Source organism: Sulfitobacter sp. 1A13496 (assembly GCF_043557225.1).
In the GTDB taxonomy this organism is placed as follows: domain Bacteria; phylum Pseudomonadota; class Alphaproteobacteria; order Rhodobacterales; family Rhodobacteraceae; genus Sulfitobacter; species Sulfitobacter faviae.
In genome coordinates this window covers 223,598-276,560 of sequence record NZ_JBIFFP010000004.1, presented here as the reverse complement: position 1 = coordinate 276,560, position 52,963 = coordinate 223,598, and the positions used below count along the sequence as shown (strand labels likewise).

The window sequence follows — 52,963 nt, the reverse complement described above, 5'->3', positions numbered from 1 at the left end:
CCAGCGAAGGCGCCTCCAGCAGCGCCTGTTTATCCTCGGCCTCGAACTCCAGCATCATCGACAGGGAGTTGATCAGCAACTCATCCTCGGCATCTTTCAACGTGTCCCAATCGGCAGAAAGGCCGCGGCTGTCGAAATAGCGCCCCAATAGGTCAAGGAACCGCGCCCGATCAAAGCTGTCGTCGACCTCATCCTCGCCCAGATCGCGGTCAAAGCCCGCCCAATTCACATCGCAGCGGCGATAGGGGGAGAAACCCTCGATCTCCTCCACCACGCGAAAGCGCGAGATGCCGCCAAGGGTCACCATATACCGGCCATCCTCGGTCTCGGAAAACTGGGTGATGCGGCCCGCGCAGCCGATCTGGTGCAGCCCATGGCCGTCCCGACCGGGCAGTTCGTTGGGCTGGACCATGCCGATCAACCGCGTGTCGGTCTTGAGCGCGTCTTCGATCATCTGAAGATAGCGCGGCTCAAAGATATGCAGCGGCAGCCGTGAGCGGGGCAGCAGCAGCGCCCCTGCCAACGGAAAGATCGCAATAGTCTTGGGCAGTTCTGCTGGCTTGATCATGACAAGGGACTTAGCGCGACCGACGCCTCAGGCAAATATCATTGATGACAGTTTGCGACGGCCATTCAGCACCACCGGATCATTGGGCTTAAGTGCTTCGAAAATAGTAAAAAGTTGCGTCTTGGCGGCGCCTTCGTTCCACTCCCGATCGCGGCGGAAAAGCTCTAGCAGGTGGTCGACGGCAGCCTCGGCATTGTCATGGGCATAGAGCGCTTGGGCCAAATCGAAGCGCGCCTGATGGTCGTCGGGGTTGGCCTCGACCTTCTCGGTCAGCTCGGCCACGGGGCCGGCATCGGCGGCCTGATGGGCCAGTTGCAACTGGGCATGGGCAGCTTCGAGTTCGGGGGCTTTGGAGATTTCGATCGGCGCGCCGTTCAGCAAGGCTTCGGCCTGATCCAATGCGCCCATGGCGATGTGAGACCGAACCATGCCGCCATAGGCGGGCGCGTTCATCGGGTCTTCTTCGAGAATCGCGGCAAAGGTCTGTGCCGCGTCGGCGGCGGCCCCTTCGGCCAGCATCTCTTCGGCGGCGGCGACGGCATCGGCCAGCGTGTCACCGGGCGCTTCGCCGCCCCCCGCTTTTACCACACGGTCGACGAAGGCTTTAATCTCGGACTGCGGCAGCGCGCCTTGGAAACCGTCGACCGGCTGGCCTTTGTAGAAGGCATAGACCGTGGGAATGGATTGGATCTGCAACTGACCGGCGATGTTCTGGGCCTGATCGACATCGACCTTCACCATCTTCACCGCGCCCTTGGCCGCGCGGACAGCGTCCTCCAACATCGGGCCAAGCGTCTTGCAAGGGCCGCACCACGGCGCCCAGAAATCAACGATGACCGGCACCGTTTGCGAGGCATCGACCACATCAGCCATGAAGGTCGCCTCGGTCGTGTCCTTGATCAGATCGGCATCCGCAGGGGCGGCGGTGGAAAGGTTCAGGTCGGTCATGCTGTTATCCTCGCTAATCGCGTTTGGCCTTATATGGACGTGCGGGGGCGCGATTCAAAGGTCAAAACTGGCAAAAACCGGCGCGTGGTCGCTGGGTTTCTCCCAACCGCGCGCATCGCGGACGATGTGGCTGGAGTGCCCGGCCTGCGCGATATCCGATGTGGCCCAGATATGATCCAGCCTGCGGCCCTTGTCGGCGGCATCCCAATCGGCGGCGCGGTAGGACCACCAGCTATAGAGATTGCCCTCCGGCACATCCTGCCGCGTGATGTCGACCCAATTGCCCGCATCCTGCACCGCGCCAAGCGCTTCGACCTCGACCGGGGTGTGGCTGACGATCTTTAGCAGCTTCTTGTGATCCCAGACGTCATCCTCACGCGGGGCGATGTTGAGGTCGCCCACAAGGATCGACTTCTCGGGCTTCTCGCCATGGAACCAGTCGCGCATCTCCGACAGGTAATCAAGCTTCTGGCCAAACTTCTCATTAATCTCGCGGTCGGGTTTGTCGCCGCCTGCGGGGACGTAGAAGTTGTGGATCGTCGCGCCGTTCTCCAGCTTGGCCGCCACATGGCGGGCGTGGCCCAGCATGGCGAAATCCTGATCGCCCGCGTCCACCAGCGGCAGTTTCGACAGGATCGCCACGCCGTTGTAGCCCTTCTGCCCTCGCGCGACCATATGGGTGTAGCCTGCCGCCTTGAACGCCTCGACCGGGATCTTGTCCACGGGGCTTTTGCATTCCTGCAAGCAGAGGACATCCGGCCCGTGTTCGGCGAGCAGTTTCAGCACCAATGGCTCGCGCAGGCGGACGGAGTTGATGTTCCAAGTGGCGAGAGTAAAGGACATGGGGGAGGCTCCGGTCTGGGGGTGGTTCGGCACAGTAACGCGGGCGGCGCGGGGGTGCCATGCGGAAATGGGGCTTCCTTGCGGTGAGGGCCATTGCCTACGGCTTGATTCCGGGCCGGGGCGCCCCCCCCCCAAAAAAAAGACCGGGCACAAAGGCCCGGCCAGTCCAACAGGGAGGTATGTACCTTTACCCGGGTACAAAAGTCGGGCTTCAAACCGAGGTGCGGGTCATGAAAACCCCGCCTCTCAGGTATTCCAACCACGGGGGTCGGAATTGGTTCCCGGTTTTTATGCCATCAGGCGATAGCCACCGGATTCCGTCACCAGCAAACGGGCATTCGAGGGGTCAGGCTCGATCTTCTGCCGCAGGCGGTAAATATGGGTTTCAAGCGTATGCGTCGTGACGCCTGCGTTATAGCCCCAGACCTCATGCAGCAGCACATCGCGCGGCACCACACCGTCATTGGAGCGGTAGAGGAACTTGAGGATATTGGTCTCTTTCTCGGTCAGACGCACCTTGCGGTCGTCCTCCGTGGTAAGCACCTTCATCGCGGGTTTGAACGTATAGGGCCCGAGCTGGAAGACGGCATCTTCGGACTGTTCATGCTGGCGCAGCTGCGCGCGGATGCGGGCCAGAAGGACCGGGAATTTGAACGGTTTGGTGACATAGTCATTCGCCCCGGCATCAAGGCCGAGGATCGTGTCGGCATCGGTGTCATGGCCCGTCAGCATCAGGATCGGGCTTTTCACCCCCTGTTTGCGCATCAGGCGACACAGCTCGCGCCCATCGGTATCGGGCAGGCCCACGTCGAGGATGATGAGATCGTAAAGCGCCTCTTTCGCCTTGGTCATCGCCTCGGTGCCATTGGCCGCTTCGAAAACGTCGAAATCCTCGGTCATGATCAACTGCTCGCTCAGCGCTTCGCGCAGGTCATCGTCGTCATCGACAAGCAGGATTTTCTTAAGCTGGGCCATCTGTCTCTCCGTCTGTTGCCTTATACATGCGCCTTGGGCGGGGCCCGGACAAGGGATGTGACCACTGTCTCACAGCCTCGTGTCAACAAAGCGTGAAATGTTTCAATTCCTTGCGATATAACCTAGATAGACGGGGAAGCCTTTGCGGAGTTGCAACAAACCATGAGTTTCGCCCCGGACATCACCGAACAACTGGCGCGTGCGCGGGCCGATCTGCGCATGGGCGTGCCCGTGATTCTGGCGGATGGGGCGCAGGCCGCCCTCGTGCTGGCAGCAGAGACGCTGACCGCACAGCGCCTTGCGGATGTGCTGGCCTTGGGCGGTGCGCCGGTGCTGGCGATCACGGCGCGGCGGGCCGAAACGCTCAAGGCGCGGGTCTATGATGGCAATCTCGCCCGGGTGCTGCTGCCTGAGGGGGCGACACCTGCTTGGGTGCAAAGCATCGCCGATCCGGCGGATGACCTGCGCGCCCCGATGAAAGGGCCACTTCAGACCGCGCGGGGTGGCGATACGGCGGCGCATCGCGCCGCGATTGATCTGGTGAAAGCCGCGCGGATGCTGCCCGCCGCACTGGTGCTTGATCTGCCGCAGGGGGCCGATTTCGCGCGGACGCATGGTCTGACCTTGATCGACCTTACCGCCGCCGCCCCGATCCTTGCCGAGCGCAGCGCGCTGCATCCGGTGGTAAACGCCCGCCTGCCGATGGAGGTCTCCGAGGCCGGGCGTCTGCATATCTTCCGCCCCGAGGATGGCGGCGAGGAGCATTACGCCATCGAAATCGGCCGCCCTGCCCGCGACACGCCGGTGCTTTGCCGCCTGCATTCGGCCTGTTTCACCGGTGATCTGATGGGCAGCCTGAAATGCGACTGCGGCCCACAACTACGCGCCGCGCTGGCGCAGATGGGCGGCGAAGGGCATGGCGTGCTTTTGTACCTCAACCAAGAGGGCCGCGGCATCGGTCTTGCCAATAAGATGCGCGCCTATTCCCTACAGGATCAGGGATTTGACACGGTCGAAGCCAATCATCGGCTGGGGTTCGAGGATGACGAACGCGACTTCCGCCTCGGGGCCGACATCCTGCGCTCAATGGGGTTCTCCGCCGTGCGCCTGCTGACCAACAACCCGCGCAAGGTGGGCATGATGGAGCAAAGCGGCATCGCCGTGACCGAGCGCGTCCCGCTGGCCGTGGGCGAGAACCGCCACAACAGCGCCTATCTGGCCACCAAAGCCGCGAAGTCGGGGCATCTGCTATGACCCCGAATGACATGGTGCTGACGCCGACGGGGCTGCGGTTTCAACGGCGGCGCTATGCCTGTAGCATCGGCAAGGGTGGGCTGACCGATGACAAACGCGAGGGCGATGGGGCCACGCCGCGCGGGGTGCATCGTCTGGTAGGAATGCTCTACCGGCCTGACCGCATCCCGGCGCCAAGCGCTTGGGCCCAGCCGATCGGTCCGGGCGATCTGTGGTCCGACGCCAGTGGCCAAGCCGATTACAACCACCGCGTCCGCGCGCCCTACCCCCATAGCCATGAGACCCTGCGCCGCGCCGATCCGCTTTACGATCTGGTGATCCTGACCGACTGGAACTGGCCCGATGCCACAGCGGGCCGCGGCTCTGCGATCTTTATTCACCAATGGCGGCGGCCCGGCTATCCGACCGAAGGGTGCATCGCCTTTGCGCGGGGCGATCTGCATGAGATCGCTATGCACGTAGGCCCGGCAACGCGGTTGATTATCCGCTAACCCGCTCGCCGAAGATGGCGGCCCCCACACGCACATGGGTGGCGCCCAGTGCGATGGCCTGCTCGAAGTCGCCGCTCATGCCCATCGACAGCCCGCTCAGATCGTTGCGCGCGGCGATCTTGGCCAGCAGCGCGAAATGCAGCGACGGCGCCTCGTCCACCGGCGGGATGCACATCAGCCCCTTAATAGGCAGGTCCAGCGCGCGACACTCGGCGATAAACGCATCCGCGTCGCGGGGCATCACGCCGGCCTTCTGCTCTTCCTCGCCGGTATTCACCTGAATGAAGAGGTCGGGACAGCGGCCCATTTCCTGCGCCAACCGCGCAATGGTCTTGGCCAGTTTGGGACGGTCGACCGTGTGGATCGCTTCGGCCAGCTCCATCGCCTGCCGGACCTTGTTGCTTTGCAATGGGCCGATGATGTGCAGATCAATGCCGTCAAAATCTTCGCGAAAGCCGGGCCATTTGCCGGCCGCCTCTTGCACGCGGTTCTCTCCGAAAGAGCGATGCCCCTCTTCCAAGACCGCACGCACACGCGCGTCGGGCTGAACCTTGCTGACGGCGATCAGCTTGACCGACCCTGCCGCGCGACCAGCATCGGCTTCGGCTTTCGTGATGCGGTTTTGGATGTCGCTCAGACTCATTTTCGGCCCTCCATTTCAGGCGCGCAGAAAACAACAGCCTTGAGTAAAAGAAAAGGGGCAGACCGAAAGGCCTGCCCCAATATTCAGAGTATGTCGTTCAACTTAGAAGTTGAAGCGAACACCCATGTCGGCAACCGTGTCGCCGTCGTACTGCTTGGCCACACCGCCGCGCAGCGAAGTACCGCCGCCCAGGTCGTGGTTGAAGTCGATGCCGTAGCCTGTGTCGGAACCGTCTTCGTCACCAACATAGACTTCGATGTCTGTTGCTGCGCCAACGTCAAAGCGGCCAGCCAGAACAACGCGGTCACCGGAAGTGCCGTTGTCGGCATATGCCAGAGTTACGTCAGCAACGCCGAAGGAACCACCAGCTGTCGCTGTCCACTCGGTGTCGGACGCGTCATCGGAGTCCTGACCACCAACTGCGAAGGTCCAGCCGCTCCATGTGTAGGCAACGTAACCAGCAACGCGGTCGTTGACGTCGGAAGCCGAAACGTGAACTGCCAGGTCGCCTGCGGAGTACAGAACTTCAACGCCGTTCAGAGCGCCGTCGCCTGTGGAAGTGTAGGCGTCTGCACCGGTGTACACGGTGTAGTCATAGCCCAGACCGGTCAGGCCGAGGTCGATCGGGTACTGACCCGGCATGGATTCCAGAGCACCGAAGATGTTGCCAACGCCGACTTCGAAGCCGCCGGAGCGTGCGAAGTAACGAACGCCGTTGAAGTCTGCGCCTGCACCGTTGGTGGTGCCGTTGCCGTCAGCTTGGATACGTGCACGTGCACCGAAGACAACGCCTGCATCGGATTCAGCAGTCGCGTCGATCTGGAGACGCATACGCGATGTCAGGTCTGTGGAGCTGTCCAGCAGAGCGTTGGAGTCGTTGTCGTTGTACATGATACCGAAACGGCCGTAGCCGCCGAATGTCACGTCTGCTGCTGCTACACCGGCGGTCGCAACCAGGGCTGTTGTAGCGAAGAGAACTTTTTTCATGAGTTTTCCCTCGGTTTGAATTCATATGCCCAGACCGGGGAATCCGGTAAGGGTATGCAGGCTGTTTGCCCCCAATCCCCTGCACTTGGCAAGGTTCACGGCCTCCCCACCCGCAATGTCGCCGGGGTTGGTGCAGCTATGCCACAGTTCTCCTGCCCCACGGCTGCGCCTTTGCCCATAGCGGCGCCCGGTGCTGCCTCGTGCACTCCTATGACATAGACCTTGCCGATAAGGGCCTGCTTGGATAGACCGGAGCGCAAACAGGCAAAGGAAAGCTGCAATGGCCCTTCGTACCGCTTGCAAATTGGCAATCACCGTTCTGGCGCTCAGCGCGCTCACCGCCTGTGGCGGGCGCTTTGGCAGCCCGGCCAGAGAGCTTCCGGATCAATACACCAATCCGAACAACCCCAATAACATCGAGACCAATCCCGACAATACGATCTGGTCGATCTTCAACCGCAAGAACACCGACACCAGCGTTTCGGTGAACAAGTACCTCTGGTCGGCCTCGCTCGAAGTGCTGAACTTCCTGCCCGTGCAATCGGTCGACCCTTTCACCGGCGTGATCGTCACAGGCTATGGCACCCCGCCGGGCGGTGGCCGTGCCTATCGCGCCACCGTGCTGATCGACGATCCGGCGCTGGACGCGCGTTCGCTCAATGTGGCGTTGCAATCCTCGGGCGGCCAGCCCGTGGCACGGGCCACCACCCGCGCGGTCGAGGATGCGATCCTCAGCCGAGCGCGTGAGATGCGCGTGTCCGACAGCAAATTCTGAGCCCGCTTAACTCAACACCGTTCCAACGCCGGGCCTTGTGAAAACAGCAGCCCGGCGTTTTTCATGTCACGAAGGTCCCCTCATGCCCCGCTATACCCCCGCCGAGATCGAAGCCCGCTGGCAGCAAGCCTGGGAAAAGGACGGCATTTTTCAGGCTGTTCGCAACGCTGACAAGCCGAAGTACTATGTGCTTGAGATGTTCCCCTACCCCTCGGGGCGCATCCACATGGGCCATGTGCGCAACTACACGATGGGCGACGTGATCGCGCGCTACAAGATCGCGACTGGGCATAACGTGCTGCACCCGATGGGCTGGGACGCCTTCGGCATGCCCGCCGAGAACGCCGCCATGGCCATCGGCGGCCACCCGGCGGATTGGACCTATGACAACATCGCCGAGATGAAAAAGCAGATGAAGCCCTTGGGCCTCAGCATCGACTGGAGCCGCGAGATTGCCACCTGCCATCCCGGCTACTACGGCCAGCAGCAGGCGTTGTTTTTGGACTTCCTCGAAAAGGGCCTTGTCTACCGCAAGAACGCCGTGGTGAACTGGGACCCGGTCGACATGACCGTGCTCGCCAATGAGCAGGTCGAGAACGGCTGCGGCTGGCGCTCCGGCGCGCCGGTGGAGCGGCGCGAGCTGACGCAGTGGTTCTTCAAGATCTCAGACCATTCCGAAGAACTGCTCTCGGCGCTCGATAGCCTCGACAACTGGCCCGCCAAGGTGAAGCTGATGCAGGCCAACTGGATCGGCAAGTCGCGCGGGTTGCAATTTGCCTTCTCGACCATCGAAGCGCCCGAGGGCTTTGACCGGATCGAGGTCTATACCACCCGCCCCGACACGCTGCTTGGCGCTTCCTTCGTCGGCATCTCGCCCGACCATCCGCTTGCCAAGACGCTGGAACGCGACGACGAAACCGTAGCCGCCTTCTGCGCCGAATGCCGCAAGGGCGGCACCACCGAGGAAGCGATCGAGACCGCCGAGAAGCTGGGCTATGACACCGGCATCCGCGTGCGCCATCCCTTTGACACGGCGCATGAATTGCCGGTCTATATCGCCAACTTCATCCTAATGGATTATGGCACCGGCGCGATTTTCGGCTGCCCCGGCCACGACCAGCGCGATTTTGACTTTGCGACCAAATACGATCTGCCGATCATTCCAGTTTTTGAACCGCTTTCGCCACTTGGTGAGAACGGCCTTCCGATTGAATTTAGCCAAGATACCAGCGGAGCTTACGTACCACCAAAAAGCGAACGTGTAAGGTATACGCGCGGGTTCGCTGGTAACGAATCTCAAACCGGCGAAGAGGCCGTCGATGCCGCCATCGCCTTTTGCGAAGACAATGGCATCGGCCATGGCGTCACAAAATACCGCCTGCGCGACTGGGGCCTCTCGCGCCAGCGCTACTGGGGCTGCCCGATCCCGGTCGTGCATTGCGACGACTGCGGCGTGGTGCCCGAAAAGAAAGAAAACCTGCCGATAGAGCTTCCTTACGACGTCAGCTTCGACACGCCGGGCAACCCGCTCGACCGGCACCCGACATGGCGCAACTGCACCTGTCCCGCCTGCGGCAAGGACGCCCTGCGCGAGACCGACACGATGGACACTTTCGTCGACAGTTCGTGGTATTTCGCCCGTTTCACCGCGCCGCGTGCCGAGACGCCGACGGTCATGGAAGACGCGCAATACTGGATGAACGTCGATCAATATATCGGCGGCATTGAACATGCGATTTTGCACCTGCTCTACTCGCGCTTCTTTGCCCGTGCGATGCAGATCACCGGCCACCTGCCCGAAAGCGCGGTGGAGCCGTTTGACGCGCTCTTCACCCAAGGCATGGTGACCCATGAGATCTACCAGACGCGCGACGAAAATGGCCGCCCGGTCTATCACCTGCCCGAAGAGGTGACCGATGGCAAACTTGCCGATGGCACCAAGGTTGAGATCGTCCCTTCCGCCAAGATGTCGAAGTCCAAGAAGAACGTCGTCGACCCGCTGCACATCATCTCGAACTACGGCGCCGATACCGCGCGTTGGTTCGTGCTGAGCGATTCGCCCCCCGAGCGGGACGTGGAATGGACCGCCTCCGGCGCGGAAGCCGCCTATAAACACCTCTCGCGCGTGTGGAACATCTGTGACCGCGTGGCCGAGATGGACCGCGAGGCGGCGGGCTCGGGCGACGACGACCTGCTGCGCGCCCTGCATAAGACGATCCATGACGTGACCATGGGCATCGAATCCTTTGGCTTTAACGCCGCGATTGCCAAGCTCTATGCCTTTACCGCGACCTTGCAGAAATCCAAGGCGGGCTACGCCGCGCAGCGCGAAGCGATCATGACTCTGGCGCAGCTCATGTCGCCGATGACCCCGCACCTGTCGGAAGACATTTGGGCGCATCAGGGTGGCGAAGGGCTGATCGCCAAGGCCCCATGGCCCAAAGCGGATGAGAAGATGCTGGTCGACGACACCGTGACCCTGCCGATCCAGATCAACGGCAAACGCCGGGCGGAAATCCAAGTGCCCGCCGATATGCCGAAGGAAGAGGTTGAAAAAACCGCGCTGGCGCATGAAGCTGTCATTCGAACGCTGGACGGGGCCACGCCGAAAAAGGTCATCGTCGTGCCCGGACGGATTGTGAATGTCGTTGCCTAAGCCCACCCATATGCGCCGCCGCTTCCTGCTGGCCCTGCCCCTACTGGCGCTTGCCGCCTGCGGGTTCGAGCCGATCTATGGCCCCGGCGGCGCGGGCACGGCATTGCAAAACCGTGTGTTGGTGGACGCACCGGAAGACCGCTTTGGCTATTTTCTGGTGCGCGAGGTGGAAAGCCGCCTTGGCCGCGCGGCCACCCCCCGCTGGGGGCTCGCCCTGACCACCACCACGGTCGAAGACGGGCTGGCCATCGACAGCGAAGGCAACACGCGGCGCTACAACCTTGTCGGCACCACCGCCTATGCGCTGCGTGACCTCGACAGCGGGCAGATCGTGACCTCGGGCAAGGTCGAAAGCTTCACCGGCTATTCCGCCACCGGCACCACCGTCGCGACCCGCGCGGCGGAACCGGACGCGCAGGAGCGGTTGATGGTGATTCTGGCCGACCTCGTAATCAGCCGCCTTTACGCGGCCGACCTACCCCAATGAAACTGACCCCGCGCGAGGCGAAACCCTATTTCGCGCGGCCCGATCCCGCGCGCACGGGGCTGTTAATCTATGGCAGCGACGCGATGCGCGTGGCGTTGAAACGGCAGGAGTTTCTGAAAAACCTCCTCGGCCCCAACGCCGAAGAGGAAATGCGCCTCAGCCGGATGCCCGCGGGCGAATTGCGCCGCGACCCGGCGATGCTGCTGGATGCGATCAAGGCGGTGGGCTTCTTCCCCGGTCCGCGTGCCGCGTTGGTGGAAGAGGCGAATGACAATATCGCGAAAATCCTGCTCGACGCGCTCAAGGAATGGCAGCCGGGCGATGCGCAGATCGTGGTCACCGGGGGCGATCTCAAGAAGACCTCGAAAGTGCTGAAGGCCTTTGAGAGCCACCCCAATGCCTTTGCCACCGCGATCTACGACAACCCGCCCGACCGGGCCGAGATCGAGCAGATGCTGAAAGACGCGAAGCTCACGCCTGAGGCCGACGCCATGGCCGCCCTGACCGATCTGGCCCGCACCCTCGACCCCGGCGATTTCCGGCAAACGCTGGAGAAGATCACGCTCTATAAACTGGGCGACAGCAGCAACATCGGGCTAGATGACATCGCCGCCTGCGCCCCCACCTCGACCGAGGCCGAGGTGGACGACATCCTGCATGTGGTGGCCGAGACCCGCGCCGCCGAGATCGGCCCGGTGATGAGCAAGCTGCAAGGCCAAGGCGTGAACCCGGTGACCCTGACCATCATGGCCACCCGGCATTTCCGCACTCTCTACCGCATCGCCGCCAACCCCGGCGCGCCGATCTACGGCGTGCGCGACCGCGACCGTGCGATGCGCCAAGCCCGCAACTGGGGCGCGGTGAAGCTGGAAACCGCGCTGGCAGTGCTGACCGAGACGGACCTCAAGCTGCGCTCCGCAGGCCAGCACGCCCCGGCGTTAGCGCTGGTCGAACGGGCCTTTATCCGTCTGGCGATGCTGGGCGCACAACGTTGATTTTGGGAGAGGAAATTCAATGTACACAGTCATCGGCGGCACCAAGACCCGCGCCTTTCGCGTCATGTGGATGCTCGAAGAACTGGGCCAGCCCTACGATTTGAACCCCGCAGCACCCCGCTCGGACGAGGCGCGCAAATTCAACCCTTCGGGCAAGATCCCCGCGCTTGAGGACGGCCATGAGGTGCTGACCGATTCCGTTGCCATCATGACCTATCTCGCCGACAAACACGGGGCGCTCACCGCCCCCGCCGGCACGCCCGCCCGTGCGCGGCAGGATGCGATGACCTTTTGGCTGATCGATGAGTTTGACGCGGTGCTCTGGGCTGCGGCAAAGCACAGTTTCGTCTTCCCCGAAGAGGCCCGCGTGCCCGCGATCAAGGACAGCCTGAAGGCCGAGTTCGAACGTGCGGCCAGCACCCTGTCCGACCGGCTTGAGGGGCCTTTCCTGATGGGCGATCAGATCACCCTGCCCGACCTTTTGGCGGTGCATTGCATCAACTGGTCGATCGGCGCGAAATTCCCACGGGTGGATGACAAACTGAACCTCTGGGCGAAATCTCTACGCGAACGCCCCGCTTTCGTGGCCGCGATGGCCAAGGAAGACGGTTAACCCCGCGCCCACTCCACAGCATGGCGGCCCGCCCAATGGCCGGTCGCCAGACAGCCGTTGATCAAATAGCCGCCCGTGGGCGCTTCCCAATCCAACATTTCCCCGGCGGCAAAGACGCCCGGCAGCGCAGGCAGCATCAGCCCCGCGTCCAGCGCGTCGAGCGCTATGCCCCCCGCCGTTGATATCGCCTCATCCATCGGTCGCAGCCCGGCGTGGGCGATGGGCAGGTTCTTCAACAAGGCGGCCAGCGCCTCGGCCTCCTGCGGCAACGGGCGCGCCATCTCTTGCAGCAGTGCGATCTGGGCGGGGCTGAGCTTCAGCCGTTTGCGCAGATGGTTGGCCTGACTGTCCTTGCCGCGCGGCTTTGCCAAACGCGCCGCCACCTCGTCGGCCTTGAAGTCCGGCAGCAAATCAAGCGTCAGCCCCTGCCCCTCGCGCAGCCCGCGCGAGACGCTATAGATGCCGCCCCCCTCCAGCCCACGGGCCGAGATCACCGCCTCCCCGCGGGAGCGGTAGAGGCCCGCGCGCCACGCCACCCCTTTTAGCGCTGCGCCGAAATGGCGCGTCATATGCGGGGACCAATCGACCAACAGCCCGACATTGGCCGGGGCGAAATCCTGCAGGTCCACGCCACGCGCCACCAGCAGGGGCGCCCATTCGCCAGTGGCGCCAAGCCGCCGCCAACTCGCCCCGCCAAGGGCCATCACCGTCACATCGGCCTCGACCGCTTCCCGCCCGCCGGGCGTATCAAAGGTGAATGCATCCCCTTCCCAGCCCCGCCAGTGCCAGCGGGTGTTGATCGTCACCCCGCCTTCAGCCAGCCGCGCGAGCCATGCCCGCAGCAGTGGCGAGGCTTTCATTGCACGGGGGAAAACCCGCCCGGTGGAGCCGGTAAAGACCGCTTGCCCCAGCCCTTCGGCCCAGTCCTGCACCGCTTGGGCATCGAAAGCCTCCAGCATCGGGCGCAAGGCAGGCTGCGCTTCTTCATAGGCGGCGAGGAAGGGGGCGAAGGGCTCGGACTTGGTCAGGTTCAACCCGGATTTGCCTGCCATCAAAAACTTGCGCCCGACCGAAGGTTTCGCCTCACAAAGCGTGACCGACAGCCCCGCCTGCGCCATGACCTCTGCCGCCATCAGCCCCGCCGGGCCGCCCCCGATGACCAAGGCGCGGGTCACGCGGCGCGCCCTTGGGTCTGCTTGTCTGACGGGGAAGCCATGGGCCTGTCCTTGCCTTAGGGAGGATTTGACACATCCTCTTGCCTGCCGTGGCCCTGCAATGCAAGCGAAAGGGAAGACCGTGACCCAAGGCGAAACCGTGCCACATTGCCCGCTCTGCCACCGGCCCATCCCTGAGGACGTGCCACAGAGCCTGCATCACCTGATCCCCAAGCTGCGCGGCGGCAAGGGCGGGCCGACGGTGCTGATGCATCACATCTGCCACCGAGAGGTGCACGCCGCCCTGACCGAGACCGAACTGGCGCGGCACTACAACACGCCCGAAGCACTGCGCAGCCATCCGCGGCTGGCCAAATTCGCCGCATGGGTGGCGAAACGCCCGCCCGGCTTCCGCTCCAAAGTGCCGGGCGGCACGCGCAAACGTTAGGCGGGGCCGCACATCCGTTTGATTTCCTGCGCGATGACCGGGCTTGCCGCCACTGTGTCGGCGGCCAGCGCCTGCGCGTGTTCCTGCACCTCCTCCGCCGCAACGATGCGGTCGATCAGGCCAAAAGTCAGCGCCTCTTCCGCCGTGATCTTTTGCCCGCCCATCAGCAAAAGCTTGGTCCGCGCAGGGCCGATCAGCGCCGCCATCCGCGCCGGGTCAGAGGGCTGCGGCAGGAAGCCCAGCTTCATCACCGGATAGAAGAACTTCGCCCCCGGCACCGCAATGCGCAGATCACAGGCCAGCGCCATGCCCATCGCGCCGCCCGCCAAAGTGCCGTTGAGCGCGGCGATGCTCAACCCCGGCAGGGCGGCCACCGCGCCCGACAGACGCTCCCAAACATCCGATTTCGCAAGGCCCGCGCGGGCTTCGTCCAGATCGGCCCCGGCGCTGAACACCTTGCCGCGCCCGGTCAGGATCACCGCGCGGGCGGCCTGCGCCTCTTCCATGATCTCGGCCAATTCGACCAGCATGGCATGGGTCAGGGAATTGGCCTTGTCGGGGCGGTTGATCGTGACGGTCCAGATGTCGCCCGCGCGGTCAAGCTCGATCATATCAGGCCCACCGCCTTGCGGATGCCTTCGTCGCGCAGGGAAATCTCATCGCCCAAGAAACGATCCGCCTCCGGGCCGCACATCCACAGCAGCGCGCGGGCGGGCCAATCGGCGGGGATATGCACGTCCCAATCCAACTGGCTGACCGGGTTCACGCCGCTGTCCTTGATGTCGCGCTGCATGTCGGTGGCCACGGTGCCGGGGGACAGGCCGATGGCGCGGATGCCGTTGCCGCCCTCTTCGTGGTGCAAACACTGGGTCAGCATATTCGCCGCCGCCTTGGACGCGCAGTAGTGGCTCCAAGCCTCCACCGGGTTATGCGCCGCGCCTGAAGAGATCGTCAGCACCGTGCCGCCGCCGTTTTCCTTCATCAAGGGCAGCGCCGCCCGCATGCCGTGGAAGACCCCCGTGACATTGATGTTGATCGCCTTGGCCCAATCCGCGGGATCAGCCTCTCCCATGAGCGAGATCGGGTCGATCACGCCCGCATTGTTGATCAGCACGTCGAGCCCGCCAAAAGCCCGGCGTGTGGTCTCGACCGCCGAGGTCAGCTCGTTATAGCGGGTCACGTCGCAGGGGATGGCTATGGCCTGTTTGCCCAATTCTCCGGCCAATTCGGCGATGGCATCCTGACTGCGCGCCAACAGGGCGACATTGCCGCCCGCCTCGGCGAACACACGCGCGGCGGCGGCGCCGATGCCCCGGCTGGCGCCGGTAATCATGATCGTCTTGCCTGTCACGTCCATGGGGGGATCCTTCCGCTTGTTTTGTACATTGCTTGAGGGCTGTGGTAATCTGCCGATCAACCCGGGTCCAGCCTCGCATCGCTTGACCCTGCGCGGGGATTGGCAGACCCTATGCGTAACTCATTGCCGAAAAGGATTTTCCGATGTCTCGCATTTCCACCGCGTCGCTGTTCCTCGCCCTGCCGGTCACGCTGGCTTCGACGCCCCTCTGGGCCGATCTGACCCCTTCCGACGTCTGGGGCGATTGGCGCCAGTATATGGAGAGCATGGGCTATGAGGTCGAGGCAAGCGAAGCCTTCGACGGCGATGACCTGACCGTCAGCGATGTGACCCTGAAGATGGACATGGCCGAAGAGGGTGGCGATTTCTCCATGTCGCTCGGCACGCTGAGCTTTGAGCCCGAAGGTGACGGGGCGGTCAATATCCGCATGCCCGCCGTCATGCCGATGACGATCAACGTCGCGCCCGAAACGCCCGAGGATGAACCGGTGTCGATGGTGTTGAACTACGCCCAGACCGCGCCGGTGATGCGCGCCAGCGGCAGCGCCGAGGCACTGCAATACGACTATGCCGCCGACAGCATTTCGCTCACGCTGGCCGGGCTCAAAGTGGGCGAGCAAAGCTATACCGAGGAAGAAGCCAAGTTCACTCTGATCGGCACCGGCGTCAGCAGCCGGACCGAGATGACCGGGACCGAGACGCGCCGCTATGACCAATCGGGCCGCATCGACAGCCTGCAATATGACGTGGTGATGAAAACCCCCGAAGACCCGGCCCGTGTCGCCGTCACAGGCGGGGTCGATCAGGTGGTCTTTGACGGCAGCGGCACCTTGCCGATGATCGACGCAGGCGCCGACGTGGCCGCGATGATGCGCGAAGGCCTTGCCTTCGACGGCAGCTTTACCGCTGGCGCGGGCCGCACCGACATGCAGGTTTCCGACCCCGAAAATGGGGAGTTTCAACTGATCTCAAGCTCGACCGGGGCAAAACTCGGCGTGGCCATGGGGCCTGAGGGGCTTTCTTATGACGGCGGCCAGCAGGACATCGAAGTCAGCGTGACCGCCGCCGACATGCCCTTCCCGATCCAGTTCAGCATGGCAGAAAGCGCCTTTAACCTCAAAATGCCGGTATTGAAGTCCGAAGAGCCGCAGGATTTCGCCTTTGGCGTTACGCTCGACCGTTTTGAGATGTCGGACATGATCTGGGGCATCTTCGATCCCACCGGCCAATTGCCCCGCGACCCGGCGACCTTGGTCGTGGACCTGTCGGGCAAGGCCAAACTGCTGTTCGAATTGATGGACCCCGAAGTCACCGCCACCATGGGCGATGAGGCCCCGGGCGAGATTCACGCGCTGAACGTGAACGAAGTGTCGCTGGACGTGGCCGGGGCCGAGTTCGACGCCTCGGGCGCGATCACCTTTGACAATGACGATATGCAAACCGTGCCCGGCATGCCGAAACCCGTGGGCGCGCTGGACCTGTCGCTGATCGGCGGCGTGGCTCTGCTCGACAAATTGGTGGCGATGGGCCTCGTGCCGCAGGAGCAGGCGATGGGCGCGCGGATGATGATGGGCCTCTTCACCGTACCGGGCGAGGGCGAAGACTCCCTGACCTCCAGAATCGAATTCACCGAAGAGGGCGGCATCCTCGCCAACGGTCAGCAGATCAAATAACCGGCGGCGCGGCCCTGCGCCGCGCCTGCCCTATCTGGGAAAATAGAGCCCAGCCCTTGCCCCCCGCGGGGCGGGGGATTACCCCTTTTCCAACCCCAAAAGGAGCCAGACCATGCCAGACGCCCTTGATGCATTGACCAAGTCCCTCCTTCACGCGGCGACCAAAGCCGGGGCGGATGCGGCCGATGCCATGGCGATCACGGCAAGCTCTGTCTCGATCGAAGTGCGCGGCGGGGCGCTGGAACAGGCCGAACGCTCCGAAGGAACGGACATCGGGCTGCGGGTCTTCGTCGGCCAACGCTCGGCCAATGTCTCGGCCTCCGACACCTCATCGCGCACGATCGAAGAGATGGCCGAACGCGCCGTCGCCATGGCCCGAGAAGCGCCCGAAGACCCCTATTCCGGGCTGGCCGATCCCGATCAACTCTCACCCCGCCGCGATGCCGAAGGGCTGGAGCTTTGCGACCCCGCGCCCGAACCCTCCCCCGAAGCCCTGCAAGAGGACGCCGCCCGCGCCGAAGCCGCCGCGCTGGCCGTCAGAGGGGTCAGCCAAGTGCAATCGGCGGGCGCGGGCTATGGCGCGCAAGAGATTTACCTCGCCGCGACAAACGGGTTCGAGGGCGGCTATGCCCGCAGCGAACGCGGGCTGTCCTGTGTCGCCATCGCAGGCAGCGGCACCGGGATGGAGCGGGACTACGACGGCGACAGCCGCATCTTTCAGGCCGATCTGCGCGACGCGCGAGAGATCGGCACACGCGCCGGCGAACGCGCGCTGGCGCGGCTCGACGCCCGCAAGCCCCCCACCGGCAGCTACCCGGTGCTGTTCGACGAACGCATCGCCGCCTCGCTGATCGGGCACCTCTTGGGGGCGATCAACGGTCAGGCGATTGCGCGCGGCGCGTCCTTCCTGCGCGATGCCAAGGGCGAACAGGTGCTGCCCGAAGCCCTGTCCCTGATCGAAGACCCGACCCGCATCCGCGCCACCGGCTCGCGCCCCTTCGACGCCGAAGGGCTGCCGACCCAGCGGCGGGCCATCGTCGAAAAGGGCATCTTACAAGATTGGACGCTCGACCTCGCCACCGCCCGCAAGCTGGAACTCAGCCCCACCGGCAACGCCGCGCGCGGCCCCGGCTCTGGCCCGCAGCCCTCGAACTGGAACATCGCGCTGACCCAAGGCGAGGCCAGCCGCGACGATCTGATTGCCGAGATGGGCACGGGGCTATTGGTGACCTCAATGATCGGCAGCACGATCAACCCCAACACGGGCGACTATTCGCGCGGCGCCTCTGGCCTCTGGGTTGAGAATGGTGAGATCACCCATGCAATCAACGAATGCACCATCGCGGGCAATCTGCGCGACATGCTGCGGGCGATGATCCCCGCCAATGACGCGCGGACGCATCTTAGCCGCGTTGTGCCCTCGCTGCTGGTGCCGGGAATGACCCTTGCCGGTGCCTGAGGACGATCTCACCCTCCTGATCGACGCCGCCCGCAAGGCAGGTGCCGTGGCGCGCGGTTTTGTCGGGGCCACGGCAAAACGTTGGGACAAGCCCGATAACGCAGGCCCGGTGACCGAGGCCGATCTGGCGGTGAACGATCTGCTGCTGTCGGAGTTGCGCGGCGCGCGGCCCGACTATGGTTGGCTGTCTGAGGAGACGGAGGACAATACCGACCGGCTGGGGCATGAGCGGGTCTTTATCATCGACCCGATCGACGGCACCCGCAGTTTCGTCGAAGGGTCTGACACATGGGCGCATTCGCTGGCGGTGGCCGAGGGCGGCGCGGTGACGGCGGCGGTGGTCTATCTGCCGATGCGCGACATGCTCTATGCCGCGCACCGGGGCGGTGGGGCCACGTTGAACGGCGCGCCGATCCGCACCTCCGAGGTAGGCAGGCTGGCCGAGGCGACCGTGCTTGCCGCGCGGCCCGCGCTGGTGGCCGAACGCTGGCACGGCGGCGCGGCACCGGTGTTCAAACGCAGCTACCGTCCTTCGCTCGCCTACCGTATGGCGCTGGTGGCCGATTCTTCTTTCGACGCGATGATCAGCCTGCGCCGCACATGGGAATGGGACATCGCCGCCGGCACGTTGATCGTGGCCGAAGCGGGCGGCAGTTGCACCACCGCCACGGGCGCGCCGCTGAGGTTCAACAACCGCGACCCGCGTGTCGATGGCATCGTGGCGGGTGGCCCCCCGGTGCAGCGCGCGCTGATCGACGCCCTTGCGTGACCGGCCCCATCTGCTAGGCACTATGCGCAGCACCGCAGCTTTGACAGATCAAAGGACAGCTCCATGACCCAACGCCTGCACCTTGTTTTCGGTGGCGAACTTGTCGATCCGACCAAGAACGCGTTCAAGAATGTCGACGACATCCACATCGTCGGGATCTTCCCCAATTACGCCAGCGCCTATGACGCATGGAAATCCGAAGCGCATCGCACCGTCGATAACGCGCATATGCGCTATTACATCGCCCATCTGCACCGCCTGCGCGACGAAGAGACATCGGCCTCGCCCACCGAAGAGCTGGAATAAACCACCATGGCGGCGCGGTCGCTGGGGCTTGCAGCCTATCGCGCCCTCGTGCGCCGGGGCGGGGCCGAAGACGCGCCGCCCTACGCCCCCCGCCCCGAGGGGGAACTGGTCTGGATGCATGCCGCCGAAGCGGGCAACGTGTTGGCCGTGCTCGACCTTGCCAAACGGTTCATGGCGATGCGCGACCGGGCCGCGGTGCTTGTCACCCTCTCGGAAAGCGCGGCGGCCCAAGAGCTGCCCACGCCCGAGACGCGCGACCTGTTCATCCTCCCCGCCCCGAGCGAGCATCCCGACAATGTGGCCCGGTTCCTTGACCATTGGCGCCCCGATTTCTGCCTGTGGACATGGGGCGGGCTGAGGCCCAACCTCGTGTTGGAGACCGCAGGGCGCGGCTGCCCCATGATGATGATCGACGCCGACAGCGCCGGTTTCGATGGCCGCCGGGACCGTTGGCTGCCCGATGTGACGCGGCAGTTGCTGGCGGCCTTCGAACAGGTGTTGACCCGTTCCCCCGCCGTGCTGCGCCGTCTCGTGCAACTGGGCCTGCCGCGCAACAAGGGGCAGGTGACCTCGCCGCTGTTGGCAGGCGGTCAGGCGCTGCGCTGCGCGGAATCGGATTTGGCGGATATGTCGGCCTGCCTTGTCGGGCGTCCGGTCTGGTATGCGACGCAGGTTTTGACCGAAGAGATACCTGTCGTGCTCACCGCCCATCGCCAAGCGCTGCGCCTCTCGCATCGGTTGCTGCTTATCCTGCACACCCATGATTACCCGACCGCCGATATCGCCTATGAGCGCGCCCGCGCGCGGGGGTTCACCACGATGCGGTGGGGCGATGACCCCTACCCCGATGAGACGACGCAGGTCATGGTGGCAGACGATCCGGGCGACCGGGGGCTGTTCTTTCGGGTGGCGCCGGTGTCTTTCCTCGGGTCTTCGCTGGTCTCGGGCCACGGCGGCTGCGATCCGTTCGAGGCTGCGGCGCTTGGCTCAGCGGTCCTCTACGGCCCCAAGGTGCGCAATTTCCTGCCCTCCTATGGGCGGCTCGCCACGGCGGGGGCGGCGCGGATCGTGAATGACGCAGGCGCGCTCGGCAATGCAGTGTCGCGCTTGATCGCCCCGGATCAGGCCGCCACCATGGCCCATGCGGGCTGGGACGTGATCAGCGAAGGGGCCGAACTGGCCGATAGGGTGATTGAGATGGTGCAAGACCGGCTCGACGAAGAAATGGGAGCATCCGATGCGCGCGCCTGATTTCTGGCATCTGCCCCGCCCCGACTGGCGCGCACGGCTGTTGCAACCGCTGGGCGCGCTCTATGCCACGGCCACCGCGCGGCGGCTGGCGGGCGGCACGCCGCTGCGGTTGGGGGTGCCGGTGATCTGCGTCGGCAATATCAACGCGGGCGGCACCGGCAAAACGCCCACGGTGATGGCGGTGCTGCAATATTTGCTGGAGTGCGGCCATCGCCCGCATGTCGTCTCACGCGGCTATGGCGGCACGCTAGAGGGGCCAGTGCGGGTCGACCCCCTGCAGCACAGCGCCGAGGAGGTCGGGGACGAGCCACTGCTGCTCGCCGCCTTTGCGGATGTCTGGGTCGCCCGGGATCGCGCAACGGGTGCGCAGGCCGCCGAAGCTGCGGGGGCCACGGTGGTGGTGCTGGATGACGGTTTTCAGAACCCCGCGCTGGTGCAGGATCTGAGCATCGTCGTGGTAGATGCGGTCAAAGGGTTCGGCAACGGCCTCTGCCTGCCCGCCGGGCCGTTGCGTGAGCCTGTCGCGGCGGGGCTGGCGCGGGCCGATCTCTTGCTCTCTATCGGGGATGAGGCGGCCCAAGCGCGCTTTGCGAAACGACTGCCCAAGACAGACCTGCCCCATGCGCGCGCCGAACTCGCCCCGCTGCAAACCGGAATGGATTGGTCGGATTCCCAAGTGCTCGCCTTTGCAGGCATCGGCCATCCTGAGAAGTTTTTCGCCACGCTGCGCGGGCTGGGGGCGACGATCCTTCATGCCGAGTCGTTGGAGGATCACCAGCCACTGACGCCACGACTGATGCTGCGGCTAGAGACCGAGGCCGCGATGCGCGGGGCGCAGCTCGTCACTACCGAGAAAGACGCGGTACGCCTGCCGATGGAGTTCCGCGCCAAAGTGCTGACCCTGCCGGTGCGCCTGTCCCTGCCCGAAGGCAACGCGCTGCACACAGCGCTGGGCAGGCTGCCACCGCCCTAGGCCTTGTTGTCCTCGCCCAGTTTCGGCGCGGGCCGGTGCAGCGAAAGCTCGGCCCCCGAAAAGGTGAAGGGTGACCGCAGCCCCGGCACCCCGTCGAGTTCGATCTGCATGCCCCGCGCCACGACCTGCGGATCGGCCATGACATCGGCCATGTCATTGATCGGCCCGGCAGGCACGCCATGTGCTTCGCAAGCGGCCAAAAGGTCGTCACGGCTGCGCAGACGGGTCGCCCCGGTCAGGCGGCGGATCATCTCGGGCCGGTTGGCGACCCGGTCGGCGTTCTTGAGGTACTCCGGCGCGGTGGCCATGTCATCCAGCCCCAGCAACTGACACAGGCGTTGGTACTGCCCGTCATTGCCCGTGGCGATGATGAGATGACCATCGTAACACTCAAACACCTCATAGGGCGTCAGGTTGGGATGGGCATTGCCCATCCGCGTCGGCGCCTTGCCGGTGGTCAGATAATTCATCGCCTGATTGCCGGTGATCGCCACGGCGCAATCAAGCAGGGCCATGTCGATATGCTGGCCCACGCCGGTTTGGTGGCGCTGGTGAACGGCGGCCAGAATCGCGGTGCTGGCATAGACCCCGGTAAAGATATCGGTGATCGCCATGCCGGATTTCTGCGGCTGGCCGTCCGGCTCTCCGGTGATCGACATCAGGCCGGACATGCCTTGGATGATGAAATCATAACCCGCGCGATGGGCATAAGGCCCGGTATGGCCGAACCCCGTGATCGAACAATAGATCAGTTTCGGGAACTGCGCAGACAGGCTGGCATAGTCCAACCCGTATTTCGCCAATCCCCCGGTCTTGAAATTTTCGATCAGGATATCCGCATCGGCCAAAAGCTCTTTGACCTGCGCCTGACCTTCCTCAGTGCGAAAATCCACGGTGACCGAGGCTTTGCCCCGGTTGGTCGAGTGGAAATAGGAAGCGGTGACATCCTCGTCCCGGGTGACGAAGGGTGGCCCCCATTGGCGGGTGTCATCCCCCGCCGGGCTTTCCACTTTGATCACCTCGCATCCGAGGTCCGACAGTGTCTGACCGGCCCAAGGGCCAGCCAGAACACGCGCCAATTCGACGACTTTCAGTCCTGCAAGCGGTGCGGTCATTAGCCAGCCAGCGCTTCGTCGAGGATTTCCTTCATGTCGGCATAGGACATGTTCGAATGTTTCTTGCCGTCGATGACAAAGCTCGGCGTGCTTGAGATGTCATCCTCTTTGGCGTTTGCGGTGTACCATGCCACCAGCGCCTCGGCCTTTTCGCCGTCTTTCAGACATTCATCCAGCGTCTTGTTATCGAGCCCGGCCAGACGGCCAATCTTGCGCAGCTCATCGACGATGGCGGCAGGCTCGCCCGCGCGGGTCCATTCGCTTTGCGATTTGTAGATCAAGTCAGCGATGCCAAAGAACTTTTCCTGACCGCCGCAGCGCGCCACCATGGAGGCCCAGAGACCGTAGCGGTCGAAATAGACTTCGCGGTAGATGAACTTGACCTTGCCGCTGTCGATGTAATCGGCCTTCAGCTTTTTGAAGGTCTCGTTGTGGAAGGTCGCGCAATGCGGGCAGGTGAAAGAGGCGTATTCGACAACCGTCACCGGCGCGTTCTCATCACCCAAGACCATCTCTGTGATGCCGGAGGTGTCGACTTCGCCCTCGGTCGTTTGCGCGTTCGCAGCGCCGACGAAGGGGGTCAGCGCAGTGCTGCCCAGGGGGGCCGAGCCAAAGCTGCTGGCGGCGAACCAGCCGCCGACGCCGAGGGAGGCAAGACCGCCAAGGATTACGTTTCTGCGATTCATAGGATGTTCCTTCCGTTTGACCAGCTATCAGATCGTCAGCTTTGGTTCTTGTTCAATATGTTCTCGCCCAGACGTGCAAGGGCCTCGCGCAGCCCCTCATCGGCCACCGGCTTGGCGGCCTCGGCTGCTTTTTGTTGCAACGCGGGGTTGGGGCGGGGCTTCTCGCCCTTGGGCTTGTGATCGAAAGCGACGCGCCCTTCGGCAAATCCGGTTGCCGCTGTCTGGGTGATCCGCACCCGCGCGATGGCGTTATAGCCGTAGACCGCGTTTACCCGCGCGCGCAGTTGCTCTTTCTGCATTTCCAGCATGGGCGCATTGGCCCCGGTGGTCAGCAGGGTCAGGGTGGCGCCGATGCCTTCCCTGCGGCCATAGCTCACCTCGACCGGGCGCGAGATGGCGGCGGTTGCCTCGCCCGCGATCTCGGCCCAATGGGTCAGCAGACGCGATTGCGCAAAGCCGCGCGTCTCGCTCGCCTTGCGGATCTGTTGCGACAGCAGGCTGTTGGTGCGTTTGAACCCTTTTGTAGTCGTACGACGTGGCGGCATGGCTTTGTTTCCCGAATGTGCTGACATACATAACCATTTGCCCCAGCGTCACCAGCCCCTGCCCCGTCGAAAGGCCTAAACATTGCGTGAGAAAACCCGCGTCAGCGAGCTGCCGCCGATCCTGCTAGAGTGGTACGACACCCATGCCCGTGCCCTGCCATGGCGGGTGCCGCCGCAGGACCGGATCGCCGGGGTCATGCCCGACCCCTACCGCATCTGGCTGAGCGAGGTCATGTTGCAGCAGACCACCGTGGCCACGGTAAAGGATTACTTCGCGCGGTTCACCACCCGCTGGCCGGATGTCGCCGCCCTCGCCGCTGCCGAGGATGCCGATGTGATGGCCGAATGGGCCGGGCTTGGCTATTACGCGCGCGCCCGCAACCTGCTGAAATGCGCGCGGGTGGTGGTGGATGAGCATGGCGGCAATTTCCCCGCGGATCACGACGCGCTGCTGAAACTGCCGGGGATCGGGCCCTATACGGCGGCGGCGATTGCCTCCATCGCCTTCGATCTGCCCCATGCGGTGCTCGACGGCAATGTGGAGCGGGTGATGGCGCGGGTCTATGACATCCACACGCCCCTGCCCGCCGCCAAGCCCGAGCTGATGGCCCGCGCCGCCGCCCTGACCCCGGCGGCCCGGCCCGGCGACTATGCCCAAGCGGTGATGGATCTGGGCGCCACGATCTGCACCCCGAAATCCCCCGCCTGCGGCATCTGCCCTTGGCGCGATCCCTGCGCCGCGCGGGCGGAAGGCACGGCAGCGCTCTTGCCCAAGAAGACGCCGAAGAAACCGAAACCCATCCGTCACGGCACGGTCTATCTGGCAGAGCGCGAGGATGGCGCATGGCTACTAGAGACGCGGCCCGAGAAGGGGCTGCTTGGCGGCATGCTCGGCTGGCCCGGCTCCGACTGGGTCGACACGTCCGAGCCGCGCCTGGAAGGCACACCGCCCTTGGCCGCCGATTGGCGCGCCCTGCCCGGCGAGGTGCGCCACACCTTCACCCATTTCCATCTGATGTTGACGGTGCAGCACGCGCGGGTCGGCCATGACAGCCGTCCCGAAAGCGGTGAATTCATCGGCCAGAACCAGTTCCGCCCCAGCGATCTGCCCACCGTCATGCGCAAAGCCTTCGACCTCGCGCGCTAGCGCCGCGTCAGGCTTTGTGCATCGGGCAAACTGCGGTATATCTGGCGCGCAACTATGAGGTGCCCCATGGCCAACCGCATCATCGCCGCCCAAGACCTCGCCCGTCTGTCGCGCGCCCTGCCTTTCTGGATGTCCCTGCTGCTGATCCCGCTGGCGTGGCTCTGTGCGGCGCAGGGCGGCTGGACCATCGCGCTGCTGCCGCTGGTGACATGGTATCTGTTTTCGATGCTCGACGCGGTGCTGGGGCTGAACCTCGACAATGCCGATCTGGAGGCGACGGAGGATGACCTTTATTGGTACCGCCTTGTCACCCTGCTCTGGACCCCGCTGCAATTCCTCACCGTCTTTGGCCTGATCTACTACGCCACACGCGCCGGGCATCTGGACACGGCAGAGCGGATCTTTCTGTTCTTCGGCGTGGGCGTCATCACCGGCACCATCGGGATCAACTACAGCCATGAGCTGATGCACCAGCGGAACAAGACCGAACGGCGGCTGGCGGATATCCTGCTGGCCATGGTGCTTTATTCGCATTTCCGGTCTGAGCATCTATTGGTGCACCACCGCCATGTCGGCACCCCGCGCGACACGGTGACGGCGCGCTACAACGAAGGGTTTCATCGCTTCTACCCCCGCGTACTGCGCGAGTCGCTGACCTCGGCCTTTCAAGCGGAAAAGAACATGCTGGCCCGCAAGGGGCTGCCTTGGACCGATCCGGGCAATCCCTTTTTCAAATACTGGGCGCTGCAAGCCACCTTTTTGCTGCTGGCGCTGATCTTGGGCGGTTGGAGCGGGCTGGGCCTGTTCCTTGTCCAAGCCGGGGTGGCGATCTGGCAATTGGAACTGGTCAATTACATCGAACACTACGGGCTGACGCGCAAACATCTGGGCGGCGGGAAATATGAACATGTCCAGCCACGCCATTCGTGGAACGCGGCGCATAAGGCCAGCAACTGGCTGCTGATCAACCTGCAACGCCATTCCGATCACCACTACAAACCCGACCGGCGTTTTCCGGTCTTGCAGACCTACGGCACGGGCGATGCGCCGCAGCTTCCCTATGGCTATCCGGTGATGACCATGGCCGCCATGGTGCCGCCGCTGTGGCGGCGCGTCATGAACCCGCGGGTGCGCAAATGGCGCGAGATGTATTACCCCGAGATTACCGATTGGAAAGCCTACAACAAGGCGAGCAATCCCCTGCCCCGTCTCTGATCACGGCAACGCAAAGTTAAACTTTGCCTGCCAGAAAAGCTGCGATTGTTACCAGTGGAGTGGTATTGATGCAACACCAACAAACGCCCGCGCGGGCGGCCTATGATGGCACCTGTCTGATCGTCGAAGACAGTGAGTTTGACCGAGAAAGACTGCGCCGCGTTCTGGCCCGCGCCTATGGCGGGATGCGGGTCGAATTCGCCCCCAGCATCGAAGCGGCACGCCGGGCGCTCAGCGCCGGGGACAAGGCGCTGATCCTGCTCGACAACAACTTGCCCGATGGGCTGGGCGCGAATTTCGCGCTGGAACTGGCCTGTGATCATCGCCACGCCCAAACCCCCGTCATCATGCTCAGCGATTGGCCCTCTCCGGTCATGTGGGAGAAAGCCGCCTCTGCCGGGGTGCTTTATGTGGTGAATAAATGCGATTTCGATGCCAGCTACCTTGCCGCTGCGCTGCGCGCGCTTCAGGGCCGCAACCGGCAGATGCATTAGGCCAGCCTCACACGAAAATCAGAACCAAAAAAACCCCGCCATCGGGCGGGGTCAAGGTAGGCACCCGTGTGCATGCCCCTCACGCAGAGGGGCCACGGGTGCCGGCGGTGTTCGATTATTCGGGGTGGATCAGTTCGCCATCTCGGCTCTGATCTGCTGACGCAGAATGTCGATGGGGACATTCTTGCCGTCTTTCTTGTAGCACCAATAGGTCCAACCGTTGCAGCTGGGTGCTTTCTCATAGGCCGCGCCCACCTGATGGATCGACCCTTTGACATCGCTGCCGATGAGGGTGCCATCGGCACGGACCTTGGCCTTGTGGCGGCCATTCATGGAATAGAGGTTCTCGCCCGGGCGCAGCATGCCACGCTCGACCAATTGGCCGAAAGGCACACGCGGCTCGGCGCGTTTGGAGGTGGTGGTTTGCAGCGCTTCGTTGTCGAATTTGCGCACCATCGAGATCCGCTTTTCGGCCACCTTGCGATAGGCTTCCTCGCGCTCGATCCCGATGAAATCGCGGCCCAGCATCTTGGCCACAGCGCCGGTGGTGCCGGTGCCGAAGAACGGGTCGAGGATCACGTCGCCGGGGTTGGTCGAGCCGACAAGGATGCGGTGCAGCAGGCTTTCTGGCTTTTGCGTCGGATGCGCTTTGTCGCCCGCCTCATCCTTCAGCCGCTCATGGCCGGTGCAGATCGGCAGCACCCAATCGCTGCGCATCTGGATGCCTTCGTTCAGCGCCTTCAGCGCCTCATAGTTAAAGGTGTATTTGCTGTTCTCGCTCTTCCCGGCCCAGATCATCGTCTCATGGGCATTGGTGAAACGCTTGCCACGGAAGTTCGGCATTGGGTTGGACTTGCGCCAGACCACGTCGTTAAGGATCCAGAAGCCTTGATCCTGAAGCGCGGCACCGACGCGGAAGATGTTGTGGTAGCTGCCGATCACCCAGATTGCGCCATCGGGCTTGAGCAGACGCCGCGCGGCTTTGAGCCATGCGCGGGTGAATTCGTCATAGGCTTTGAAGCTGGCGAATTGGTCCCATTCGTCATCAACTGCATCGACCTTGGAGTTGTCGGGGCGATGCAAATCACCTCGCAACTGCAAGTTGTAGGGCGGATCCGCGAAGATCAGATCCACCGATTCTGCTGGGAGGGCGTTCATTGCCTCAATGCAATCGCCCGCAACAATAGTGTTCAAGGGAAGCGCCGCGGCGCCCTTTGTCATCGTTTTCATATCTCTGCCTCATTACCCGGCGCTTAAGCGCTCATTGGTTGTGGATAAAATGAGCCATCAGAGAATCGCGGTCAATTTCTTTTTTGAATCAATCGGTTAACAAATTGGCTTGATACAAGATATTGTGTACCGGTTTGAACAAACGTCTATGGTGTGGGGTGACACCAAGATCCTGCAGGGCGGCGATGTGGCTTTTCGAGCCATAGCCCATATTGGTTTCCCAGCCGTAACCCGGATGCTGTTGCGCCAAATCCACCATAAGGTTATCGCGCACGGTTTTCGCAACAATAGAAGCCGCTGAGATCGACAGACAGCGCGCATCGCCCTTCACCACAGGTTGCGCGGGCAGCGCCAAATCACGCGGAAGCATATTGCCGTCGATCAGCGCATAATCCGCTTTGCAGGCCAATCCGGCCAAGGCGCGGGTCATGGCCAGATGGCTGGCACGCAAGATGTTGTGTTCCTCGATCTCTTCGACCGTGGCATGCGCCACGCAGACCACGGCGACCGACATGATCTCTTCATAAAGCTTTTCACGGGCGCGGGCGGTCAGTTTCTTGGAATCTTTCAGCCCCTGAGGGATCTGCCCTTCGGCAAAGACCACGGCAGCGGCGGTGACCGGCCCAGCCAAGGGGCCACGGCCCACTTCGTCCACACCGGCGATGGTGCGAAAGCCGCGGGCAGCCGCCCCGCGTTCAAGTTCATAGTCAGGTATCATGGGGCTGGTGAAACCGCATGCGCCCCTAAGGTGCAACAAAAAAGAGAAAGGGGAGGCGCCCGAACACCCCCCCTTTCAAAACCCGAGCGACAGGGACGTGCCGCTCGGTCAAGGCACGCCGGAGTTACCGACGCGCCAAGCTGTAACCCGAGTCGCGCAGACAGCGGGCGTCATAGCCGTAGCGCGCGCCCTCGGCGGTACTGACGCGTTTGGCGCAGTAGCGGGGCAGGCGATCGGCATAGGAGTAATTCTTCTCAAGGCAGGGCTCGCCAAACATCATGACCTTGCCCTCATCGCCCTCATAGCTGCGGAAGCACTGCTGCGGCAGCAGCTTGCGGTCCACGCGCTCAGGCAGGGGGCGCACCTCGCGCTCAGGGTAAGTGGCACGGTCGCGCTCAGGGCGGGTCCAGTCGCCGCGGCGCGGCGTGGGGCGCGGGTCAACATAGGGGCGCGGATGGGGCCGCTTGGAAACCGTCGGGTAATACCGGGGCGCCTCATAGACCGGCGCGGCACGGCGGCGGGTGACCGTCTCACGCTCCTCGCGCTCTTTCTTGTTGTCGTAGATCATCTTGCCCACGATCGCGACACCCGCAATCGCGGCAAGCGTGCGCAGCACCTCTTTTTCATCGGCAGCAGCCGGGCGGGCGCCAAAGGCAGTGATGGCAACCGACAGGGCGGCGATGGTAGCAATGAACTTGCGGTACATGGGTCTGGTCCCTTCTCGTTATCGGCGCGTTTCGCTGCGCCCTTGATCCTCTGCGGCCATAACTCGGGGGCCGCGTATCGGTTCGTGTGTCTGTTGGTGCCACCAAATTGGGATGAGGGCCAAAGACAGGCAATAACAGGGGGTCGTTATCCAATAACAAGACGCTCAAAACGCCTTGGTTATTGAATATCAGCGGGCGAAAGCGCATTAAAAACATATGAAGAACCCATGTCTCTCCTTACTGACCGCACTAGCGGTCATTCTGGCCCTGCCCGCCGCGGCAACAGCCGGATGCTTTGCCGATTACAAGGCCAAGCAAGACAATCCGCTGCGCCTTCACTATGGGGTGGCGCAGATCTCCGGGGCCTGTGAGCCAGCCTCCGCCGAAACCGAACTCACGCCGCGTCTTGCAGCGGAGGGCTGGACATTGTTGAATGTGCTGTCTGTTTTCGGGGACGAAGGCTTGGATCAAAGGAAAGACAGTGCAGGAACATTCTACCTCCGCTTCTGACATGCGCAGATTTGGCGGGCGTTTCGTGATCGGTGGCATCGCCGCCGTGGTCGCCGTGCTTTTGGTCGGGGCGCTTGTGCTGCTCTGGGCGCTGCCGGATGCGAACGTCTTTAACGCCCGGGTCGAGCGGATCTTTATCGAAAACGACGATCTGACCACCCAGGCCGAGATCAAGCTGCTGGAAATCCTCGCCCAGTCCGGCACCGCCTTTTCCGAGACCTTGGCCAGCTACCGTATCGTGATCGTGGTGCTCTTGGTCTTTGCCAGCGCCATGCTGGTCGCGGCGATGGTGTTTTTGTTCATGCTGATCGGCTTCAACCGTCGCATGGCCCAGATTGAGCGGACGGGCATTCAGGTGAACTCTCTGCTGATCAGCCGGGAAGAGAATACCGTCTATCTCAACAACCTCGGCTTCAAACTGACGGCTGCTGCGATGGAGACGATGTCGGTCCTTGCCGAGGCGCGGATGGATGACGACGTGCTCTCGGGTTCTGAGATTGAAGGCATGATCTCGGGCCGCAGCCCCGCCGACTGTGATGAGGCCGCGGGCGCCACGCGGATCAAACGCCTGCGCGACACGCTTGGCAACCAACTGGTGTCGGAACTGCTGGTCAAGAACATCGCCCGGCGCGGCTATATGCTGGCGATCAACAAGGACGTGATCAAGGTTCTCTGACCCCGGCAAAGCACCGCCCTGCCCCGCCCTCACGCGGCTGGCCCTAGCCAATGCCCCGCAGGCACGTTAAATGGCGTCAAATTAAATTGGACAGACTGGAGTAATCAGATGGGTTATCGCGTCGCCGTCGTCGGTGCCACAGGCAATGTGGGCCGTGAAATGTTGAACATCCTTGCGGAGCGTCAGTTCCCCGTGGACGAGATCGTGGCCCTTGCCAGCCGCCGTTCGCTCGGGACCGAGATCACCTTCGGGGACAAGACCCTCAAGACCAAAGACCTCGACACTTTCGATTTCACTGGCTGGGACATGGCGCTTTTCGCCGTGGGCTCCGAGGCGACCAAGAAATACGCCCCCGCCGCTGCCAAAGCGGGCTGCGTGGTGATCGATAACTCGTCGCTCTACCGCTACGACAACGAAGTGCCGCTGATCGTGCCGGAGGTGAACCCCGAAGATGTGCACGGTTATTCCAAAAAGAACATCATCGCCAACCCCAACTGCTCCACCGCGCAGATGGTCGTGGCGCTGAAGCCGCTGCATGACCGCGCCAAGATCAAGCGCGTCGTGGTCAGCACCTACCAATCGGTTTCCGGCTCGGGCAAAGAGGCCATCGACGAGCTTTGGGACCAGACCAAATCGGTCTACAACCCGACCGACAATTACGAGGCCAAGGTCTACCCCAAGCAGATCGCCTTTAACGTGATTCCGCATATTGACGTCTTCCTCGAAGACGGTTCGACCAAGGAAGAATGGAAGATGGTCGCCGAGACCAAGAAGATCGTCGATCCGTCGATCAAGGTCACCGCGACCTGCGTGCGCGTGCCGGTTTTCGTGGGCCATGCGGAATCGATCAACATCGAATTCGAAGACCACCTTGATGAAGCCGAAGCCCGCGACATCCTGCGCGAAGCGCCAGGCATCATGGTAATCGACAAGCGCGAAGACGGCGGCTACGTCACGCCGGTGGAATGCGTCGGCGATTTCGCTACCTTCATCAGCCGCATCCGTCAGGACAGCACCATCGACAACGGCATCAACCTGTGGTGCGTCAGCGACAACCTGCGCAAGGGTGCCGCCCTGAACGCCGTGCAGATCGCCGAGCTGCTGGGCCGCGAAGTGCTGAAAAAGGGCTGAGGTTCAGCCCCAGCTTAGGAATAAGAAAGGGGGCCAAGCGGCCCCCTTTTTCGTCTCTGCCATCTGTCTGCGCAAGCGTCAGACCGGCTCGAATTTCTGCGCCTTGGCGTCATAATATTCCAAGCTGCCCTCGCCGATGTCGGTCCACAGGCCGTGCAGGCTCAGCGTGCCGTCTTCGACCTTTTCCTTGATCCACGGGAAGGTCATCAGGTTTTCGAGCGAGGTTAGCACCGCCTGACGCTCCAGCAAAAGCTGCTGCTCTGCCGGGTCTTCGACCTTTTCCACCGTCTCGTATTTCGGGCGCAGCAGGTCCATCCAGCGGCCCACGAAACTGTCTTGGTTCTCAAGCTCGGGCGCGTTGCCTTTGCACATTTCGATGCAGCCCGCCACGCCGCCGCAACTGGAATGGCCCAGCACGATCAGATGCGCGACCTTCAGCGCGTTGACGGCATATTCCACCGCCGCCGAGGTGCCGTGCTGCTTGCCATCCGGCTCATAGGGCGGGACAAGGTTGGCGATGTTGCGGTGGATAAAGAACTCCCCCTGATCCGCCCCGAAGATCGAGGTCACATGCACGCGGCTGTCGCAGCAGGAGATCACCATCGCACGCGGGCGCTGCCCCTCGGCGGCCAATCGGCGATACCATGTTTGGTTCTCGGCATAGCCGGTCGCCTTCCACCCCTGATAGCGTTGCAACAGATACGACGGCAGAGCCTTGGCCTTGTCCATGTGTAAACGTCCCCTAATGCGAAATGCGGTTTTAGCGCAGATAGCGCAAATGCCATACGAATTCGAGAGAAAAGGCACAATCATCGCAACCCTTTGCACACCTTCACGCGCCATATTGACCCTGAGGCCGTGGGGGCGATCGAAGGATGACAGGAATGCAACTTATGCAAATTCGCCCGACCGAACAGGTCTGCGTCGATCAAGAGCGGCTGGCGCTGCTCTACACACAACTGGGTGAGGTGGGGGCCGAAGATGTCCTCTGCCGCGCGATGGAGGAATTGGCCCTGCGCCTGTCCCATTGCAAAAGGCTCCATGAGGGCCAAGACCGCGCCGGGCTGCGCAAAAGCGTGCACCGCTTGATCGCCATCGCCGATCAAATCGGCATGGCGCTCGTCGCCCGGGTGGCGGCGGATGTGATGGTCTGTATCGACGCAGGGGATGAGACCGCCACCGCGGCCACGCTCTCGCGGCTGCTGCGCAGCGGGGAACGGTCACTGACCGCAATATGGGACCTGCCAGAGATCACGATCTGATCGCTTGCGGGTGGCGATGGAAAAGGTAGGCTGCGCGCAAATCCAGATTTGCAAAGGTTTGTCATGTCCGCCGAATTCGCCACCTCCTCCGCCAATGCCCTGCCGCTTCATGTCTTGAGCGAGACCGCGCTTGAAGGCTGGCTTGCCGATCAGCCCGGCGCGGTGCGGGCATGGGTGAAGGCCAGCGGTTTTGCGGGCGGCCTTGGTCAGGCGCTTGTCGTCCCGGGTGCCGAGGGCGCGCCGGTGATGGCACTGGCGGGCTACGGGTCCGAGGCTGCCCGCCGCCGGGGCCGCTTTCACCTCGCCGCCGCTGCGGCCAAGCTTCCTGCCGGGGACTACCGGATCGAAAGCGGCCTGCCCGAGGATCAGGCGGCGACAGAGGCGCTTGGTTGGCTGCTGGCGGGCTATCGTTTCGACCGCTACCGCGACCAGCCCCCACTGACCGCCCGCCTTGTCGCGCCCGAGGGGGTCGACGCCGAGCAGATCACCGCGCTGGCCACGGGTGAGATGCTGACCCGCGACCTGATCAACACACCCGCCTCCGACATGGGGCCGCCAGACCTTGAAGCCGCCGCGCGCAACCTGGCCGAGCGGCATGGCGCGCAGATCGAAGTGACCACCGGCGATGCCCTGCTGGGAAACAACCTGCCGATGATCCACACCGTGGGCCGCGCCGCCGACCGCGCGCCGCGGCTGATCGACATGACATGGGGCAATGCGGGGCCAAAGCTGACGCTGGTGGGGAAAGGCGTCTGTTTCGACACCGGCGGGCTGAACCTGAAGCCCGGCGCCTCGATGGGACTGATGAAAAAGGACATGGGCGGGGCCGCCGCCGTGCTGGGGCTGGCGCATATGATCATGGCCACCGGCATGGAGGTGCAGCTTCGCGTGCTGATCCCGGCGGTTGAGAACTCCGTCTCGGGCAATGCCTTCCGCCCCGGCGACATCCTGACCTCGCGCAAGGGGCTGACGGTTGAGATCAACAACACCGATGCCGAAGGGCGTTTGGTGCTGGCCGATGCGCTGGCGCTGGCGGATGAGGACAAGCCCGATCAGATTATCTCAATGGCGACGCTGACCGGGGCCGCGCGGGTGGCCGTGGGGCCGGACCTTGCGCCCTATTACAGTGACGACGCCGCCTTCGTCTCGGCTTTGGAAAGCGCCGCTGCCGGGTCCGCCGATCCGGTCTGGCGGATGCCTTTCCATGACGCCTACGAGGCGCTGATCGAGCCCGGCATCGCCGACCTCGACAACGCGCCCAAGGGCGGCTTTGCCGGGTCGATCACCGCCGCGCTCTTCCTGCGCCGCTTTGTGACCGACAGCAAATACGCGCATTTCGACATCTACGGCTGGCAACCTGCCGACGCCCCCGCCCGTCCGAAAGGCGGCACCGGCCAAGGCACCCGCGCGATCTATGCCGCCCTGCCCGCCTTGCTGAAACCATGAGCGATCCGCGCCTTACCCCTGACCCGGCACTTGCGACCCAGAACCGCGCCGCGCAGGTCGCGGTGCCGGTGGCCGACCTTTGCCGCCGCCCTGACGGGCCACGCGACCGGCAGTTGGTGTTCGGCGAGCAGGTGACCGTGCTGCATGAGGCGTCGGGCTGGGCCTATGTGCTGGCCGAGAAGGATGGCTATTGCGGGCATGTTCTGCAAAGCACCCTCGGCATCCCGCGCAAGGCCACCCACCGCGTCTGCGTGCCTGCCACCCATGCCTATCGCGACGCCGATCTGAAATCGCCGGACCTGCTGAGCCTTAGCTACGGCGCGCACGTCACGGTCACGGCAGAGACCAAGGATTTTGCCGAAACCCCACACGGGCACATTCCGCTGGGCCATCTTGCCCCCGTTGAGAGCCGAGAGGCCGACCCGGTGCAGATCGCCGCGCTGTTCCTTGGCACGCCCTATCTCTGGGGCGGCAACAGCCGTTGGGGGATCGATTGTTCGGGCCTCGTCCAAGCGGCGCTGCTGGCGTGCGGCATCCCCTGCTCCGGTGACAGCGACCAGCAAGAGAAGACCGTGGGCGCCCCCGTCAGCGGCGCCTATCAGCGCAATGATCTGTTGTTCTGGAAAGGCCATGTGGCGCTGGTGGTGGATGGCGAGACGATGATCCACGCCAATGCCCACGCCATGGCCGTGAGCTATGAAAACATCGCCGAGGCCATCGCCCGGATCGAAGCGGGCGGTGACGGCCGGGTGACGGCACATCGCCGCCCCGGCCTTTAGTCCACCGCGCGGATCAGCTTGCGCTCCAACACGCGCAGCACGGCCTTCAGGTCATGGCCCCGGCGCAGCACCTGCCCGCCGGTGCCCACCACCGCATACATCCCCTGCCGGTTGCGCAGCTTGGGCCGCTTTTCGATCCGGTAAAGCGGTATCTCAGCCGTGCGCCGAAAGACGGAAAAGACGGCCACGTCCTTAAGGTGCGAAATCCCGTAGTCACGCCACTCCCCCGCCGCGACCATACGCCCGTAGAGCGATAGGATCAGCGACAGTTCGGTGCGGTGAAAGGCGACCTGTTCGGCAGGGCGCTCGAAAGCCGTGATTGGCGATGGGGGCACTATGCTCATGGCTTTACAGTTGACCCTGACGGGGGCCAAATCAAGCCCTGACATGGCCGAAAGCACCCCTCAAAATTTCTTGAAAGCGTTACAGAATTGTGCAACCAATCTTGAAAATGAAACACAAAGGCATGACGGAATGACCCCAGACGCCCGCGCCCGCAAATGTGCCGAGGTGATGTTCGCCCGAGATTCCGCCTCGGCCGGATTGGGCATGAGGATCGACGAGGTCACCCCCGGCGGCGCGGTTTTGTCGATGTCGGTGCGCCCCGACATGCTGAACGGGCATGGGATTTGTCACGGCGGTTTCATCTTTACGCTGGCCGACAGCGCCTTTGCCTTTGCCTGCAACAGCTACAACCAGACCACTGTCGCCCAGCAGAACCAGATCACCTATCTCAGCCCCGGCCAGCCGGAGGAGCGGCTGACTGCCACCGCACGCGAAGTGTCGCGCAGCGGTCGGTCGGGCATCTATGACGTGACCGTCACGGGCGAGGATGACCGTGTCGTGGCCCTGTTTCGCGGGCTCTCCCGCAGCATCAAGGGCCAGCTATTTACCGAGGAGGAGCCGACCTGATGAAAGACCTGACCCCCGCGAAGGATACGCTCGACCCGATTGAGATCGCCAGCCGGGACGAGATCAGCGCCCTGCAATTGGACCGACTGAAATGGTCCCTGCGCCATGCCTATGACAACGTCCCTTTCTACAAGCAAAGCTTCGACGATGCGGGCGTGCATCCCGATGATCTGAAACAGCTTTCCGATCTTTCGCGCTTTCCCTTCACGGTAAAGACTGACCTGCGTGACAATTATCCCTTTGGCATGTTCGCCGTGCCGCGCGACCAGGTGGCGCGTATTCACGCCTCGTCCGGCACCACGGGGCAGCCGACGGTGGTGGGCTATACCAAGGACGATCTGGCGAACTGGGGCCAAGTCGTCGCCCGCTCCCTGCGCGCGGCGGGGATGCGCCCGGGCGACATGCTGCACAATGCCTATGGCTATGGGCTGTTCACCGGCGGCTTGGGCATCCACCTCGGCGCCGATGCGCTTGGCCTGTCGACCGTGCCGATCTCGGGCGGGATGACCCCGCGCCAAGTGCGCCTGATCGAAGATTTCGCCCCCAAGGGCATCACGGTCACCCCGTCCTACGCGCTGTCGATCTTGGATGAATTTGCCAAACAAGGCATCGACCCGCGCCAATCCTCGCTCGAAGTCGGCATTTTCGGGGCCGAGCCATGGACCAACGCCATGCGGCAGGAGATCGAGCAGGCTTTCGATATGCATGCGGTCGACATCTACGGCCTGAGCGAAGTCATGGGCCCGGGTGTGTCGATGGAATGTGTGGAGACCAAGGACGGGCTGCACATCTGGGAGGATCACTTCTACCCCGAGATCATTAACCCCGAGACTGGCGCCCCGGTCGAGGATGGCGAAATGGGCGAGTTGGTCTTCACCTCGCTCACGAAACAGGCTTTCCCGATCATCCGCTACCGCACCCGCGATCTGACCCGTCTGCTGGCGGGCACCGCACGCTCCATGCGGCGGATGGAAAAGGTGACCGGGCGCAGCGACGACATGATTATCCTCCGCGGCGTCAATGTCTTCCCCACCCAGATCGAAGAGGCGCTGATGGCCACGCCCGGCTTGGCCCCGCATTTCCAGATCGAGCTTTCGCGCCCCGATCGGATGGACCAGATGCGCGTGCTGTGTGAATGCGCTGACGCCAGCGTCACCACCGACGCCCGGGCCGCCGCGATCAAAGCGCTGTCGGCACAGATCAAACAGACCGTCGGCATTTCGGTCACGGTTGAGGTCATGGACGTGGGCGGCGTTGCCCGGTCCGAGGGCAAAGCCGTGCGTATTCTCGACAACCGCCCCAAGGGCTAGGGACGACCCTAGCCGCAGGTGACTTTGGCGATTTTGCCTTCCGCGTCCAAGACGATGTTGGTGCGGTTGGGATTGGCGTCCATCGTCACCGGGTCGCCCTCTGTATAGACGCGCTTGGGCTCGGAGACGATGCTCGCCGCTGATTTCGGGCGTCCGATCAGCCCCCACCAACTGCCCTCTTTGCAGGTGTCGGTCGGCGGCTCGGCGGCGGCAAGCTCTTCTTGCCCATCATCTTCAGAGGGGCTGGAGCTGTCGTTCACCGCGTTCACGACCGACTCCGGCAGCGGTTTGGGCTTGGCCGGGCTGCTGGGGGTTTCGGACCGCGCCGGGGCCTCGGGTTCCGGCGATGGCGGGGGTGTGGTGGCCGCAGGCGCGGGGGCCGGGATCGGGTTCTGCACCGGCGCTGTCGCCAATTCAGCGCATCCGGCCAGCACTAGGGGTGCCAAGAAAACTACTCTCATATTCCAAACCTCGTTCTTCGCGTGGCGTCCATCCCGCAACAGGTAGCTCCCTGACCCGCCCCGCCAAGGGCCGGGCGCTTTGCCCTTGCTGGAACCTGCCGATGGAAGTGCTGTGGCAGCGAGATCACGGAGCCGCCCGGGGCGTTCCCGCTGGCCGCAACCCCATGAGCGCGCGGGTGGCGTCGATCGGTTCAGCCAAGGCCTAAGCCCCTGCCCCATTGCACCCCAAGGGCGGGCTGGCTAATGCTTGACCCATGGTCGCGATCTTCCTGAAAACCCTGCCGTTCTTTGCGCTGATCGGCCTTGGCTACTGGGCCGGGCGCACGCGGTTTTTCTCTGCCGAAGCGACGGCCTATCTCACCAAATTCGTCTTCTACTTCGCCCTCTCGGCGATGCTGTTCCGCTTTTCCGCCAATCTGTCCTTGGCCGAGGTCTGGGACAGCCGCCTTGTCGCCGCCTACCTTTGGGGGACGGCCTTCGTCTATGCCATCGCCAGCCTTGTCGGCTTCCTGCGCGGGCTCGACGTGGCCACCAACGGGATCGAGGCGCAATGCGCCGTGATCGGCAACACCGGCTTTCTGGGCGTGCCGATGCTGACGCTGCTCTTAGGGCCGGATGCCATCGGCCCCGTGCTGCTGGCGCTGACCGTCGATATGATCATCTTTTCCAGCCTCATCGTGATCCTGATCACCGGCTCCCGCGAGGGGCAATTGCGGCTGGCGACACTCAAAACCGTCGGGATCGGCCTGCTGAAAAACCCGATGATCGTGGCCATCACGCTGGGGTTCCTCTGGTCCGGCTTCGGCATCCCGATCCCGGTGCCGCTGAACGAATTTCTGGCCATCCTCGGCGGCGCTGCCACCCCCGGTGCCCTTTTTGCCATCGGCGCCTCGCTGGCCTCTAAATCCGCCGAACGGATCGAGATCGCGGGCTGGCTGACCTTTTGCAAACTGGTGCTGCACCCGCTCTTCGTGGCCTTTGGCGCGCTGTTTCTCTTCGGCGTCGACCCGTATAAAGCCGGGGTCATCATCGCCACGGCCTCCCTCCCGGTCGCGGGCAATGTCTATATGCTCGCCCAACACTACGGCGTCGCCCCTCAGCGGGTCTCTGCCGCCATTCTCGTCTCAACCACAGTTAGTATCGTGACCGTCAGCCTTGTCGTAGGTTGGGTCTCGGCCCTGTGACACACTCAAGTTCGAAAGGAACGCTGCCATGAAAACCATCTCGGAAAACGCCTGTTTCGGTGGCACGCAGGGGGTCTACTCCCACGCCTCCGACACCTGCGGCTGCGACATGACATTCGGCCTGTTTCTCCCCGCCGAGGCGCAGGACGGCCCGGTCCCGGTGCTGTGGTATCTGTCGGGCCTGACCTGCACCCATGAGAACGCCATGACCAAAGCAGGCGCGCAGGCTTGGGCCGCCGAACATGGCATCGCGGTGGTTTTCCCCGACACCTCGCCGCGTGGTGAAGATGTGGCCGATGACGATGCTTACGACCTTGGCAAAGGCGCGGGGTTCTATGTGAACGCGACCCAAGACCCTTGGGCGGCGCACTACCAGATGTGGGATTATCTGGCCGAGGAACTGCCCGCCCTGCTCGGCGAAAACTTCGCCCTCGATATGGAGCGTCAAGGCATCACCGGCCATTCCATGGGCGGGCACGGCGCACTGACGCTGGCGATGAACCTGCCCGGGCGTTTCCTCTCGGTTTCTGCCTTCGCGCCGATCACCCATCCGACGTCGAGCGATTGGGGCAAAAAGCAGCTCAGCGCCTATCTCGGGTCCGACGAGAGCACATGGACGAAACACGACAGCACGCTCCTGATGCGCGAGAAGGGCTTCGACGGGCCGGTGCTGATCGACCAAGGGGCGAGCGACCAGTTCCTCGACCTCTTGATGCCCGAAGCGCTGGCCGAGGCCATGGCGGCAAAACGCCAGCAGGGCAGCTTCCGCATGCAGCCGGGCTATGACCACAGCTATTTCTTCGTGGCGAGCTTTATGGAAGATCACGTCGCCTTCCATGCCGACGCGCTCTACGCGGGCTGAGGCGATGACCGCGCTCTACATCGACGCCGACGCCTGCCCCGTGAAGGCCGAGGCCGAGCGGGTGGCGACCCGGCACAAGATCAAGATGTTCCTTGTCTCCAACGGCGGGCTGCGCCTGTCGCAGAACCCGCTGGTGGAGGTGGTGATCGTGCCCGACGGGCCCGACATCGCCGACATGTGGATCGCCGAGCGTTGCGGACCGGGCGACGTGGTGGTCACCGGGGACATCCCGTTGGCCGCCAAATGCGTCGAAGCGGGGGCAAGGGTGCTGAAACACAATGGCGAGGCGCTGACCGCGCGCAATATCGGCAACGTGCTGGCCACCCGCGACCTGATGGCCGACCTGCGCGCCGCCGACCCCTTCCGCCAAGGCGGCGGCAAGGGGTTTACAAAGGCCGACCGCTCCCGTTTCCTCGAAGCATTGGAGCGGGAACTGCGCGCGGCGGCGCGGGGGTAGGCCCGCGTTAAGCAATTGTTAGGGCAAGTGATATGACACCACAGGCGGTCGTTTTCGACATCGGCAACGTATTGATCGAATGGCAACCGGAGCGGTTTTACGACAGCGTCATCGGCGAAGATCGCCGCCGCGCCATGTTCGACGCCGTGGACCTGCACGGCATGAACGACCGCGTCGACAGCGGCGAGAATTTCCGCGACACGATCTATGCCATGGCCGAGGCGACGCCCGAGTGGGGCGATGAAATCCGCCTCTGGCACGACCGCTGGATCGAGATGGCCGCCCCGGTGATCGACCACTCCCTGCGGTTGAAGAATGCGCTGCAAGCGCGCGGCGTCCCGGTCTTCTCGCTCACCAACTTCGGCATCCAAAGCTATGATCTGGCCGCGACCCATTACCCTTTCCTGCGCGAGTTCGACCGTGATTTCATTTCCGGCCACCTCGGCATGATCAAACCCGCGCCCTCAATCTACGAGGCCGTGGAAAAGGGCAGCGACCTGCCGCCCGAGGCCCTGCTCTTCACCGACGACCGCGCCGACAACATCGCCGCCGCTGCTGCGCGGGGCTGGCAAACCCATCATTTTACCGGGCCGCAGGGCTGGGCCGACCGTCTGGTCGCCGCAGGCCTGCTGACCCGCGAGGAGGCCGCATGACCGACATCCCGAACATCTCCTTCGAGGCGGGGGAGGCGCTGCTGGATTGGATCGCGCTCACCGACGCGCTGGCCGCGGGCCACGACCTGCCGAAGGCCGAGATCGGCGACACCTTCCTCTACCGCGGCAAGGACACGCTCTTAAGCCGCGCGGCATGGATCGACGGGCTGGGCATCGCGATGAAATCCGCCACGATCTTCCCCGGCAATCCCGACCGCGAGGTGCCGATGGTCAACGGCGGCGTCTCGCTTTTCGATGACGAAACCGGCACGCTCTCCGCCATCGTGGACTTCCACCTTGTCACCAAGTGGAAGACCGCGGGTGACAGCCTCTTGGCCGCGCGCCGTCTTGCCCGACCGGACAGCGAGAACATCCTGATCGTCGGCGCGGGCACCCAAGGTCGGGCGCTGCACGCCGCCTATTCCGCGGCCTTCCCGCAGGCCCGTTTCACGGTCTGGAACCGGACGCCCAAGAACGCCGAGGCGATGGCCGCAGAGCTCAAGATCAACGTGGCGACCGATCTCGAACAAGCCGTCCGCGCCGCCGATATCGTCGCCTCCGCCACCATGTCGACCGACCCGCTGATCGAGGGCGATTGGTTGCAGCCCGGCCAGCACGTCGATCTCATCGGCGCCTACCGCCCCGACATGCGCGAGGTGGACGACACGGCGCTGCTGCGCGCCCGCGTCTTCGTCGACAGTTTCGACACCACCATCGGCCATATCGGAGAGATCAACATCCCGCTTGAGGCAGGCACCATCACCCGCGACCACTTAGTCGCGGATTACTACGACCTTGCGCGCTTCACTCGGCAAAACGACGATGAGATCACCCTGTTCAAAAACGGCGGCGGCGCGCATCTGGACCTTATGACCGCGCGGCATATTCTGGAAAGCTGGCGGGCGCGTTAAGCGGTCACCAGCCCCTCCAGCCGTTTCTCGCGGATCGGCAGATGCACCACGGCGCTAAAGGCCCCCACGGCCACGCCCACCCACCAGACGCCGGTATAGCTGCCGTAGATGTCGTACATGCGCCCGCCCAGCCAGACGCCGAGGAAGCTGCCCAGCTGGTGGCTGAAAAAGACGATCCCATAGAGCGTGCCCATGTAGCGCAGCCCGTAGATATGCGCGACGAGGCCGGAGGTCAGCGGCACCGTGGCGAGCCAAAGCGCGCCCATCCCGACCGAGAAGAGGATCACGGTCATCGGCGTGATCGGGAACATGATGAAAAGCGCGGCAAAGACGGTGCGGCCTACGTAAATGCCCGCCAAAAGGTACTTCTTGGAATAACGCTTGCCCGCCCAGCCCGCCAGCAGCGTGCCCGCGATATTGGCTAGACCAATGAGCGAAATCGCCACCGCGCCCAGCGCCGAGGTGGTGGTGATGCCGATGTTGTGCAGCACACCGCCCGCAAGGATCGGGCCGCACATTTCGGTCACGAAGGCCGGGAAATGGGCGGTGATGAAGGCGAGTTGGTAGCCGCAGGAAAAGAAGCCCAGAAAGATCAGCGTATAGGAGGGATCGCGGAAGGCCTTGCCGAGGTTCTGGCCCATCGATTCCTCAAGCTCGGCCCGGCTGGCCATGGCAGGCGCGCGCATCATCGGCAAGGTGAGCAGCATCAGCAGGATCACCCCCGCGAAGCTGACGAAGGTCATCTGCCATGACATGAAGCTTAGCATCCATTCCGCCACCGGCGCGCCGAAGACTTGGCCCGCGCTGCCCGCCGCCGTGGCAATCGCCAGCGCCATTGAGCGGTTCTCGTCTGAGGCCGCCCGCCCCACCACGGCGAGGATCACGCCAAAGCCAGTACCCGCGATGCCGAAGCCCACGAGCCAGGCATAGGTCTGGTGCTCGATCGGCGTCGCGGAATTGGCCGACAAGAGCAGCCCCACCGCATAGACCACCGCCCCGATGATAATCGCCCGCCTATCGCCAATCTTCTCCGCCAGCGCGCCAAAGATCGGCTGCCCGATGCCCCATGCAAGGTTCTGGATCGCGATGGCGAGAGAGAACTCGCTGCGCGCCCATGCAAATTCCTCGGCAATGGGGATCTGGAACACACCAAAAGACGCCCGCACGGCGAAGCTGACCATGATGATGATACAACCGACCATCAGGACCGGGGTGAACAGGGGCGCGCGGCTTTGCATGGAAGTGTTCCTTTCCGCGGCAGATTATGGGTTTCCCGGGCGTCGTCAATTGCGCATCTGCGAAGACTGGCCAGCCCGCCCGCGCTGCCGTAAACATGGCCCCGTGCAAAAGACGGGAAGCTGATGGACGAGATCGACAACAAGATCATCGCGGAACTGCGCCGCGACGCGCGCATGTCCTATTCCGCGCTGGCCGCCACCACCGGCCTGTCGCGGGTGACGGTGCGGGCGCGGGTGGAGCGTTTGGTCAGCTCGGGCGCGATTTTGGGGTTCACGCTGATCCTGAAAGAAGACATGCGCCACAGCCCAATCCGGGGCCATACGCTCTTGGCCATCGAAGGCGCGGGCACCGACCGGATCAAACGCATTCTTGCAGGCATGCCCGCGGTGCAGGCGATCCATGCGACCAATGGCAAATGGGATTTGATTGTCGAGACGGGGACGGAGACCGTCGAAGAACTCGATAGCGTGTTGGGTCAAATCCGCCGCATTCAGGGGGTGAGTTCAAGCGAGACGAACCTCCTGCTGGCCACCCAGATGACGGTCACGACCTAGGCTATTGCACCGAAAGGACGACCACCTCGACCCGCCGGTTCTGTTCGCGCCCCGCTTCGGTCAGGTTGCTGTCGCGCGGCGCAAGATAACCCGCGCCCTGCGCCTCCAGCCGGTCGGGGGCCACGCCATAGCGCTCAACCAACCGGTCCCGCACCGCCTCTGCCCGCCTGCGCGACAGGGCGGTATTGGCGTCCAAACTACCCACCGCATCGGTATGACCCACCAGCGCCACCCGCAGACCCGGCTCAGCCTTGAGCAATTCGGCAAGCCGCGCGAGGGTCGCGAAAGGCCCGGGGCCAAGCGCGGAGGTGCCGGTCTCGAACTCCAACCGGTTCAGCACCAGATGCCCCTCGTTCTTTAACGTCGCTGCGAAATCCCCCGTGGCGCTGGCAAGCGGCACCTCCCCCGTAGCCGCAGGCGTGACAGGGGGGCTGTCACCCTCTGCCGCGTCGCCGCTGCGGGCCTGAATGATCTGCACATAGGCCGAGGTCGCCGCCGTGCTGGCAAGGATGCTGATCGCCTCGGTTGGTGTGCCATCATCCGCCCGACGCAGGGCGGTGATGAAGTGAAAGGCGCGCAGGTTCACATACATATTCGGCCCCGGCAGCACCTCTATCGCAAAGCGGAAATCGAACCCACCGCAGTCCCGCGCCGCGCAGTCGAGCACGATGTCAAACCCCGCCTCTTCAAGTTGCCGCCGCAGGGGGCGCATCACCTGCAAGGCGGTCAGCCCCGGCGTGTCCATCCGCCAAGCGGCGCGGCGCACGTCGCCATCGACATGGACCCGCGCCACCTGCCCTTCGGCATAGACACCCACGGGCGCAGCGTAGCGATCCGGCGCGGTGTTGCGTTCCGCCGTCAGCCGCGCGGTGCTGGGCAGCGCCAGTTCAAGCGCCGCCGCCGGGGCCGCCAGCAGCATCCCGGCCAGAGCCGCCGCGACGCGCGCCCGGATCATCGCGCCTGCGCGTGGTAATCGTCGTTGGGGCGCATGTCGGTGGCGCTGGCCACCCGGTTGGTCATGTTAAAGAAACCCGCCACGCTGGCGATGTCAAAGATGTCACGATCGGTGAAGCCTACGTCGCGCAGCGCCCGACGGTCGACCTCCTCAACCTTGGCGCTGGCTTCGGTCAGTTTGACGGCGAAATCCAGCATGGCGCGTTGTTTGGCGCTGATCTTGGCCACGCGGTAGTTCATCACCAGCGCTTCGCCCAATTGCGGATCGCCCGACATCTCGCGCACCGCCGCCCCATGGGCCACAAGGCAATAGTAACATTTGTTGACCGAAGACACCGCCACCGCAATCATCTCACGCTCAAGCTTGCTGAGCGCGCTGTCGCCCAGCATCAGGTCGTTATACATGCCGGTGAAGGCGTTCAGCTTGTCGATGTCAAAGGCATAGGCGCGCAGCACATTGGGCACCATCCCGAGCTTTTCCTGACAGACATCGAAATACTTCTGCGTCGCCTCGGGCAGCGGATCGACCATCGGCAGATCAAGGGCGGTGGGCATGTCGTTGGCCATGGGCTTATCCTTCACTCGGTGCTTTGACGGTAATGATAGTGCCCGACCGGGGCAAAGCCCAGCTTGGCATAGAGCGCCTGCGCGCGGGTATTGGTATCGACGCAGAGCACCGACAGCCGCGCGGCCCCCTGCGCCTGCCCCCAATGGGCGGCGGCCCGCATCAGCCAAGTCGCCACGCCTTGGCGTTGTTGATGGGGCAGCACCTCAACCGCGTGGACCATACAGATATCATTGTGCACCCCGGCAAAGGCCACCCCCGCGGGTTTCTCGTTCCAGCGGGCAAGGATGCCAGTCTTGGTTGCGGCACGGTCCATCACGGCAAGCCGCGCGGGGCCGACCCCGCCGGCGGCCCAGACCTCGGCCATGATCGCCAGCGGCTCCCAGATGCAAAAGGCGGTGACCGGGGGCATCGGCAAATCCGTCAGTCGGGTGATCGGCAGGCTCAGCACGGTGACCGGATCGACCACGTCATAGCCCCGCGCGGCCAGCAGCGCGTCGAGGTCATCTTCCCCCGCACACACCATGAACAGCGAGCGCTGACCCATCTCGCGCATCGCCGCTTCGGCAACCGGAATGTCGGCATCAGCAATCGCCCCGCGTGCCGTCGCCGCCGAGACGCGTTTGCCGCCGCCCTGCCCCTCGCGCAGGGTCCATGGTCCGTAATCAAAGCGCCGCGCGGCGGGCCATGTCGCGTCACCCGCATCGAAAAACGCCTGCGCCTCACTCATGCGAAGGCGGCCTTGAGCTTGGCCATCGCGGCTTCGACCATCCCCGGATCGCTGCCCCGGATCACCACATGCGCGCCAAAGACACCGTCCTTCTGAAACGGGTAGCTGCCCATCGACAGATGCGGATATTCCTCGGCCAGCGCCCCCAGCGGCCCGGCGATATCGCCCTCGCCCCGGTCGATGCGCAGGGTCTCACTGATCAGCGGCTGGCCCCCGGTCAGCCCCGGCAAGACACTGGCGACCATGGCCTGAAACACCGCAGGCACCCCGGCCATCACATGCACGTTTTCGACGATGAACCCCGGCGCGGCAGAGACCGGGTTCTCGATCAGCGCGGCGCCTTCAGGGATGCGCGCCATGCGCAGGCGTGCCGCGTTCATCTCGGTCCCGGCGCGGGCGTAATGTGCCGCCAAAATCTCGCGCGCATCGTCGCGCACGTCGATGTCGCGGTTAAAGGCGGCGGCGATGCAATCGGCGGTGATGTCGTCATGGGTCGGCCCGATCCCGCCCGAGGTGAAGACATGGCTATAGGCCGAGGACAGCGCCTGCACGGCGGCGATGATCGCCCCGTGATCGTCCGAGACCACGCGCACTTCGCGCAGGTCGATCCCCACTTTCGTCAACTCCCCCGCAAGGTGATGCATATTGCTGTCACGGGTCCGGCCCGAGAGGATTTCGTCGCCGATCACGATCATCGCGGCGGTGGGGTTTGACATGGGGCGGCTCCTTGAGGATGGCGTCCCTTCGGTATAGGCCGCGCCCCATGCGCTTTCAAACCCAACTTGTCCCCGCCCGGCTGATCCGCCGCTACAAACGCTTTCTGGCCGATTGCAGGCTTGAGGAGACGGGCGAAGAGGTGGTGGCCCATTGCGCCAACCCCGGCTCGATGATGGGGCTGGCGGAACCGGGCAGCCGCATCTGGCTGGAGCCGAACGACGATCCAAAGAAAAAGCTGAACTACGGCTGGCGGTTGGTGGACCATGAGAACGGCCATTTCACTGGCGTCGACACCGCCCTGCCCAACCGCGCGATGAAGGCGGCGCTGATCGCGGGTGAGGTCGCCCCGCTCGCCGCCTATACCGAGGTGCGGCCCGAGGTGAAATACGGCGAAAACTCCCGCATCGACTTCCTGCTCAGCGGCGATGGCCTGCCCGATGCCTATGTCGAGGTGAAATCCGTCACCCTGTCACGCGAAACGGGGCTGGCCGAATTCCCCGACAGCGTGACCGCGCGCGGGGCGAAACATCTGGGCGAATTGGCGCGGATGGCGCAGGCCGGGCACCGCGCCGTGCTGCTCTATCTGGTGCAGCGCACCGATTGCACGCAGATGCGCCTCGCTGCCGATATCGACCCGACCTATGCCGCCGCCTCCCAAGCCGCGCGGGCGGCGGGGCTGGAAATCTACGCCGTCGGCACCCATATCACGCCCCAAGCCGTCACACTGGCGCAACCGATCCCCTTCGCGGGCTGAGCCGCTCTGGCCCTCGCCCGAAAGCCACGTTAAGTAGGAGCGAACACAAGCATGGAGAGAGCGGTGAACAACGCACACCGAGGCCGCCAGACGCGCGACGGCATTCGCATTTACGAGCCTTCCGATCATGCCGGGATGCAGGCAGCGGGCCGTCTCGCCGCCACGATCCTCGACGAGATCGCAGAGCATGTCTTCCCCGGCCAGACCACCGGAGAGTTGGACCGCCTGATCGAAGAAAAGGTCAACGCCGCCGGGGCAAAATCCGCCACCATCGGCTACAAGGGCTACAAACACGCCAGCTGCATCTCGGTGAACCATGTGGTCTGCCACGGGATCCCCAGCGACAAGAAGCTGAAAGACGGCGACATCCTGAACATCGACGTGACCGTCATCGTCGATGGCTGGTTCGGCGACACCAGCCGCATGTATGTGGCGGGCAAACTGTCGCGCAAGGCCGAGCGGTTGATCAACGTGACCCACGACAGCCTGATGCGCGGGATCGAGGCGGTGAAGCCGGGCAATACCTTTGGCGACATCGGCCATGCGATCCAGACCTTCGTCGAAGGCCACCGCATGTCCGTCGTCACCGACTTCTGCGGCCATGGACTGGGGCAGGTCTTTCACGCGCCGCCCAACGTGCTGCACTATGGCCGCCCCGGTACGGGTGCTGTGCTTGAGCCGGGCATGTTCTTTACCATTGAGCCGATGGTGAACCTTGGCCGGGCCGAGACCAAGACCCTCGCCGACGATTGGACCGCCGTCACCCGCGACAAATCCCTCTCGGCACAGTTCGAACATTCGGTGGGCGTGACCGAAGACGGGGTGGAGATCTTCACCCTCTCGCCCGGTGGTTTGTTCCACCCGACCTACAAGACTGACTAAATGCGGCGGGGGCACGGCCCCCGCCCGCCTATGCGTCGATGGCAACCAAATGGTTGTCCCACGCCCGTTTGGCCGTGGTCAGCCGCGACAGCGTCGCCTCTTGCAGCGACAGGATACCGCCCAGCCCATCCGTAGCCACAAAGCCGCCCCGGCCCGGTGCCAGCCCGCAGACATCCGCGCGGCGATGGCTGGCGAGGAAAGAACCTTTGTTGTCAAAGACATGCAACCGCCCGCCGCGCGGTGACGTAATCCCGACCGCCCCGCCATCCGCCGCAAATGCCACGCTGCCCGCGTAGCCCTGCATCGCGATTTGCTCGGCCAGATCGGCCTCGGCCAAGATGGGCTCTTCCCCGCGCCGGTGCAGCCCCAGCAGCGGCACGCCGTCACCCGGCTCCCCTTGCCATTGCATCGCAAAAGCCACCTGCCCGTCCGGTGCCAAGGCCAGATGGCGGATTGAGTTCATGTGCAGATCGTCGGGCAATGTGACCTGCTCCAAAACCTCGCCCGAGAGGCTGACATAGGACAGGTTGGGCCGCATATCTTCGATGTTCAGCTTTTCCCGCCCGCTGTCGGGATGCGTGCGTATTCCGCCATTGGCCACCACCAGCACATCCTCGGCCCGGCGGCGGATTTCATGCGGGCCGATCCCGCCTGACGCGATCTCTCCGATCCGGGCATAGCCCTCGGCGCGGGACCACAGTCCGATGCGACCTTCGCCCGTGTCGATCTCATTCTCACTGGTGGCGAGGATGGCCCCGCCCTGCAAAAACGCCCCATGCCCGTAGAAATGCCGCCCCTCCGGCGCGTCGAGCCGATGGGCCACACGGCCCTTTTCGCAGTCGATCACCAACGCGAACCGGCCCGGACGGCGGGCAAAGGCGACCGCCTCGGGCGCGGTGGGATGGGCGGCAGCGGCATGGCCCCGGTCGGGCAGCGGAATGCGGAAAACGTCGTGGCCGGTCCCGTCCAGCCCGAAAAGCGCATAGGCCCCCGAAGGGTCACGCGCGGCGGCAAGGTAGACGGGGCTCCCGGCGGCGGCCCAGCCCATCGCCGGCAGGCTCGACGCGGCGGCGAGACCGGCGAGGAAATGGCGGCGCGAGGGCATCAATCCCCATCCGCCGAGTTGAACCCGACCGAGACGCCAAGCGCCGGGGCGATCTCTGCCCCCACCGCCTCGGAAATGGCGCGCACATCGTTTTGCAGCGCCTCGACCCGGATACGGCTGATCGGATCGACCACCCCGGCAAAAACGGGGTCTTCCAATGCACGCGCGGCGCTCAATGCGCGGTCGAATGCGGCATCGGTCTTGGGGGTGGGCGCGTCCGACAGCGTGTCGGCCAGACCGTGCAATGCTTCGAGCGACAGTACCACATTGCGCAGGCTGCGGCCCGAACGGCGCGCCTCGGCCACCTGCGGTTTGGGGGCGTCGAAACTGCCCATCGGGCGGCCCAGACGTTGGTCGGCGACGAACTCCAGCCCGGTGGCGAGGGCGGTGTAAAGCGCCTGAGACGCCTCGCGCGGGCTGAGGAAACGGTCGTTGCCCGCCTCCCCTGCGCTGCGGAGCGTGGCGGCGAAGTCCTCACGCCATGCGGTGTCGACCTCCTGCGCCAGTTCCGCCAGATCGGCCGCCATCGCGCGGGCCAGTGCGCAGCTATAGCTGTCAGCCTCGTAGCCCGCGAAGTCATCGTCATAAAGCAGCCGTTCCAGCGCGAAGAGCCCGCGCGCGGCGATGGAGACTTCGGCGTAATCACCGCTTGTCGCGATCGGGTCTTCTTCGGCCACCATCCGCGCCACGCTGCGCCCCACCATGCCGCGCGTGTCGGGCCAGAAGGCGATGGCCAGCCCGCGCCCGTCTTCCTCGAGCGGGCCGAGGGTCAGATGCGCGATACCGAGCCATGCGTCGAAGGCTTCCTGATAGGCCGGGCGCAGGGCGGCATCGGTGCAATCGGCCTGCGCCGCCGCATCAAGCGCCGCCGTGGCCGTGGCGAAACGCGCGGTGCCCGGCAGGGCGTGATCTTGGATCACCTCCTCTACCCCGGCGAGGGCGGGGGCGGCGGTCAGAAGGAATGCGGCGGTCAGCAGGCTGCGCATCAGAGGCTCTCCAGATAGCGGATCAGGGCGTCACGGTCGGCTTTGGGCATGTCGACCACGGCATCGCGGGCGGGCTGGGCTTCGCCGCCGTGCCAGAGCACCGCTTCGAGCAGCGACCGCGCCCGCCCATCGTGCAGGAATTGGGTATGGCCGTTGACCTGTTCGGTCAAGCCGATGCCCCAGAGCGGCGCGGTGCGCCACTCGCGCCCGTTCGCGCGGCCCTCGGGGCGGTTGTCGGCCAGCCCTTCGCCCATGTCATGCAGCAAAAGATCGGTCATCGGCCAGATCAGCTGAAAGCTCTGCTCGGGCTGGTCCTCCAACCGTTCGGTCACGAATTTCGGCTGGTGGCAGGAGGTGCAGCCGACCTCATGAAACACCGCCTTGCCGCGCAGCACCTCAGGCGCGCCGACATCGCGGCGGGCGGGCACGGCCAGGTTGCGGCTGTAGAAAGTCACCAGATCCAGCCCTTCGGCGTCGATCTCGGCGCCACGGTCGTCACCATCCCCATGGGGTGCCGCGCGGCAGGCGGTCTGCTCTGCCGTGCAATCGCCCCATGCCGCGTCGAAAATTGGGGAGGAAATGCCAATGTCGCCTGCAAAGGCGCTGGCGGATTGCTCGCGGATCGTCGGCGCCCCGGCTTTCCAGCCGAAGCGGCCCAGCATCGGACGCGCATGTTCAAAGGACCAGACGATCTGCGCCCTGCCCGAAATGCCGTCGCCATCGGCGTCCTCCGGGTCGGCCAGTGCCAAGATATCTGCCGCCGGGATCGCCTCTAGCAGGCCAAGCCCGATCATCGGCGGGGCGACGCGGGGGCTGAGCATCGCACCATCGGCCAAGGGGCCATAGCCGAGGTCTTCGGCAATGTAGGTCGGGCGGCGCAAACTGGCGGTCTCCCCCTCCGACAGGGCGACCTCCACCTCTTCATAACTCACGCCCAGACGGTATTCCGCCGGATGGCCCGCCACCCCGAAATCCTGCAATTGCCCGCCATAGACCGGATCGGGCCGCGTGCGCGGGGTCTTGTCGCCGACCGAGAGTAGGAAGGCCTCGATCTCGCTCATCGCCTCTTCGGGAGGCGTGGGAACCGAGATGCGCAGGAACATCGACACCGCGTCATCCTCGGGCCCCTCGGGGGGATGGCCGCGCCCGTCTTTCAGGTGGCAGCGCTGGCAGGACCGCGCGTTGAAGAGCGGCCCCAGCCCGTCAGAGGCCAGCGTCGACGAGGGCGACGACACCCAGAGCTTTTTGAACAGCCCGTTGCCGACCTTGAAATCCAACTCCCGCTCAAAGGGGATATTGCCCGAGGGCAGCGAAAACGCATCGGCATTGCCGCGCGGGCTGACCGTGGCGGCCCCTGCGGGGTTCGTCTCAAAGGGTTCGGGCTTGTCGAATTCGGTCGCGGAGGCGGTGACCTTGGCGATCCGCGCGGCCTCTTCCGCGGTGCGGGGGATCACCTTGAGATGCGGTTCCTCCAATGCTTGCGGGGCGGCGGCGGCCATGCTCGCGGCGGCCACCGTGAGCATCGGAATGAGGAAACGCATGGAAAATGCCTTGGATAAGCGGCAGGCCCGAAACCGGGCCTGCCTGTCGCGGTTACTTGCTGTCGTCTGTCGGCTTGGCCTGAAGCTGACCATAGACGGCCTCGCCCAGTTCCGCCTGAAGCGCCAGTTGGGTTTCGAGGAAGTCGATATGCCCTTCCTCATCGGCGATCAATTCTTCGAACAGGTTCTTCGAGACATAGTCGCCCACCTGATCGCAGTGATTGCGCGCTTCGATATAGAGGGTGCGGGCCTCATGCTCGGCGGCGAGATCGGCCTCCAGACATTCCTTGACCGTTTCACCGATGCGCAGCGCGTCCAGCTTTTGCAGGTTGGGGTGCCCTTCGAGGAAGATGATCCGTTCGATCAGCTTGTCGGCGTGGTTCATCTCTTCGATGCTTTCCTCGCGCGATTTATCGGCAAGCCGACCATAGCCCCAGTCTTCTTGCAGGCGGTAATGCAGCCAATACTGGCTGACCGCCGTCAATTCGCTGCGCAGTGCAGCGTTGAGATATTCGATGACCTTGTCGTCGCCCTTCATGAACCTGTCTCCTTGTTTGGTTTCGCCTGACGTAGAGTGGTTTTCAGCACAGGCACGGAAAAGTTGCCATTTCCGCGCATGGTAGACAAGAAGAGAGGCATGCACCCCCCGCAATCGGCTGCTTTGCCCAAAGCGCGGTATACTTTGCCGGCAGTAATAACCGTTCGCGCGTCCGAGGCGCGCATCCAGTCGATGGCATTGTTGATGTCGCGATCGGTGATGTTCTGACAGTGACAAACAATCATGGTTTTGCGTATTCCTTGGCTGGCCCCGGGCCGCGACAGCGCGGCCCGGGGGAAAGTTTAGGATTACTGGAAGACGGCCTCCGGCGCGTCGAGGCTGTCGGAGCCTTCAAAGGCGAT

At 64.0% G+C, this 52,963-nt stretch carries 62 protein-coding genes (2 of these 62 cut by a window edge); 33 read left to right on the top strand and 29 right to left on the bottom strand.

Going from position 1 to position 52,963, the window contains the following annotated elements; genetic code table 11:
- From ACGYLX_RS11950 to ACGYLX_RS11935, 4 genes are all read right to left on the bottom strand, one after another.
- Nucleotides 1–568, bottom strand: partial view of an LON peptidase substrate-binding domain-containing protein gene (locus tag ACGYLX_RS11950; protein WP_394449682.1) — the 5' portion only. 77 nt of this gene lie to the left of the window's left edge; 568 of the gene's 645 nt are visible here — the first part of the coding sequence; the start codon lies at nt 566–568; its stop codon lies beyond the left edge, outside the window.
- 27 nt (nt 569–595) lie between these two features.
- Nucleotides 596–1,516 (bottom strand): thioredoxin, encoded by a 921-nt coding sequence (gene trxA / locus ACGYLX_RS11945; RefSeq protein WP_394449680.1) that lies wholly within the window; start codon nt 1,514–1,516, stop codon nt 596–598.
- A gap of 54 nt (nt 1,517–1,570) precedes the next feature.
- Nucleotides 1,571–2,359 carry an exodeoxyribonuclease III gene (locus tag ACGYLX_RS11940; RefSeq protein WP_394449678.1) on the bottom strand — a complete coding sequence of 263 codons (789 nt, stop codon included), beginning with the start codon at nt 2,357–2,359 and terminating at the stop codon, nt 1,571–1,573.
- Nucleotides 2,360–2,647: 288 nt separating this feature from the next.
- The gene (locus tag ACGYLX_RS11935; RefSeq protein WP_067261731.1) at nt 2,648–3,334 is read right to left on the bottom strand and encodes a response regulator transcription factor; all 687 of its coding nucleotides are present in this window, start codon (nt 3,332–3,334) and stop codon (nt 2,648–2,650) included.
- Nucleotides 3,335–3,496: 162 nt separating this feature from the next.
- On the opposite strand from ACGYLX_RS11935, the gene ribA reads away from it, so the two are divergent.
- Complete coding sequence (gene ribA, locus ACGYLX_RS11930) at nt 3,497–4,588, top strand: GTP cyclohydrolase II (RefSeq protein ID WP_394449676.1); 1,092 nt, start codon at nt 3,497–3,499, stop codon at nt 4,586–4,588.
- Nucleotides 4,585–5,079 carry a L,D-transpeptidase gene (locus tag ACGYLX_RS11925; protein ID WP_394449674.1) on the top strand — a complete coding sequence of 165 codons (495 nt, stop codon included), beginning with the start codon at nt 4,585–4,587 and terminating at the stop codon, nt 5,077–5,079. The genes ribA and ACGYLX_RS11925 overlap by 4 nt, the downstream gene beginning before the upstream one ends.
- On the opposite strand, the gene ACGYLX_RS11920 is transcribed toward ACGYLX_RS11925, so the two are convergent.
- On the bottom strand, nt 5,069–5,722 hold the full coding sequence (locus tag ACGYLX_RS11920; protein WP_394449672.1) for a YggS family pyridoxal phosphate-dependent enzyme: 654 nt from the start codon (nt 5,720–5,722) through the stop codon (nt 5,069–5,071). The two genes, ACGYLX_RS11925 and ACGYLX_RS11920, sit on opposite strands and share 11 nt — an antisense overlap.
- A gap of 102 nt (nt 5,723–5,824) precedes the next feature.
- Nucleotides 5,825–6,709, bottom strand: a complete 885-nt coding sequence (locus tag ACGYLX_RS11915; protein WP_394449670.1) for a porin — start codon at nt 6,707–6,709, stop codon at nt 5,825–5,827.
- 280 nt (nt 6,710–6,989) lie between these two features.
- On the opposite strand from ACGYLX_RS11915, the gene ACGYLX_RS11910 reads away from it, so the two are divergent.
- The 5 genes from ACGYLX_RS11910 to ACGYLX_RS11890 all read left to right on the top strand — a co-directional run bounded on the left by ACGYLX_RS11910 (nt 6,990) and on the right by ACGYLX_RS11890 (nt 12,235).
- A complete protein-coding gene (locus tag ACGYLX_RS11910; protein WP_394418136.1) occupies nt 6,990–7,484 on the top strand; it encodes a DUF3576 domain-containing protein in 495 nt (164 codons plus the stop codon).
- Between the two features lie 82 nt (nt 7,485–7,566).
- Entirely contained in the window at nt 7,567–10,140 is a 2,574-nt protein-coding gene (gene leuS, locus ACGYLX_RS11905) for a leucine--tRNA ligase (RefSeq protein WP_394449668.1), read from the top strand.
- Nucleotides 10,127–10,627, top strand: a complete 501-nt coding sequence (gene lptE, locus ACGYLX_RS11900) for an LPS assembly lipoprotein LptE (protein ID WP_394449666.1) — start codon at nt 10,127–10,129, stop codon at nt 10,625–10,627. Before leuS ends, lptE begins: the two co-directional genes overlap by 14 nt.
- The gene (holA, locus tag ACGYLX_RS11895; RefSeq protein ID WP_067261716.1) at nt 10,624–11,622 is read left to right on the top strand and encodes a DNA polymerase III subunit delta; all 999 of its coding nucleotides are present in this window, start codon (nt 10,624–10,626) and stop codon (nt 11,620–11,622) included. The genes lptE and holA overlap by 4 nt, the downstream gene beginning before the upstream one ends.
- Nucleotides 11,623–11,641: 19 nt before the next feature.
- Nucleotides 11,642–12,235: a glutathione S-transferase family protein gene (locus ACGYLX_RS11890; RefSeq protein ID WP_394449664.1), complete on the top strand. Its 594-nt coding sequence runs from the start codon at nt 11,642–11,644 to the stop codon at nt 12,233–12,235.
- On the opposite strand, the gene ACGYLX_RS11885 is transcribed toward ACGYLX_RS11890, so the two are convergent.
- Nucleotides 12,232–13,410 carry a TIGR03862 family flavoprotein gene (locus tag ACGYLX_RS11885; RefSeq protein WP_394449662.1) on the bottom strand — a complete coding sequence of 393 codons (1,179 nt, stop codon included), beginning with the start codon at nt 13,408–13,410 and terminating at the stop codon, nt 12,232–12,234. The two genes, ACGYLX_RS11890 and ACGYLX_RS11885, sit on opposite strands and share 4 nt — an antisense overlap.
- A 121-nt stretch (nt 13,411–13,531) precedes the next feature.
- On the opposite strand from ACGYLX_RS11885, the gene ACGYLX_RS11880 reads away from it, so the two are divergent.
- Nucleotides 13,532–13,837 (top strand): HNH endonuclease, encoded by a 306-nt coding sequence (locus ACGYLX_RS11880; protein ID WP_231886283.1) that lies wholly within the window; start codon nt 13,532–13,534, stop codon nt 13,835–13,837.
- Here ACGYLX_RS11880 and ACGYLX_RS11875 read toward each other — a convergent pair.
- Together ACGYLX_RS11875 and ACGYLX_RS11870 are read right to left on the bottom strand one after the other, a co-directional pair.
- Nucleotides 13,834–14,448, bottom strand: coding sequence for an enoyl-CoA hydratase/isomerase family protein (locus ACGYLX_RS11875; protein ID WP_394449660.1), 615 nt, complete (start codon nt 14,446–14,448; stop codon nt 13,834–13,836). The two genes, ACGYLX_RS11880 and ACGYLX_RS11875, sit on opposite strands and share 4 nt — an antisense overlap.
- Complete coding sequence (locus ACGYLX_RS11870; protein ID WP_394449658.1) at nt 14,445–15,194, bottom strand: SDR family oxidoreductase; 750 nt, start codon at nt 15,192–15,194, stop codon at nt 14,445–14,447. The genes ACGYLX_RS11875 and ACGYLX_RS11870 overlap by 4 nt, the downstream gene beginning before the upstream one ends.
- 143 nt (nt 15,195–15,337) lie before the next feature.
- Here ACGYLX_RS11870 and ACGYLX_RS11865 point away from each other — a divergent pair, with 143 nt between their 5' ends.
- From ACGYLX_RS11865 to lpxK, 6 genes are all read left to right on the top strand, one after another.
- Complete coding sequence (locus tag ACGYLX_RS11865) at nt 15,338–16,867, top strand: DUF2125 domain-containing protein (protein WP_394449656.1); 1,530 nt, start codon at nt 15,338–15,340, stop codon at nt 16,865–16,867.
- Between the two features lie 112 nt (nt 16,868–16,979).
- The gene (locus tag ACGYLX_RS11860) at nt 16,980–18,326 is read left to right on the top strand and encodes a TldD/PmbA family protein (protein ID WP_394449654.1); all 1,347 of its coding nucleotides are present in this window, start codon (nt 16,980–16,982) and stop codon (nt 18,324–18,326) included.
- Entirely contained in the window at nt 18,319–19,095 is a 777-nt protein-coding gene (locus ACGYLX_RS11855; RefSeq protein WP_394449802.1) for a 3'(2'),5'-bisphosphate nucleotidase CysQ, read from the top strand. The genes ACGYLX_RS11860 and ACGYLX_RS11855 overlap by 8 nt, the downstream gene beginning before the upstream one ends.
- Before the next feature lie 63 nt (nt 19,096–19,158).
- Entirely contained in the window at nt 19,159–19,401 is a 243-nt protein-coding gene (locus tag ACGYLX_RS11850; RefSeq protein WP_067262181.1) for a DUF4170 domain-containing protein, read from the top strand.
- 6 nt (nt 19,402–19,407) lie between these two features.
- Complete coding sequence (locus tag ACGYLX_RS11845) at nt 19,408–20,652, top strand: 3-deoxy-D-manno-octulosonic acid transferase (protein ID WP_394449652.1); 1,245 nt, start codon at nt 19,408–19,410, stop codon at nt 20,650–20,652.
- A complete protein-coding gene (gene lpxK / locus ACGYLX_RS11840) occupies nt 20,639–21,625 on the top strand; it encodes a tetraacyldisaccharide 4'-kinase (RefSeq protein WP_394449650.1) in 987 nt (328 codons plus the stop codon). The genes ACGYLX_RS11845 and lpxK overlap by 14 nt, the downstream gene beginning before the upstream one ends.
- Here lpxK and ACGYLX_RS11835 read toward each other — a convergent pair.
- The 3 genes from ACGYLX_RS11835 to ACGYLX_RS11825 are packed head-to-tail and all read right to left on the bottom strand — an operon-like array spanning nt 21,622 to nt 23,971.
- Nucleotides 21,622–22,740, bottom strand: a complete 1,119-nt coding sequence (locus ACGYLX_RS11835) for a CaiB/BaiF CoA transferase family protein (RefSeq protein WP_394449648.1) — start codon at nt 22,738–22,740, stop codon at nt 21,622–21,624. The two genes, lpxK and ACGYLX_RS11835, sit on opposite strands and share 4 nt — an antisense overlap.
- Nucleotides 22,740–23,426 carry a DsbA family protein gene (locus tag ACGYLX_RS11830; RefSeq protein WP_394449646.1) on the bottom strand — a complete coding sequence of 229 codons (687 nt, stop codon included), beginning with the start codon at nt 23,424–23,426 and terminating at the stop codon, nt 22,740–22,742. The genes ACGYLX_RS11835 and ACGYLX_RS11830 overlap by 1 nt, the downstream gene beginning before the upstream one ends.
- A gap of 35 nt (nt 23,427–23,461) precedes the next feature.
- Complete coding sequence (locus ACGYLX_RS11825) at nt 23,462–23,971, bottom strand: DUF721 domain-containing protein (protein ID WP_394449644.1); 510 nt, start codon at nt 23,969–23,971, stop codon at nt 23,462–23,464.
- 82 nt (nt 23,972–24,053) lie between these two features.
- On the opposite strand from ACGYLX_RS11825, the gene mutY reads away from it, so the two are divergent.
- From mutY to ACGYLX_RS11810, 3 genes are all read left to right on the top strand, one after another.
- A complete protein-coding gene (gene mutY / locus ACGYLX_RS11820) occupies nt 24,054–25,118 on the top strand; it encodes an A/G-specific adenine glycosylase (protein WP_394449642.1) in 1,065 nt (354 codons plus the stop codon).
- Nucleotides 25,119–25,184: 66 nt separating this feature from the next.
- On the top strand, nt 25,185–26,333 hold the full coding sequence (locus tag ACGYLX_RS11815; RefSeq protein ID WP_394449640.1) for an alkane 1-monooxygenase: 1,149 nt from the start codon (nt 25,185–25,187) through the stop codon (nt 26,331–26,333).
- A 68-nt stretch (nt 26,334–26,401) separates the two neighbouring features.
- On the top strand, nt 26,402–26,827 hold the full coding sequence (locus ACGYLX_RS11810; protein ID WP_394409729.1) for a response regulator: 426 nt from the start codon (nt 26,402–26,404) through the stop codon (nt 26,825–26,827).
- A 129-nt stretch (nt 26,828–26,956) separates the two neighbouring features.
- Here the strand turns inward: ACGYLX_RS11810 and ACGYLX_RS11805 are convergent, their stop codons facing one another.
- The 3 genes from ACGYLX_RS11805 to ACGYLX_RS11795 all read right to left on the bottom strand — a co-directional run bounded on the left by ACGYLX_RS11805 (nt 26,957) and on the right by ACGYLX_RS11795 (nt 29,481).
- Nucleotides 26,957–28,057 carry a site-specific DNA-methyltransferase gene (locus tag ACGYLX_RS11805; protein ID WP_394449639.1) on the bottom strand — a complete coding sequence of 367 codons (1,101 nt, stop codon included), beginning with the start codon at nt 28,055–28,057 and terminating at the stop codon, nt 26,957–26,959.
- 88 nt (nt 28,058–28,145) lie between these two features.
- Complete coding sequence (locus tag ACGYLX_RS11800) at nt 28,146–28,775, bottom strand: ribonuclease HII (RefSeq protein ID WP_394449637.1); 630 nt, start codon at nt 28,773–28,775, stop codon at nt 28,146–28,148.
- Between the two features lie 124 nt (nt 28,776–28,899).
- Complete coding sequence (locus ACGYLX_RS11795) at nt 28,900–29,481, bottom strand: hypothetical protein (RefSeq protein ID WP_394449636.1); 582 nt, start codon at nt 29,479–29,481, stop codon at nt 28,900–28,902.
- A gap of 217 nt (nt 29,482–29,698) precedes the next feature.
- Between ACGYLX_RS11795 and ACGYLX_RS11790 the strand changes: the two genes are divergently transcribed.
- From ACGYLX_RS11790 to ACGYLX_RS11780, 3 genes are all read left to right on the top strand, one after another.
- Complete coding sequence (locus ACGYLX_RS11790) at nt 29,699–29,992, top strand: hypothetical protein (protein WP_067265999.1); 294 nt, start codon at nt 29,699–29,701, stop codon at nt 29,990–29,992.
- Between the two features lies 1 nt (nt 29,993).
- Nucleotides 29,994–30,668 (top strand): hypothetical protein, encoded by a 675-nt coding sequence (locus tag ACGYLX_RS11785; RefSeq protein WP_082852096.1) that lies wholly within the window; start codon nt 29,994–29,996, stop codon nt 30,666–30,668.
- A 108-nt stretch (nt 30,669–30,776) separates the two neighbouring features.
- The gene (locus tag ACGYLX_RS11780) at nt 30,777–31,799 is read left to right on the top strand and encodes an aspartate-semialdehyde dehydrogenase (RefSeq protein WP_067266005.1); all 1,023 of its coding nucleotides are present in this window, start codon (nt 30,777–30,779) and stop codon (nt 31,797–31,799) included.
- Nucleotides 31,800–31,877: 78 nt separating this feature from the next.
- On the opposite strand, the gene ACGYLX_RS11775 is transcribed toward ACGYLX_RS11780, so the two are convergent.
- A complete protein-coding gene (locus tag ACGYLX_RS11775) occupies nt 31,878–32,528 on the bottom strand; it encodes a carbonic anhydrase (RefSeq protein WP_209218489.1) in 651 nt (216 codons plus the stop codon).
- A gap of 155 nt (nt 32,529–32,683) precedes the next feature.
- On the opposite strand from ACGYLX_RS11775, the gene ACGYLX_RS11770 reads away from it, so the two are divergent.
- From ACGYLX_RS11770 to ACGYLX_RS11760, 3 genes are all read left to right on the top strand, one after another.
- Nucleotides 32,684–33,061, top strand: a complete 378-nt coding sequence (locus tag ACGYLX_RS11770) for a hypothetical protein (RefSeq protein ID WP_394449634.1) — start codon at nt 32,684–32,686, stop codon at nt 33,059–33,061.
- A 63-nt stretch (nt 33,062–33,124) separates the two neighbouring features.
- On the top strand, nt 33,125–34,507 hold the full coding sequence (locus tag ACGYLX_RS11765) for a leucyl aminopeptidase family protein (protein WP_394449632.1): 1,383 nt from the start codon (nt 33,125–33,127) through the stop codon (nt 34,505–34,507).
- Nucleotides 34,504–35,286 (top strand): NlpC/P60 family protein, encoded by a 783-nt coding sequence (locus ACGYLX_RS11760; RefSeq protein WP_394449630.1) that lies wholly within the window; start codon nt 34,504–34,506, stop codon nt 35,284–35,286. Before ACGYLX_RS11765 ends, ACGYLX_RS11760 begins: the two co-directional genes overlap by 4 nt.
- Here ACGYLX_RS11760 and ACGYLX_RS11755 read toward each other — a convergent pair.
- On the bottom strand, nt 35,283–35,630 hold the full coding sequence (locus tag ACGYLX_RS11755; protein WP_394449628.1) for a DUF2794 domain-containing protein: 348 nt from the start codon (nt 35,628–35,630) through the stop codon (nt 35,283–35,285). The genes ACGYLX_RS11760 and ACGYLX_RS11755 overlap by 4 nt on opposite strands.
- A gap of 130 nt (nt 35,631–35,760) precedes the next feature.
- Here ACGYLX_RS11755 and paaI point away from each other — a divergent pair, with 130 nt between their 5' ends.
- The gene (gene paaI / locus ACGYLX_RS11750; RefSeq protein ID WP_067266022.1) at nt 35,761–36,198 is read left to right on the top strand and encodes a hydroxyphenylacetyl-CoA thioesterase PaaI; all 438 of its coding nucleotides are present in this window, start codon (nt 35,761–35,763) and stop codon (nt 36,196–36,198) included.
- Nucleotides 36,198–37,508, top strand: coding sequence for a phenylacetate--CoA ligase PaaK (paaK, locus tag ACGYLX_RS11745; protein ID WP_394449626.1), 1,311 nt, complete (start codon nt 36,198–36,200; stop codon nt 37,506–37,508). Before paaI ends, paaK begins: the two co-directional genes overlap by 1 nt.
- An 8-nt stretch (nt 37,509–37,516) precedes the next feature.
- Here paaK and ACGYLX_RS11740 read toward each other — a convergent pair whose 3' ends face one another.
- Entirely contained in the window at nt 37,517–37,969 is a 453-nt protein-coding gene (locus ACGYLX_RS11740) for an I78 family peptidase inhibitor (RefSeq protein WP_394449624.1), read from the bottom strand.
- A gap of 254 nt (nt 37,970–38,223) precedes the next feature.
- Between ACGYLX_RS11740 and ACGYLX_RS11735 the strand changes: the two genes are divergently transcribed.
- From ACGYLX_RS11735 to ACGYLX_RS11715, 5 genes are read left to right on the top strand one after another with little or no spacing between them, the layout of a single operon-like run.
- Complete coding sequence (locus ACGYLX_RS11735) at nt 38,224–39,153, top strand: AEC family transporter (RefSeq protein ID WP_271688814.1); 930 nt, start codon at nt 38,224–38,226, stop codon at nt 39,151–39,153.
- Between the two features lie 28 nt (nt 39,154–39,181).
- On the top strand, nt 39,182–40,015 hold the full coding sequence (fghA, locus tag ACGYLX_RS11730; protein ID WP_394449622.1) for an S-formylglutathione hydrolase: 834 nt from the start codon (nt 39,182–39,184) through the stop codon (nt 40,013–40,015).
- Nucleotides 40,016–40,019: 4 nt separating this feature from the next.
- A complete protein-coding gene (locus ACGYLX_RS11725; RefSeq protein ID WP_394449800.1) occupies nt 40,020–40,472 on the top strand; it encodes a YaiI/YqxD family protein in 453 nt (150 codons plus the stop codon).
- A gap of 32 nt (nt 40,473–40,504) precedes the next feature.
- Nucleotides 40,505–41,125: an HAD-IA family hydrolase gene (locus ACGYLX_RS11720; protein ID WP_271692863.1), complete on the top strand. Its 621-nt coding sequence runs from the start codon at nt 40,505–40,507 to the stop codon at nt 41,123–41,125.
- A complete protein-coding gene (locus tag ACGYLX_RS11715) occupies nt 41,122–42,036 on the top strand; it encodes an ornithine cyclodeaminase family protein (RefSeq protein ID WP_394449620.1) in 915 nt (304 codons plus the stop codon). Before ACGYLX_RS11720 ends, ACGYLX_RS11715 begins: the two co-directional genes overlap by 4 nt.
- On the opposite strand, the gene ACGYLX_RS11710 is transcribed toward ACGYLX_RS11715, so the two are convergent.
- On the bottom strand, nt 42,033–43,274 hold the full coding sequence (locus tag ACGYLX_RS11710; protein WP_394449618.1) for an MFS transporter: 1,242 nt from the start codon (nt 43,272–43,274) through the stop codon (nt 42,033–42,035). The genes ACGYLX_RS11715 and ACGYLX_RS11710 overlap by 4 nt on opposite strands.
- 123 nt (nt 43,275–43,397) lie before the next feature.
- Between ACGYLX_RS11710 and ACGYLX_RS11705 the strand changes: the two genes are divergently transcribed.
- Nucleotides 43,398–43,829, top strand: a complete 432-nt coding sequence (locus ACGYLX_RS11705) for an Lrp/AsnC family transcriptional regulator (protein ID WP_067262523.1) — start codon at nt 43,398–43,400, stop codon at nt 43,827–43,829.
- A 1-nt stretch (nt 43,830) separates the two neighbouring features.
- Here ACGYLX_RS11705 and ACGYLX_RS11700 read toward each other — a convergent pair whose 3' ends face one another.
- Genes ACGYLX_RS11700 through ACGYLX_RS11685 form a run of 4 tightly spaced genes read right to left on the bottom strand, consistent with a single transcriptional unit; the run spans nt 43,831 to nt 46,794 of the window.
- Nucleotides 43,831–44,784 carry an OmpA family protein gene (locus ACGYLX_RS11700; protein ID WP_394449616.1) on the bottom strand — a complete coding sequence of 318 codons (954 nt, stop codon included), beginning with the start codon at nt 44,782–44,784 and terminating at the stop codon, nt 43,831–43,833.
- Entirely contained in the window at nt 44,781–45,350 is a 570-nt protein-coding gene (locus ACGYLX_RS11695; RefSeq protein ID WP_394449614.1) for a peroxidase-related enzyme, read from the bottom strand. Before ACGYLX_RS11695 ends, ACGYLX_RS11700 begins: the two co-directional genes overlap by 4 nt.
- Before the next feature lie 11 nt (nt 45,351–45,361).
- Nucleotides 45,362–46,078, bottom strand: a complete 717-nt coding sequence (locus ACGYLX_RS11690; RefSeq protein ID WP_394449612.1) for a GNAT family N-acetyltransferase — start codon at nt 46,076–46,078, stop codon at nt 45,362–45,364.
- The gene (locus ACGYLX_RS11685) at nt 46,075–46,794 is read right to left on the bottom strand and encodes a competence/damage-inducible protein A (protein ID WP_394449610.1); all 720 of its coding nucleotides are present in this window, start codon (nt 46,792–46,794) and stop codon (nt 46,075–46,077) included. The genes ACGYLX_RS11690 and ACGYLX_RS11685 overlap by 4 nt, the downstream gene beginning before the upstream one ends.
- A gap of 47 nt (nt 46,795–46,841) precedes the next feature.
- Here ACGYLX_RS11685 and sfsA point away from each other — a divergent pair, with 47 nt between their 5' ends.
- Both sfsA and map read left to right on the top strand, forming a co-directional pair.
- A complete protein-coding gene (gene sfsA, locus ACGYLX_RS11680; protein WP_394449608.1) occupies nt 46,842–47,549 on the top strand; it encodes a DNA/RNA nuclease SfsA in 708 nt (235 codons plus the stop codon).
- A 51-nt stretch (nt 47,550–47,600) separates the two neighbouring features.
- Complete coding sequence (gene map, locus ACGYLX_RS11675; protein WP_271688803.1) at nt 47,601–48,431, top strand: type I methionyl aminopeptidase; 831 nt, start codon at nt 47,601–47,603, stop codon at nt 48,429–48,431.
- Nucleotides 48,432–48,459: 28 nt separating this feature from the next.
- Here the strand turns inward: map and ACGYLX_RS11670 are convergent, their stop codons facing one another.
- The 6 genes from ACGYLX_RS11670 to ACGYLX_RS11645 form a co-directional block, all read right to left on the bottom strand.
- Nucleotides 48,460–49,536 (bottom strand): DUF1513 domain-containing protein, encoded by a 1,077-nt coding sequence (locus tag ACGYLX_RS11670; RefSeq protein ID WP_394449607.1) that lies wholly within the window; start codon nt 49,534–49,536, stop codon nt 48,460–48,462.
- Entirely contained in the window at nt 49,536–50,522 is a 987-nt protein-coding gene (locus ACGYLX_RS11665) for an imelysin family protein (RefSeq protein ID WP_394449605.1), read from the bottom strand. The genes ACGYLX_RS11670 and ACGYLX_RS11665 overlap by 1 nt, the downstream gene beginning before the upstream one ends.
- Entirely contained in the window at nt 50,522–52,063 is a 1,542-nt protein-coding gene (locus ACGYLX_RS11660; protein WP_394449603.1) for a di-heme oxidoredictase family protein, read from the bottom strand. The genes ACGYLX_RS11665 and ACGYLX_RS11660 overlap by 1 nt, the downstream gene beginning before the upstream one ends.
- A gap of 52 nt (nt 52,064–52,115) precedes the next feature.
- Nucleotides 52,116–52,601, bottom strand: a complete 486-nt coding sequence (bfr, locus tag ACGYLX_RS11655) for a bacterioferritin (protein WP_136720255.1) — start codon at nt 52,599–52,601, stop codon at nt 52,116–52,118.
- The gene (locus ACGYLX_RS11650; RefSeq protein ID WP_271692854.1) at nt 52,598–52,846 is read right to left on the bottom strand and encodes a bacterioferritin-associated ferredoxin; all 249 of its coding nucleotides are present in this window, start codon (nt 52,844–52,846) and stop codon (nt 52,598–52,600) included. The genes bfr and ACGYLX_RS11650 overlap by 4 nt, the downstream gene beginning before the upstream one ends.
- Nucleotides 52,847–52,909: 63 nt before the next feature.
- Nucleotides 52,910–52,963, bottom strand: partial view of an imelysin family protein gene (locus ACGYLX_RS11645; RefSeq protein WP_394449601.1) — the 3' portion only. It continues 1,209 nt past the right edge of the window; 54 of the gene's 1,263 nt are visible here — the last part of the coding sequence; its start codon lies beyond the right edge, outside the window; it ends in the stop codon at nt 52,910–52,912.

Bases quoted from the DNA above. Each gene is read 5' to 3' on its own strand.
- trxA (WP_394449680.1), bottom strand. From the start codon at position 1,516: ATGACCGACCTGAACCTTTCCACCGCCGCCCCTGCGGATGCCGATCTG.
- ACGYLX_RS11940 (WP_394449678.1), bottom strand. From the start codon at position 2,359: ATGTCCTTTACTCTCGCCACTTGGAACATCAACTCCGTCCGCCTGCGC.
- ACGYLX_RS11935 (WP_067261731.1), bottom strand. From the start codon at position 3,334: ATGGCCCAGCTTAAGAAAATCCTGCTTGTCGATGACGACGATGACCTG.
- ribA (WP_394449676.1), top strand. From the start codon at position 3,497: ATGAGTTTCGCCCCGGACATCACCGAACAACTGGCGCGTGCGCGGGCC.
- ACGYLX_RS11925 (WP_394449674.1), top strand. From the start codon at position 4,585: ATGACCCCGAATGACATGGTGCTGACGCCGACGGGGCTGCGGTTTCAA.
- ACGYLX_RS11920 (WP_394449672.1), bottom strand. From the start codon at position 5,722: ATGAGTCTGAGCGACATCCAAAACCGCATCACGAAAGCCGAAGCCGAT.
- ACGYLX_RS11915 (WP_394449670.1), bottom strand. From the start codon at position 6,709: ATGAAAAAAGTTCTCTTCGCTACAACAGCCCTGGTTGCGACCGCCGGT.
- ACGYLX_RS11910 (WP_394418136.1), top strand. From the start codon at position 6,990: ATGGCCCTTCGTACCGCTTGCAAATTGGCAATCACCGTTCTGGCGCTC.
- leuS (WP_394449668.1), top strand. From the start codon at position 7,567: ATGCCCCGCTATACCCCCGCCGAGATCGAAGCCCGCTGGCAGCAAGCC.
- lptE (WP_394449666.1), top strand. From the start codon at position 10,127: ATGTCGTTGCCTAAGCCCACCCATATGCGCCGCCGCTTCCTGCTGGCC.
- holA (WP_067261716.1), top strand. From the start codon at position 10,624: ATGAAACTGACCCCGCGCGAGGCGAAACCCTATTTCGCGCGGCCCGAT.
- ACGYLX_RS11890 (WP_394449664.1), top strand. From the start codon at position 11,642: ATGTACACAGTCATCGGCGGCACCAAGACCCGCGCCTTTCGCGTCATG.
- ACGYLX_RS11875 (WP_394449660.1), bottom strand. From the start codon at position 14,448: ATGATCGAGCTTGACCGCGCGGGCGACATCTGGACCGTCACGATCAAC.
- ACGYLX_RS11870 (WP_394449658.1), bottom strand. From the start codon at position 15,194: ATGGACGTGACAGGCAAGACGATCATGATTACCGGCGCCAGCCGGGGC.
- ACGYLX_RS11865 (WP_394449656.1), top strand. From the start codon at position 15,338: ATGTCTCGCATTTCCACCGCGTCGCTGTTCCTCGCCCTGCCGGTCACG.
- ACGYLX_RS11860 (WP_394449654.1), top strand. From the start codon at position 16,980: ATGCCAGACGCCCTTGATGCATTGACCAAGTCCCTCCTTCACGCGGCG.
- ACGYLX_RS11850 (WP_067262181.1), top strand. From the start codon at position 19,159: ATGACCCAACGCCTGCACCTTGTTTTCGGTGGCGAACTTGTCGATCCG.
- ACGYLX_RS11845 (WP_394449652.1), top strand. From the start codon at position 19,408: ATGGCGGCGCGGTCGCTGGGGCTTGCAGCCTATCGCGCCCTCGTGCGC.
- lpxK (WP_394449650.1), top strand. From the start codon at position 20,639: ATGCGCGCGCCTGATTTCTGGCATCTGCCCCGCCCCGACTGGCGCGCA.
- ACGYLX_RS11835 (WP_394449648.1), bottom strand. From the start codon at position 22,740: ATGACCGCACCGCTTGCAGGACTGAAAGTCGTCGAATTGGCGCGTGTT.
- ACGYLX_RS11830 (WP_394449646.1), bottom strand. From the start codon at position 23,426: ATGAATCGCAGAAACGTAATCCTTGGCGGTCTTGCCTCCCTCGGCGTC.
- ACGYLX_RS11825 (WP_394449644.1), bottom strand. From the start codon at position 23,971: ATGCCGCCACGTCGTACGACTACAAAAGGGTTCAAACGCACCAACAGC.
- ACGYLX_RS11815 (WP_394449640.1), top strand. From the start codon at position 25,185: ATGGCCAACCGCATCATCGCCGCCCAAGACCTCGCCCGTCTGTCGCGC.
- ACGYLX_RS11810 (WP_394409729.1), top strand. From the start codon at position 26,402: ATGCAACACCAACAAACGCCCGCGCGGGCGGCCTATGATGGCACCTGT.
- ACGYLX_RS11805 (WP_394449639.1), bottom strand. From the start codon at position 28,057: ATGAAAACGATGACAAAGGGCGCCGCGGCGCTTCCCTTGAACACTATT.
- ACGYLX_RS11800 (WP_394449637.1), bottom strand. From the start codon at position 28,775: ATGATACCTGACTATGAACTTGAACGCGGGGCGGCTGCCCGCGGCTTT.
- ACGYLX_RS11795 (WP_394449636.1), bottom strand. From the start codon at position 29,481: ATGTACCGCAAGTTCATTGCTACCATCGCCGCCCTGTCGGTTGCCATC.
- ACGYLX_RS11790 (WP_067265999.1), top strand. From the start codon at position 29,699: ATGAAGAACCCATGTCTCTCCTTACTGACCGCACTAGCGGTCATTCTG.
- ACGYLX_RS11785 (WP_082852096.1), top strand. From the start codon at position 29,994: ATGCGCAGATTTGGCGGGCGTTTCGTGATCGGTGGCATCGCCGCCGTG.
- ACGYLX_RS11780 (WP_067266005.1), top strand. From the start codon at position 30,777: ATGGGTTATCGCGTCGCCGTCGTCGGTGCCACAGGCAATGTGGGCCGT.
- ACGYLX_RS11775 (WP_209218489.1), bottom strand. From the start codon at position 32,528: ATGGACAAGGCCAAGGCTCTGCCGTCGTATCTGTTGCAACGCTATCAG.
- ACGYLX_RS11770 (WP_394449634.1), top strand. From the start codon at position 32,684: ATGCAACTTATGCAAATTCGCCCGACCGAACAGGTCTGCGTCGATCAA.
- ACGYLX_RS11765 (WP_394449632.1), top strand. From the start codon at position 33,125: ATGTCCGCCGAATTCGCCACCTCCTCCGCCAATGCCCTGCCGCTTCAT.
- ACGYLX_RS11760 (WP_394449630.1), top strand. From the start codon at position 34,504: ATGAGCGATCCGCGCCTTACCCCTGACCCGGCACTTGCGACCCAGAAC.
- ACGYLX_RS11755 (WP_394449628.1), bottom strand. From the start codon at position 35,630: ATGAGCATAGTGCCCCCATCGCCAATCACGGCTTTCGAGCGCCCTGCC.
- paaI (WP_067266022.1), top strand. From the start codon at position 35,761: ATGACCCCAGACGCCCGCGCCCGCAAATGTGCCGAGGTGATGTTCGCC.
- paaK (WP_394449626.1), top strand. From the start codon at position 36,198: ATGAAAGACCTGACCCCCGCGAAGGATACGCTCGACCCGATTGAGATC.
- ACGYLX_RS11740 (WP_394449624.1), bottom strand. From the start codon at position 37,969: ATGAGAGTAGTTTTCTTGGCACCCCTAGTGCTGGCCGGATGCGCTGAA.
- ACGYLX_RS11735 (WP_271688814.1), top strand. From the start codon at position 38,224: ATGGTCGCGATCTTCCTGAAAACCCTGCCGTTCTTTGCGCTGATCGGC.
- fghA (WP_394449622.1), top strand. From the start codon at position 39,182: ATGAAAACCATCTCGGAAAACGCCTGTTTCGGTGGCACGCAGGGGGTC.
- ACGYLX_RS11725 (WP_394449800.1), top strand. From the start codon at position 40,020: ATGACCGCGCTCTACATCGACGCCGACGCCTGCCCCGTGAAGGCCGAG.
- ACGYLX_RS11720 (WP_271692863.1), top strand. From the start codon at position 40,505: ATGACACCACAGGCGGTCGTTTTCGACATCGGCAACGTATTGATCGAA.
- ACGYLX_RS11715 (WP_394449620.1), top strand. From the start codon at position 41,122: ATGACCGACATCCCGAACATCTCCTTCGAGGCGGGGGAGGCGCTGCTG.
- ACGYLX_RS11710 (WP_394449618.1), bottom strand. From the start codon at position 43,274: ATGCAAAGCCGCGCGCCCCTGTTCACCCCGGTCCTGATGGTCGGTTGT.
- ACGYLX_RS11705 (WP_067262523.1), top strand. From the start codon at position 43,398: ATGGACGAGATCGACAACAAGATCATCGCGGAACTGCGCCGCGACGCG.
- ACGYLX_RS11700 (WP_394449616.1), bottom strand. From the start codon at position 44,784: ATGATCCGGGCGCGCGTCGCGGCGGCTCTGGCCGGGATGCTGCTGGCG.
- ACGYLX_RS11695 (WP_394449614.1), bottom strand. From the start codon at position 45,350: ATGGCCAACGACATGCCCACCGCCCTTGATCTGCCGATGGTCGATCCG.
- ACGYLX_RS11690 (WP_394449612.1), bottom strand. From the start codon at position 46,078: ATGAGTGAGGCGCAGGCGTTTTTCGATGCGGGTGACGCGACATGGCCC.
- ACGYLX_RS11685 (WP_394449610.1), bottom strand. From the start codon at position 46,794: ATGTCAAACCCCACCGCCGCGATGATCGTGATCGGCGACGAAATCCTC.
- sfsA (WP_394449608.1), top strand. From the start codon at position 46,842: ATGCGCTTTCAAACCCAACTTGTCCCCGCCCGGCTGATCCGCCGCTAC.
- map (WP_271688803.1), top strand. From the start codon at position 47,601: ATGGAGAGAGCGGTGAACAACGCACACCGAGGCCGCCAGACGCGCGAC.
- ACGYLX_RS11670 (WP_394449607.1), bottom strand. From the start codon at position 49,536: ATGCCCTCGCGCCGCCATTTCCTCGCCGGTCTCGCCGCCGCGTCGAGC.
- ACGYLX_RS11665 (WP_394449605.1), bottom strand. From the start codon at position 50,522: ATGCGCAGCCTGCTGACCGCCGCATTCCTTCTGACCGCCGCCCCCGCC.
- ACGYLX_RS11660 (WP_394449603.1), bottom strand. From the start codon at position 52,063: ATGCGTTTCCTCATTCCGATGCTCACGGTGGCCGCCGCGAGCATGGCC.
- bfr (WP_136720255.1), bottom strand. From the start codon at position 52,601: ATGAAGGGCGACGACAAGGTCATCGAATATCTCAACGCTGCACTGCGC.
- ACGYLX_RS11650 (WP_271692854.1), bottom strand. From the start codon at position 52,846: ATGATTGTTTGTCACTGTCAGAACATCACCGATCGCGACATCAACAAT.